We start from the raw sequence: 56,108 nt of genomic DNA on the forward strand, positions 1-56,108 counted from the left end.
AGCGCCAGAAGCGCCGCAAGCGCCACGAGGCTGACCGCCACGAGCGCCGTCACCGGCTGCGCCAGCGCCCCGAGGACAAGCAGCCCGGCTGCGGCCAGCGCGCCATGGCGAAACCCGCGCCCCGGCCACGAGCGGCAGCTGGCCTCGGGCGGAAGCCGCACCTCGCTGCGCGCGCGCAGATCGCTCGGAAACAGCCGCGCCAGCGCCTCTCGGAACATGGGTTCGGTCACCAGCGCCATCATGACGGGGCCGAAGCGCTCTTCGAGATCGTCGCGCAGGGCGTGGAACCTGTCCGGGTTGACCGTGGCGATCACCGTGGCCGCCCCGATCCGCCGCCACGGCACCAGCCCGTGCGCAAGGCAGGCCGCCAGCCCCAGGTCGCGCGCCAGGAACCCGTCGGGCGGGTCGGCACCCAGGTCGATGCGCCGCGCGGACCACTGGCTTTCCAGCGCCGTCAGCAGGGCATGATCGTCGAGTCCCGCATCGGCGCGCAGCAGGTCGCCCAGCCGCACCTGCATGTCGCGCTGCCGCCGCACCGCGCGATCGACCTGTGCGCGGCTGACCGCCCCCTGCGCGGTAAGGATGTCGCCCAGCCGCGGCCGCACCCCCGCCGCCGGCGCGGCGAAAGCCGGATCGGTCCGCGCAGCGGCAAGCGACAGGGTCGGGCGGTCCATGCAGGGCGGGCTCCGGTCGGAAGACCCACGAAGCCTGCACGGGCGATGGTTAAGGGGAGTTTACCAAGACCGTCGAAATTCGCGGACCGTGCGCCAGGAACGACGGTGCCGCGTCTGCCGCACCGTCACCTGATCCTGCCCACCGGCGCGTCAGGCCATCGCGCCCACCGGCGCGTCAGGCTATCGCGCCCACCGGCGCGTCAGGCCATCGCGGCGCGGAACCGTTCGAAGAGGTAGAAACTGTCCTGCGGGCCGGGGCTGGCCTCTGGGTGGTGCTGCACGGAAAATACAGGCTTTCCAGTCACCTGTATGCCACAGTTCGAGCCGTCGAACAGCGACACGTGGCTTTCCTCCACACCACCCGGCAGGGACTGCCCGTCCACGGTGAACCCGTGGTTCATCGACGTGATCTCCACTTTCCCGGTCGCAAGCTCCTTGACCGGATGGTTCGCGCCATGATGACCGTGGTTCATCTTGACCGTCCGCCCCCCCAGCGCGAGCGCCAGCATCTGGTGGCCGAGGCAGATCCCGAATAGCGGAATGTCCCGCGCCAGCACACCCTGGATCATCGGCACCGCGTATTGGCCTGTCGCCGCCGGATCGCCCGGACCATTGGACAGGAAGACGCCCGCGGGGTCATGGGCCAGCACGTCCTCGGCGGTGGCGGTCGCGGGCAGGACCATCACGTCGCACCCGGCACTGGCGAGGCAGCGCAGGATGTTGCGCTTGGCACCGTAATCCACCGCCACGACCAGCGGCCCGTCACCGCTGCGCTGCCCGAAACCGTCGGGCCAGGCCCAGCGGGTCTCGTTCCAGCGATAGGATTGTGCGCAGGTCACGTCCCGCGCGAGATCCCGACCCACGAGCCCCTCGAACCCGCGGGCGGCGGCCACAAGGGCGGCCACGTCGAACTTGCCGTCCGGCGCGTGCTGCAATGCGACATGGGGGGCACCCTGTTGCCGGATCGCGCGGGTCAGCCGCCGCGTGTCGAGCCCGCCGATCCCGATGCGGCCGCGCCGGTTCAGCCATTCGCCAAGCCGTTCCTGCATGCGCCAGTTGGACGGCTCCGTCGGGTCCCATTTCACGACCATGCCCGCGGCGACCGGCTCCGCCGCCTCGTCATCGTCGGAATTGACGCCGACATTGCCGACATGGGGGAAGGTGAAGGTCACGATCTGTCCGGCATAGGACGGATCGGTCATGATCTCCTGATACCCGGTCATGGCGGTGTTGAAGACAAGTTCCGCCGTGGTGGTGCCCGCGGCACCGAAGCCGCGACCGTAGAACAGCGTCCCGTCGGCCAGGGCGAGGCAGGCGGTCGGAGCGGCGGTCGCGGGCATGGCATGGGTTCCTTCCGGGGGGACAAATCGTCGGTGTGGTAAGGTGCGGCGGCGGTCGGGTCAAGCGGGGCCGGGACGTCACGACACGGGAATGCGGGGGCCTTGCCTCGTGCCGTGTCACGTCCTAACACTGCCGGATGTATATCGCCCGGAGCCCGCGACCGATGCCGACCCTACGCGATCGCCTGACAGCCGCGCTGAAACGCGCCAAGCACGATGGCGACGATGACCGCGTGTGTATCCTGCGGCTGGTGGCCACGGCCATAAACGATCTTGAACTGGCCAAGCGCGGCTCGGCCGAAGTGGCCGAGAACCCCGTGACCGATGACGAGGTGCGCGCGATTCTCGAACGCATGATCCGGCAACGCCAGGACAGCGTGCGCGCCTACGAGGAATCGGGCCGCCTGGAACTGGCCGAACAGGAACGCGCCGAAGCCGATGTGATCGAGGCGTTCCTGCCGCGCCCCATGTCCGATGACGAGGCCGCCGCGGCGATCCGCGCGGCCATCGCCGACAGCCGGGCGGAATCGCTGCGCGATCTGGGCAAGGTCATGGGCCTGCTTGAGGCCCGCCATGGCGGGCGCATGGACATGACCAGCATCGGCCCCGAGGTCCGCGCGCGGCTGGGCGCCTGAACCCGGCCCGGACCCGACATCCCGACATCCCGGCGCCCGGATCCAATCCCCACGATGGTCGCCGTCCCTGCTTCGTGCGGCGGTCTTTTGCCCGGGTCGGGAACAGGCGCCAGCATTTCCCCGCCGCCGGCGTAGAAGCCTCTCGACGGACGTGCTCGCCCGGATCGCTGAGGGCGCCTTCGGACCGACCGGACTGCGTTCCGGCAGCAGCAGCCGTCAGGGCTGAACAGGGGGCACGGGCGCGGCACTGGCGGTCACGCGGGCCAGCACATCGCGCAGGGTGCCATGCAGCGCTGCGCGCTCGTCGGCGGACAGGAACGCGCCCAGTTCGACCTCGCGCCCCGCGCCCTTCAGGGTCAGGTAGCTCGAAACCGGCCCGCCGGTTTCGTGCAGGTGCACGCTGATCCAGTAGGGATTCGCGGCCCATGTCAGCGGCGCGCGGTTGCGCGCACTGCGGATGAGTTCCGCGCGGTCCGACCAGAGGCGCAGTTCCTCCAGTATCTCGCCGTCGCGGTAGTTCTTCTGGATCATCGCATAGAGCAGCCACAGCGCGCCGAGCACGAAGGGCGCCAGCCCCCACAGGATCGGCGTGCCCAGAACCGCCAGCAGCGGCAGCAGCAACAGCACGAAGGTCGCCCCAATGAACCAGACGAACCCGCGTTTGGGCATCGACCGGTGCGGCCACAGATGCAGGCAGGCCAGCGGCGGCTCGCCCCGCGCATGGCAAGAGGCCCCGGAAATCACCGGGGCCCCTGCGTCGCTATCCAGCCATTCGACGGGCATAGTCGGCGCTCAGTGCGCGTGGCCCTTGTCCCAGTCGCTCTGCTTCGGAAGCGTCTCGAACGTGTGCTCCGGCGGCGGCGAGGGCAGGGTCCATTCCAGCGTGTCGGCCCATTCGTTCCACGGGTTGTTCTGCGTGGCGTTCTTCGGCGCCAGCAGCGTGCGGAACAGGATGACGATGAAGAACACGAAGGATGCGAAGGCGATGAAGGCACCGATGGAGCTGACATAGTTCCAAAGCGCATAGGCTTCCGGGTAGTCGATATACCGGCGCGGCATGCCCTGGCGGCCAAGGAAGTGCTGCGGGAAGAAGGTCAGGTTCGCACCGATGAACATCGCCCAGAAATGCAGGTGTCCGGCCCATTCCGGGATCATCCGGCCCGCCATCTTCGGCAGGTAGAAATAGATCCCAGCGAAGATGCCGAAGACCGCGCCCAAGCTCATCACGTAATGGAAATGCGCCACCACGTAATAGGTGTCATGATACGCCCGGTCGATCGCCGCCTGGCTCAGCACGATGCCGGTGACGCCGCCCACGGTGAACAGGAACAGGAAGCCGAACGCCCAGAGCATCGGCGTCTTGAACTCGATCGACCCGCTCCACATCGTGGCAATCCAGCTGAACACCTTCACGCCCGTCGGAACGGCGATTACCATGGTCGCCAGCATGAAATAGCTCTGCTGCGACAGGCTCATGCCGACCGTGTACATGTGGTGCGCCCACACGACGAAGCCCAGCACGCCGATGGCGATCATGGCCCAGACCATCGGCAGGTAGCCGAAGATCGGCTTGCGCGAGAACGTGGCGATCACGTGGCTGATGATCCCGAAGGCGGGCAGGATGATGATGTAGACCTCCGGGTGCCCGAAGAACCACAGGATGTGCTGGTACAGGACCGGGTCACCCCCGCCCGACGGGTCGAAGAAGGTCGTGCCGAAATTCCGGTCCGTCAGCAGCATGGTGATCGCGCCCGCCAGAACCGGCAGCGCCAGCAGGATCAGCCACGCGGTCACGAAGATCGACCACGCGAACAGCGGCACCTTGAACAGCGTCATGCCCGGCGCGCGCATGTTCAGGAAGGTGGTGATCATGTTGATCGCGCCCAAGATCGACGACGCGCCTGACACGTGCACCGCGAAGATGGCGAGATCCATGGACATCCCGGCCTCGGATGTCGACAGCGGCGGATAGAGCACCCAGCCGACGCCCGACCCGGATTGCCCGTTGCCGCCCGGCGCCAGCATGGACGCGACACCCAGCCCCACGCCCGTCACGAACAGCCAGAAGGACAGGTTGTTGAGCCGCGGGAACGCCATGTCCGGCGCACCGATCTGCAGCGGCATGAAATAGTTGCCGAAACCGCCGAAGAGCGCCGGAATGACCACGAAGAACATCATCAGCACCCCGTGATAGGTGATCATGACGTTCCACAGATGCCCGTTGGGGGTGCAGGGATCGGCCATGAACCCTTCGGTGCACATGTACTGCACGCCGGGATGCATCAGTTCGAGCCGCATGTAGACGGTGAAGGCCACCGAGATGAAGCCGACGGCCCCGGCAGTGAACAGGTAGAGGATCCCGATGTCCTTGTGGTTGGTGGACATGAACCAGCGGGTGAACCAGCCGCGCTGGTCCCCGTCTTCGTGGCTGTGAATGGCGGTGTCGGCCATACGTGCCTCCCATCTTGTTGCGCGCGGACGGACTGCGCCCGCTCTCTGGCTCGTGAATACGGTGCCGGGCGGCCAAGGGCAATTGATCCCGCGCCATTTGATCTGGGTCATTTTGGCACTCGGCCCGGGCGCCGGGCGCCGCGGTCCGGCCCGCCGGGGGGCGGGCAGGGCGAACGCCCCTTGTTTTCCTGCATTCTTGAATATGTTCAGGCGCGCTGCCGCGGGTCAGGGTACCGCTGCGCCGCGGCACGCCCGACCCTTGCGGCCAGTTGTCGCGCGCGCCGCGGATCGCGGGCGGAGGGTTCCCGAACCCCCAATAACAGACGCCCCGGCGCAGCGGCCGGGGCGTCCATCGTGCGATAGGCCGGTGCAGGGCTTTCCCCGCACCGGAATGTGCGTGGCTCAGGCGGCGGCGCGGCGGCGGCGCAGCAGGCCGAACGCGCTAAGCCCGGTGGCCAGCAGCGGCAGGGCGGCGGGCACGGGGATCGCCGGGGTGGTCACCTGCTCGCGGTCGCCGATTGTGAAATCGTCGAAGGCGAAGAAATCGCCTGCGCCGGTCGTCGTCTTGAACGCCACGCTCGAAATCAGCGGATCGCCATTGCCGACGATGTAGCCGAAATAGAAGACCGACCCGCCGGTGCTGCCGCCGCTGCCCTCGGTCGTGGGCACCTCGACCGTGTCCGTGGTCGCGTCGTCGAAGGTCAGTTCCAGCGACAGCTGGCCGCCGAAGTCGCCGATGTCGATGCCGTTGAAGCCGAAGGCCGCGATGGCCGTGCCGAAGGCTGCGGTGAAGTTGTTCGCGCCGCCTGCCGCGACCTCGAAGAAGTTGCTGCCCGAGGTGGCGTAGCGGCCGACACCGTTAGTCGTCCCGGGTGTGACCGAGCTGATGCTCCCGCCGCCGCCCGAAAGCGTTGCGGACAGCGCGCCGGCCGACCCGACGAAGGACAGGTTCAACGGTGTGCCCGTGCCGCTGGAGATGCTTTCGAAATCTTCAGTCGAGGTGCCGGTCAGGAAGGACAGGAAGTCGGCCTCGGCCGCGTCGGCATTGGGCGTCGCGGCAATCGGGGTGGATTCCGAGTTGTTGACGTCTTCGCCGAAGAAGGTGGTCGATGCGGCCTGTGCAGCGGCCGCCGACGCGATCAGGGCGGCAAGGGCGAGGGAGACAAACTTGGTCATGACATTTCCATTCAAATTTTACACTCGTCACGCGAGCGGGATGGGGCTTGCATGGACTGAGTAGCCACCGGATGCGCCCCGCGGCAATCAAAGTGTAAAGAGAAGGTTAATGAAAAGCCGCATAGCGGCGGGCGGCGACCCTCCACCGCGCCCAGTCGCGGGCGATCAGCCTGGCGCGACCGTAGCGTCGCCGGGGCGCGGGGCGAAACGTGCGTCGAAACACTGCCGCAGTGCCACGTCGAGATCGGTCATCGTCACCGGCAGCCCGAGATCGACAAGGCTGGTGACCCCGTGACCGCGGATGCCGCAGGGCACGATTCCGTCGAAATGCGACAGGTCCGGATCGACATTGATCGCCACCCCGTGAAAACTGACCCACTTGCGCAGCCGCAACCCGATGGCGGCGATCTTGTCTTCGCGCGGACGACCGTCGGGCAGGGTGGGTTTCTCGGGGCGCGTCACCCAGACCCCGACGCGGTCGTCGCGCGTCTCGCCCGTCACGTTGAACGTGGCCAGCGCGTCGATCACCCATCCCTCCACCTCGCTCACGAAGGCGCGCACGTCACGGCCCCGCGCGGCGATGTCGAGCATGACATAGGCGATGCGCTGCCCCGGCCCGTGATAGGTATACTGGCCCCCGCGTCCCGCCGGGTAGACGGGAAAACGGTCGGGATCGATCAGGTCGGCCGGGTCCGCACTGGTGCCCGCGGTATAGAGCGGCGGGTGTTCCAGCAGCCAGACCGCTTCGGGCGCGGTGCCCGCACGGATCGCCGCGACCCGGTCCTCCATCCTCGCCAGCGCGTCGGGATATGCCACCGGCGCATCCGAAACGATCCACTCAACCATTCACCGTGTCCCCGCGTCCCCGGCTGTCCGGCCCGCGCCGGGCGGCCGCGACTCCTGCAGGTCTCCTACAGGATTCCGACAGGATTCCGACAGGTCGAAAAAGTGCGAAAAAGCGCTTCACAAGCCCGGGGGACTCGGCTAGACCCCGCGCACTGTCAGACAAGTGCGGTCGTGGCGGAATTGGTAGACGCGCAGCGTTGAGGTCGCTGTGGGGTAACTCCCGTGGAAGTTCGAGTCTTCTCGACCGCACCAGACAGCCTGGAAGTTCGCGAAAGATCAGTGCCTTGCGTTTCGATCGCGGCACGCAGGGGCAGTGGCCCCACGTTACCCGCGCCATCAAGCGCGGACACTTCGCACGGGGGGTACCGGTTCAGCCCGCGGATGCAGATCTCAAACCCCCGGCACCTTGCCGATGCCAGCCGGTCAACCCTTTGTCCTGCTGCGATATTCCCGGATCAGCCCGGAAATCCCAGAACCTTGCGCACGTAATTCTGCGTCTCGCGGTAGGGCGGCACGCCGCCATGTTGCTGGACCGCGCCCGGCCCCGCGTTATACGCCGCGAGCGCCAGTTGCCACGATCCGAACGCGTCGTACTGCATCCGCAGATACCGCGCCCCACCTTCGAGATTCGCACGCGGATCGTAGGGATCTACGCCCAGGAGCCGCGCCGTCCCCGGCATCAGCTGCGCCAGTCCGATCGCGCCCTTGTGCGAAATCGCCATGGGGTTCCAGTTGCTTTCCGCCTGCACCAGCCGCACGAAAAGAGCCTGCGGAATCCGGTGCTTGCGCGCCATTTCCTGCGCCATGGGCAGGTAGATGCCGCGGTATTCCGCCGTGCCCGCGCGGGGGAGGGCGAGCCCCGTGAAATCCGTCTGCGGGACAAGACGCTGCGAATATTCGTACTGGTCCGCAGCCCGCCGGTCGAGCACGTCGACCTGCCGCGAAAAGATGGCCGAACGCGCCTTGCTGGATACGGTTGCAGTATCGGCGGCGGCACAGGTGCCCGCGACTGCAAGCACGGCGGCAAGAAGGTATCGCGTCATGCCCGGCCCTTGAACGGATTTCGTTTCATCGTGCATAGCCGATCGGGGGGCGCAGTGCCAGTGGGTCCGGCCGCATCCTCTTTCGTGCGGTGTGGGGCTGTGCTTAAACGGTGCCATGACGCGGAATCGTGAAAGGAACGGCAATGGCAGGGTCCGTCAACAAGGTCATCCTGGTGGGCAATCTGGGCCGCGACCCCGAGGTGCGCACCTTTCAGAACGGCGGCAAGGTCGTGAACCTGCGCATCGCCACATCGGAGCGCTGGCGCGACAAGGCCAGCGGCGAGAACCGCGAGAAGACCGAGTGGCACAGCGTGGCGATCTTCTCGGAACCGCTTGCGCGGGTGGCCGAGCAATACCTGCGCAAGGGGTCGAAGGTCTATCTCGAAGGGCAGCTTGAAACCCGCAAGTGGCAGGACCAGTCCGGCCAGGACCGCTATTCGACAGAGGTTGTGCTGCGCCCCTACAAGGGCGAACTGACCATGCTCGACGGGCGGGGGGACAGCGGTGGCGGCGGGTTCGTGTCGGATCAGTCGGGCGGCGGCTATGACGACCGTGGCGGCTATGATGACCGCGGCGGCATGGGCGGAGGCGGCGGAGGGCGCGCGCCCGCACCGTCCAGTTCGATCGACGACGACGAAATTCCGTTCTGAGGCCATAGCGCCGCCGGGACGGCGGGGCCGAAGACACTGTTGATGAAAGGCCGGCACGGGCGCGCGACATGCGGCGCCCGTGTTTTTGTTGCGTGATCCGTCAGCCTTGGGCAACGCGAACATGCCGTGACAGAAAGCCGGGCGCCGATGGCGGATCGGCGCCCGCGACAGGCATCCAAACGATCAGCGCTGCATGGCCGGGGCAGGGCTTTGCGCCTGCGGTCGGCTTGCCCCGCTGGCGGGGCTGACCGCGCAGTCTTGCCCATGACCGGTCGGGGTGACGACCAAATCACATGCGAACGCCGCTGTTTTCAGCGCCACAGCGCCCGGCTGGTGCCAGTCGGACACAATATTGTTGCTTTGCCCGCGAAACGCTGACAAATTGTAAACGTTATGGCGGCGGCTCATCCGTGTGAAGCTGTGCGGCGGGCTGCGGTCATGTCCAACAGAGGAGACGCAAACATGAAGACGCTCATTCGCGCGGCGGCGCTGGCCGCCTGTGGCGGTACCGTGGCGCTGGCCGACACATGGGACATGCCGACACCCTATGGCGACGCGACCTTCCACACCCAGAACATCGTGCAATTCGCACAGGACATCGCGGAGGCGACGGATGGCGGGCTGGACATCATCGTGCATTCGGCCGGGTCGCTCTTTCCCCATGCCGAGATCAAGAACACCGTGCGGTCGGGGCAGGTACCCATCGGAGAGTTCTTCCTGTCGCGGCTGGTGAACGAAGACGCGGCATACGGTCTGGACAGCCAGCCGTTCCTGGCGACCAGCTATGACGACGCGGCGCGGCTGTGGGCGGCCCAGGAACCTGTCATCACCGAGCTGTTGGCGGAGCAGGGGCTCATGCCGCTCTTTTCCGTCGCGTGGCCCGCGCAGGGGCTTTACACAAACGGCGAGATCGCGACCGTGGCCGACCTGTCGGGCCTGCGCTTTCGCGCCTACAACGCCGCGCTGGAGGAGTTCGCGGCCCTGGCAGGCGCCGCGCCCGTTCAGGTGGAAGCACCGGACATCCCGCAGGCTTTCGCCACGGGGCAGGTGGAGGCGATGATCACCTCGCCCTCCACCGGTGCGAATTCGACCGCCTGGGATTTCGTGACCCATTACGCGCCGATCAACGCGTGGGTGCCGAAGAATATCGTGGTGGTCAACGAACGCGCGTTCCGGCGCCTGCCGTCCGACGTGCAGGACGCCGTATTGGCAGCCGCCGAAGCGGCCGAGACGCGCGGCTGGGAGATGTCGAAGGCCGAAACCGATGCGCAGACGGCCGTTCTCGCTGAAAATGGCATGGTCATCTACGAGCCGAGCGCGGAATTGACTGCGGGCCTGCAGGAGATCGGCGCGCAGATGCTGGAAAACTGGCGTGCAGGCGCGTCGGAACCGGCGCTGGCGATCCTTCAAGCCTATCAGCAGTGAACCGGGCATGCCACGGGCGGTCCATTGCCGTCCGTGGCGCAGGCCCCCGAGGGCCACGGACACGCCGCAAGCACATGGTGACGCGATGCGCCGATTTCTCGACAGACTATATCTTTCAGCAGGATGGACCTCGGCCTTCATCATTCTCGGGATGGCCGCCCTGATCAGCGCGCAGGTCCTGCTGAACTTCGCGACGCGGGTGTTCGGTCTGCCGCTACCGTCCACGATCCCGTCCTATGCCGATTTCTCGGGTTTCATGCTCGCGGCGGCGACCTTTCTGGCCATGCCCTATACGTTGCGGTCCGGTGGCCATATCCGCGTGTCGCTCGTGACCGCGCGGCTGCCGGTGCGCGTGCAATTCTGGCTGGAACTGGTCGTGCTTGCCCTGAGCGCGGCCTTTGTCGGGTATGCCTGCTGGTACTGTTCCGCACTCGTGCTCGAGAGCCGCCATTTCAACGACGTGTCGAACGGGATCATCCCGATTCCGCTCTGGATCCCGCAATCGGTGATGTCGCTGGGCATGATCCTACTTTGGGTCTCGCTTATCGACAGTCTGGTGCAGACCTTTGACCGCGGTGCCCCGGTCATCCAGCATGCCGAGGAGGTCTGAATGTCCGATCCGCTTGTCGGCGTCGTCCTTCTCGGCGTGCTTTTCGCGCTGCTCGCGTCCGGTGTCTGGATCGCGCTGGCACTGGCAGGGGTGGCCGCTGTCGCGCTGGTGTTCTTCTCCAACGCACCGCTCGGCCTCGTGCTTGCCACCACGTTCTGGGGGCATAGTCATTCGTGGTCCCTGGCGGCGCTTCCGCTCTTCATCCTGATGGGGGAAATCCTGCTGCGATCCCGGTTGAGCCGGGACATGTTCACCGGGCTTGCGCCCTGGCTGGGCGGTCTGCCGGGGCGGCTGCTGCACGTCAACATCCTCGGTTGCGCGATCTTCGCGGCGGTGTCGGGATCATCCGCCGCGACGGCCGCGACGATCGGCAAGATGTCGATCCCGGAACTGAAATCGCGCGGCTATCCGGAAAGCCTGATCCTCGGCACGCTTGCGGGGTCGGCCACGCTGGGCCTGCTGATCCCGCCGTCGATCATCCTGATCGTCTATGGCGTGGCGACCGAGCAATCCATCGCGCGGCTGTTCGTGGCGGGGCTCCTGCCGGGTGCCATGCTGGTGACACTGTTTGCCGCCTATGTCGCGGCGCGGGCCTGGTTGGACCCCGACCTGATCCCGAGAGCGGACATCCGCATGTCGTTCCGTCAACGGGTGTGGGCGTCGCGCGGGCTGGTGCCCGTGGCGCTGCTGATCGTCGGGGTCATCGGTGCGATCTATACCGGCATCGCGTCGCCCACGGACGCTGCCGCGCTTGGCGTGCTGCTGTCGATCCTGCTTGCGGTGCTGTCCGGCAGCTTCTCGCTGTCCGATTTCCTCGACGCGCTTCTGTCGGCGGCCCGCACATCCTGCATGATCGCCTTCATCCTGTTGGGGGCTGCGTTCCTGGCGGTGGCGATGGGGTTCACGGGCCTGCCGCGCAACCTTGCGTCCTGGATCGCCGAGATGGGGCTGTCGCCTTACGTCCTGCTGGTCGTGCTGACCTTGTTCTTCATCGTGCTGGGGCTGTTCCTTGACGGCATTTCCGTCGTGGTCCTGACGACATCCATCATCATGCCGATGGTGCTGGCGGTGGGCATCGACCCGATCTGGTTCGGCATCTATCTCGTGCTCGTGGTCGAGATGAGCCAGATCACGCCTCCGGTGGGGTTCAACCTGTTCGTGATCCAGGGTTTGACCGGAATAGACATCCTGCGCATCGCGCGGGCGGCGCTGCCGTTCTTTTTCCTGCTGTTGCTGGCGGTGCTGCTGATCACGGTCTTTCCGGGCATCGTGACCTATCTGCCGTCGGTCATGAGCCGGTAACAGACCGTCACAGCGACGACGCGGCCCGGCTGGCCTGGTCGTACTGTCCGGACAAAGCCCGGAGGCTGGCCCCCAGTTCGCGCAACTCGTCGCCCGAGATGTCCATCCGCGACAGACCTTCGAGAAGACATCCGCGCCGGATTTCACGATAGACGTCGCATAGCGCAGCGCCGCTGGGCGAGGTGCTGTAAAAGGCTTCCTTGCCACGCTTCTCGGACGTGATGAGACCGGCCTTGCCGAGCTTGCGCAAGGCATAGTTCACGGTGTGCGTGTCTTCGATGTTGAGCAGAAAGCATATGTCGCTCAAACGCTTGGCGCGTTGCCGGTGGTTGACGTTGTGCAGAACGAGGATTTCGAGCGGGGTCATTTCCGCGTGACCGGCGGCGGACATGCACTTGACCATCCACCGCGAAAACGCATTGAAGGCGATGATCAGTCCGAACTCGAACTCGGAGGTTTCCCATCCTTCGCCTTCGGCTAGGTGCCTTGACGAAACGATACGGCGGCTGCGACTGTTTTCCATGACAATACGTTAGTGAAACACCGGGGAATTGTCGAGATATGCAGCGCGGCGTGGCAATGCGCCGTGGAAGTCGATTAAGGTGGTGTAAGCGGAGTTATGGTAAAACTATGCTTCAGCTGGGTGCAGGAAGATCGTATGAATCGCGTATGACTTCCGTATGACTCCGATACACACTCGGAGGGCATTGGCCCGCCATGTGTCCCTGAGCTAGGTCCACCCCATGGACGCCTTCGCCGACCTGTTCCGCGCGCTCGACCAGACGACCCGCACCGCGGCGAAGGTGGCGGCGCTGGCGGCGTATTTCCGTGCGGCGCCGGAACCCGACCGGCTGTGGACCATCGCGCTTTTGTCCGGGCGCAGGCCCAGGCGGCTCATCGGCACCGGGCAATTGCGGGACTGGGCTGCGGCGCGGGCGGATGTGCCGCTGTGGCTTCTGGAGGACTCCTATGCGGTCGCTGGCGATCTGGCCGAGACCATCGCGCTGATCCTGCCGCCCGGCGACGGGCGCGCCACGCCGCCGCTTGCCAGCGTGCTGGAAGATCTCAGCACGCTCGCCGGTGCCGACGAGGACACACGGCGAAACGCGGTTCTGCGCTACTGGGACAGCTTGCCCGACACGTCGCGGCTGGTGTTCAACAAGCTCATCACCGGCGGGTTCCGCATGGGTGTGTCGCGCAAGCTGATGACCCGCGCGCTGGCGCAGGCCACGGGGATCGACGAGCCGGAACTTGCGCACCGGCTGATGGGCGACTGGGACCCGCGGCGCATGACGTTTCGGCGGCTGGTGCTGGACCCGGACCCGGGCGAAGCAGATGCGCGGCCGTACCCGTTCTGCCTTGCCTACCAGATCGAAGATGCGCCGGACACGCTTGGTGATCCGGCCGACTGGCTGGCGGAAGACAAGTGGGACGGCATCCGGGGTCAACTTATCCGGCGCGGCGGTGGCTGGCACCTTTGGTCGCGGGGCGAGGAACTTTTGACCGACCGCTTCCCGGAACTGGGCGCGAGCCTTGACATGCTGCCGGATGGCTGCGTGCTGGACGGCGAGATCCTTGGCTGGCGGGACGGGCGGCCCCTGCCCTTTGCCGATCTGCAAACGCGTATCGGGCGGAAGAACGTGCCGAAATCGCTGCTGGCGAAGGCGCCCGTGGCGCTTTTGGCCTATGACCTTCTGGAATGGGGCGGGTGCGACATGCGCGCGCGCCCGCTGGCGGAGCGCCGTGCGCGGCTGACGGAACTGCTGGCCCCCCTGCCCGACGACGTGCCGCTGCGCCTGTCGCCCGCGGTGCCTTTCGATGACTGGGGCGCGCTGGCTGGCTATCGCCGGGACGCGCGCGCCCGTGGGTCCGAAGGACTGATGCTGAAGCGGCTGTCTTCGGCCTACCGCGACGGGCGGCGCAAGGGCGACTGGTGGAAATGGAAGCTCGACCCGATGACGGTGGATGCCGTGATGATCTATGCGCAGGCGGGCCACGGGCGGAGGGCGAACCTGTTCACCGACTATACATTCGCGGTCTGGGACGGCGAAACGCTTGTCCCCTTCACCAAGGCCTATTCCGGGCTGACCGATGCGGAATTCCGCGAGATCACGACCTGGGTGCGCAAGCACACGCTGGAACGCTTCGGGCCCGTGCGGCGCGTGCCGCCCGAACTGGTGTTCGAGATCGCCTTCGAAGGGATACAGGACAGCCGTCGCCACAAGTCGGGCATCGCGCTGCGGTTCCCCCGCATGGTGCGTTGGCGGCGCGATAAACCGGCATCGGAGGCAAACCGGCTGTCTGACCTGCGCGCGCTTCTGGATGCGCGGGGCTGAGCCGGGTTGCGGTTCGGACCGCGCGCGCCCTATGTCTGTGGCAACCAACGAAAGAGGCTTCCATGCGCGACCTACCCCTGCCCGTCCTCGATGCCGCCGCCACGGGGGCCGAGCGCCGCTTCGGCGATCTGCCCGAATGGGACCTGACCGACCTGTATACGGCCCCGGACTGCCCCGAGATCGACCGCGACCTGACGTGGCTTGAGGGTGAATGCGAGGCGTTTGCAGGAGATTACGAGGGCAAGCTCGACCAGCTTGACGCGGCGGGCCTGCTGCGCGCGGTGCAGCGGGACGAGAAGATCGGGCAGATCGCCGGGCGCATCATGTCCTATGCGGGCTTGCGCTATTACCAGAACACGGTGGACCCGGAACGGGCCAAGTTCATGGCAGACATGCAGGACCGGATCACGGATATGACTTCGGTTCTGGTATTCTATGGGCTGGAATTGAACCGGCTGCCGGACGATCATCTGGCCACGCGGCTTGCCGACAACGCTGATCTGGCGCGCTACAAGCCGGTCTTCGACCGTCTGCGGGCGATGAAGCCGCACCAGCTGTCGGACGAGCTGGAGAAATTCCTGCACGATCAGTCGGCGGTGGGGGCCGCCGCGTGGAACCGGCTGTTCGACGAGACCATCGCGGGGCTGGAATTCACCGTCGGCGACGAGGTGCTGAACCTTGAAGGGACGCTCAACCTGTTCAGCGAACAGGACCGCACCAAGCGCGAGGCGGCGGCGCGGGAGTTGTCGCGGGTGCTGGGCCAGAACCTGCGGACCTTCGCACGGGTGCACAACACGCTGGCCAAGGACAAGGAGATCGAGGACCGCTGGCGCAAGATGCCGAGCCCGCAGCACGGGCGGCACCTGGCGAACCATGTGGAGCCGGAGGTCGTGCAGGCGCTGCGCGACGCGGTGGTCGCGGCCTACCCGAAGCTGTCGCACCGGTATTACGAACTGAAGCGCAAATGGCTGGGGCTTGACGTGCTGGAGGTCTGGGACCGCAACGCGCCCCTGCCCATGGAAACCGACAAGATCGTCGGCTGGGACGAGGCGCGCAGCACGGTGATGGACGCCTATGCGGCATTCGATCCGAAGATGGCGGAGCTTGCCCAGCCCTTCTTCGAGCGAGGCTGGATCGACGCGGGCGTGAAGCCGGGCAAGGCGCCGGGCGCCTTCGCGCATCCGACGGTCACGAACGTGCACCCCTACGTCATGCTGAACTACATGGGCAAGCCGCGGGACGTGATGACGCTGGCGCATGAGCTGGGGCACGGCGTCCACCAGGTGCTGGCGGCGGACCAGGGGGAATTGCTGTCGTCGACGCCCCTGACGCTGGCCGAAACGGCGAGCGTATTCGGCGAAATGCTGACCTTCCGCACGCTGCTGGACCGTGCCGGGACGGACGCAGAGCGCAAGGTACTGCTTGCGGGCAAGGTCGAGGACATGATCAACACGGTCGTGCGGCAGATCGCGTTCTATGATTTCGAATGCAAGCTGCACGCGGCGCGGGCCGAGGGCGAGTTGACCCCCGACGATATCGGCGCGCTGTGGATGAGCGTGCAGGCCGAAAGCCTCGGCCCGGCGTTCCGGTTCATGGAGGGGTATGAAACCTTCTGGGCCTATGTCCCGCACTTCGTGCATTCGCCCTTTTACGTCTATGCCTATGCGTTCGGCGACGGGCTGGTGAACGCGCTCTATGCCGCCTACGAGGACGCGCCCGACGGTTTTCAGACGAAGTATTTCGACATGCTCCGCGCGGGCGGGTCGAAGCATCACCGCGACCTGCTGGCACCCTTCGGGCTGGACGCGGCGGATCCGGCGTTCTGGGACAAGGGGCTTTCGATGATCTCGGGTCTGATCGACGAGCTGGAAGCGATGGAGGCGTGACGCGCGGCGGGGTTGCGGAAATCGCGGGCCAAAGCGGGTTTTGCCGCTTGACGCCCGGCGGCGGTTTGCGTAACTCCGCCCGCACTGGCGGAGTAGCTCAGTTGGTTAGAGCAGCGGAATCATAATCCGCGTGTCGGGGGTTCAAGTCCCTCCTCCGCTACCAAGCAACCCCATGATGTAGATTGATGATTTTTCGCCCCTCGAGCCGGGGCGCGCATGTGGCGACGTTCAGGGCTACGCGGGGGCTACAGGGACGCGCTGACCTGCCATTGACCTTTCATCCTACGCGCTGAGGCGGGCGATTGCGGTGGTCGGGGTCAGGCAATCCAAAGCCGAACGCGGGCGTTGGGCGGTATGATCGGCGGCCCAGACCGCGCGACGCGCTCAGTGCGTTCGGACCCTTTACATGGCAGCCAGTGCCCGCTGGTGCGAGGAAGCCTGACGGGACTGATCCAGTGGCGCGCGGCATCTCCGTTCCGCCGACCCGCCCAACCGCGCAAGGCGGGGTGGCGGGCGAAGTCGTCAGGATGCATGGCGCGGCCGACCCCGGGCGGGCGCGTGCCCGCCGGGGTCCGCGGATCACTCCGCCGCCACGCGGCGGGATTTCAGCATGGGTTTGAGGTAGCGGCCCGTATGGCTCGCCTCCACCTCGGACACCTCCTCCGGCGTGCCGGTGGCGACGACCGTGCCGCCGCCATCGCCGCCCTCGGGACCGATGTCGATGATCCAGTCGGCGGTCTTTATCACGTCGAGATTGTGTTCGATCACGATCACCGTGTTGCCCGCATCCACCAGCTCGTGCAGCACTTCGAGCAGCTTCTTCACGTCCTCGAAATGCAGGCCCGTGGTCGGTTCATCGAGGATGTACAATGTCCGCCCCGTGGCGCGCTTGGACAGTTCCTTCGACAGCTTGACGCGCTGCGCCTCGCCGCCCGACAGGGTCGTGGCCTGCTGGCCGACCTTGATGTAGCCCAGCCCCACGCGCATCAGCGCGTCCATCTTCTCGCGGATCGACGGGACCGCCTGGAAGAAGCCCTGCGCCTCCTCCACCGTCATGTCGAGCACCTCGGCGATGGACTTGCCCTTGAACGTGACCTCAAGGGTTTCGCGGTTGTAGCGCGCGCCCTTGCAGGTTTCGCATTCGACATAGACGTCGGGCAGGAAGTTCATTTCGATCTTCAGCACGCCGTCGCCCTGGCAGGCCTCGCAGCGCCCGCCCTTGACGTTGAAGCTGAACCGGCCGGGCTTGTAGCCGCGTGCCTTCGCCTCGGGCAGCCCGGCGAACCAGTCGCGGATGGGCGTGAAGGCGCCCGTATAGGTCGCGGGGTTGGAGCGCGGCGTGCGCCCGATGGGGCGCTGGTCGATGTCGATGACCTTGTCGAGATGCTCCAGCCCCTTGATCGTCTCGCAGGGCGCCGGGGTCTGGCGCGCCCCGTTCAGCCGCATGGAGGCGGATTTGAACAGCGTTTCGATGGTCAGGGTGGACTTGCCGCCGCCCGACACGCCGGTGACGCAGACGAACTTGCCCAGCGGGAAATCCACCGTGACGTTCTTGAGATTGTTGCCTGTCGCGCCCTTCACGGTCAGCGCCTTGCCCTTGCCTTTCCCCTTGCGGCGTTCGGTCGGCACGGCGATCTCGCGCGTGCCGGTCAGGTATTGTCCGGTGATCGACAGCGGGTTCGCCGCGACCTCGGCCGGGGTGCCGTGGGCCACGACCTGACCGCCATGCACGCCCGCGCCGGGGCCGATGTCGAAGACGTAATCGGCCTCGCGGATCGCTTCCTCGTCATGCTCCACGACGATCACGGTGTTGCCCTGGTCGCGCAGGTTCTTGAGCGTGGTCAGAAGCCGGTCGTTGTCGCGCTGGTGCAGGCCGATGGACGGCTCGTCCAGCACATACAGCACGCCGGTCAGCCCCGACCCGATCTGCGAGGCCAGCCGGATGCGCTGAGACTCGCCGCCCGACAGCGTTCCCGCGTTCCGCGACAGGGTCAGGTATTCGAGGCCGACATTGTTCAGGAAGCCCAGCCGTTCGCGGATCTCCTTGAGGATCGCGCGGGCGATCTCGTTCTTCTGGGCGGACAGCGATGCCGGGACCGTGTCGCACCAGTCATAGGCCTGCTTGATCGACATTTCGACCACCTGGCCGACATGCAGTCGGCTGTCCGGCCCGCCTGTGGCGGGACCGATCTTCACCGCCAGCGCCTCGGGCCGCAGGCGGTAGCCGTCGCAGGTCCCGCAGGGGCGATTGTTCTGATACCGCTCGAACTCCTCGCGGACCCAGGCGCTGTCGGTTTCGCGGTAGCGGCGTTCCATGTTGGGGATCACGCCTTCGAAGACGCGGTTGATCTGGTAGACGCGCCCGCCTTCGTCATAGCGGAAGGTGATTTCCTCGTCGCCCGACCCGTGCAGGAAGACCTGTTGCACATGGGCGGGCAGCTTGCCCCACGGCGTGCGCTTGTCGAATTCGTAATGCTTGGCGATGGCGTCGATGGTTTGCAGAAAATACGGCGACTTGCCCTTGCGCCACGGCGCCAGCGCGCCGTTGGCCAGGGTCAGCGCGGCATCGGGCACGACGAGCTTTTCGTCGAAGAACAGCTCCACCCCCAGCCCGCCGCAATCGGGGCAGGCGCCGAAGGGCGCGTTGAACGAAAACAGCCGCGGTTCGATTTCGGTGATGGTAAAGCCCGACACCGGGCAGGCGAAGTTTTCCGAAAACGTGATGCGCTCCGGCTCCCCTTCCTTCGGGGCCGTTTCCAGGATCGCGATGCCGTCGGCCAGATCCAGCGCGGTGCGGAAACTGTCGGCAAGCCGCGTCTCCAGCCCCTCGCGCACGACGATCCGGTCCACTACCACGTCGATATCGTGGCGGAACTTCTTGTCGAGCGTGGGCGGATCGTCGAGATCGTGGAAATTGCCGTCCACCTTCACGCGCTGGAAGCCCTGCTTGCGCAGCTCCAGCATCTCCTTGCGGTACTCGCCCTTGCGGTCGCGGATGATGGGCGCAAGCAGGTAGCCGCGGGTGCCTTCCTCCAGCGCCATGACACGGTCCACCATGTCCTGCACCTGCTGCGCCTCGATCGGCTGGCCGGTGGCGGGGGAATAGGGCGTGCCCGCGCGCGCGAACAGCAGCCGCATGTAGTCATAGATTTCCGTCACCGTGCCGACGGTGGAGCGCGGGTTCTTGCTCGTGGTCTTCTGTTCGATGCTGATCGCCGGGGACAGGCCGCTGATATGGTCCACATCCGGCTTCTGCATCATGTCGAGAAACTGGCGCGCATAGGCCGACAGCGATTCGACATATCGGCGCTGCCCTTCGGCATAGATCGTGTCGAAGGCGAGGCTGGATTTGCCCGACCCCGACAGGCCGGTGATGACAACCAGTTGATCGCGCGGGATATCCACGTCGATGCTTTTCAGGTTGTGCTCGCGCGCGCCGCGCACTTCGATGAACTTCAACTCGGCCATGGGCGACTCCCGTTGGGTCAGGCGCAAAGGTAGCGGCGGGCGCGGCGCTCTCCAACCGAAAATTGCGAACGAAAAGTGAACGTTTGCGCCGCCGCCGCGAATTCGAGCGGAAAGCTGCTGTCAGGTCCGATCCCGCCAGCGGTTGACGATGGGATAGCGGCGATCGAGCCAGAAGGACCGTTTCGACAGGCGCGCACCCGGCGCCGCCTGATAGCGTTTGTATTCACTGATGTAGACCAGATGCTCGATCTTCTCGACCGTCGCGCGGTCGATGCCGGTCGCCGCGACCTCGGCCACCGACGCGTCCTCGTCCACCAGCATCGTCAGGATCCGGTCGAGCACCGGATAGGGCGGCAGGCTGTCCTCGTCCTTCTGGTCCTCGCGCAACTCGGCGGTGGGCGGCTTGGTGATGATCTGCGGCGGGATCACCGCCCCCGCCGGCGCCTGCATCCAGTCGCGGTGGTTCGCGTTGCGCCAGCGGCAGATGTCGAACACCCGCGTCTTGTACAGGTCCTTGATCGGGTTGTAGCCGCCCGCCATGTCGCCGTAGATCGTCGAATAGCCCACCGCGACCTCGGACTTGTTGCCGGTGGTCAGCAGCATTTCCCCGAACTTGTTGGACAGCGCCATCAGCAGCACCCCGCGCAGGCGGGACTGCATGTTTTCCTCGGTCAGGTCTGGCGCCAGCCCGTCGAAAAGCGGTGCGAGCGTGTCGGTCACCGCCTCAACCGGCCCGGTGATCGGCAGCGTGTCGAGCTTCGTTCCCAGCGCCCGCGCCACCCCCGCCGCGTCATCGAGCGAGGCTTGCGAGGTATAGCGCGAGGGCAGCATCACGCAGCGCACGTTGTCCGGCCCCAGCGCATCGGCGGCGATGGCCGCGACGATGGCGCTGTCGATGCCGCCCGACAGGCCCAGCACGACCTTGGAAAACCCGCTCTTGCGCAGGTAATCGGACAGGCCGAGGCACATCGCGTGGTAGTCCTGCTCGAGCGAGCCCGGCCGCGGCGACACCGCGCCGTCCGCGATCCGCCAGCCGTCCTCGCCGCGCGTCAGGTCCACGTGGCGGGTCTCGGCCACGAAATCCGGCATCTGGAAAGCCAGCTTGCCGCCGGGGTTCAGCCCGAAGCTGCCGCCATCGAAGACCTGGTCATCCTGCCCGCCCACCATGTTGAGATAGATCAGCGGCAGCCCCGTCTCGACCACGCGGGCGACCATGTGGCCCAGCCGCTCGTCGTGCTTGTCGCGGTGATAGGGGGAGCCATTGGGCACTAGCAGCACCTCGGCCCCCGATTCCGCCTGCGCCTCGGCCACGTCGGGCGACCACGCGTCCTCGCAGACCGGCATGCCGATGCGCAGCGGGCCGATCCGCACGGGGCCGTGAATCTCTCCGGGCGTGTAGAAGCGCACCTCGTCGAACACGTCCGTGTTGGGCAGCTTGTGCTTGAGCACACGCGCCACGACCTTGCCGCCCGCGCAGACATGGTAGCCGTTATACAGCCGGTTCCCGTTGAGGAACGGCCCGCCGATGGCCAGCGCAGGCCCGTCGGCGCAGTCGGCGGCCAGACGGTCGATGGCGGCCATGGCGTCGGCCACGAAGGCGCGCTTCCGCACGAGGTCCTGTATCTGGTAGCCGGTGATGAACATCTCGGTCAGGGCCACCAGCCCCGCGCCCGCGTCGCGCCCCGCCGCCCATGCGGCGCGGGCCTGTTCGGCGTTCGCCCGAATGTCGCCCACCACCGGGTTGAGCTGCGCCAGCGTGATGCGGAACGTGTCGGCCATGGCGGATCTCCTTCACCGGCGTCATAGGGCGCCGACGCGCCGGAGGAAAGACGCGATCCTCCGTGCGGCCCCAGCCCCGGCGCGCGTGCTGTCCTGTTGCCCGGATGTGCGCGATCCTCTAGCACGGGATCAAGACGGGGCAGACGAAGGACAAGGCAGCCATGGCAGGACACGGGCGCAAGCGGCGGGTGACGGCGGTGGCGGCGGTCGTGCTGATGGCGGCCCTGGCCGTGGGCGCGCAGGATGGCGGCGGGGGCAACGGCGGGGGCGGCACGGTCACCCAGCAATACGCCAATGGCGGGCTGTTCGAGGGCACGATGCGCGACGGCAAGCCCCATGGCGAGGGTCGGTACACCCTGCCTGGCGGCTATGTCTACGAAGGCGAATGGGTCGAAGGGGAACGCACGGGCCAGGGGCGCGCGACCTTCGTGGACGGGGCGACCTACGAGGGCGGCTTCCTGCGCGGCGAGCCGCATGGTCGGGGGCAGATCTCGCTGCTGGACGGGTCGGTTATCATCGGCGACTGGGTCGAGGGCGCACTGACCGGCACGGCGACGGCGACCTATGCGGACGGCTCGGTCTACCAAGGGCAGTTCGCGGACAACCAGCGCCACGGCACCGGCACATGGACCCGGCCCGATGGCTACGTCTATGAGGGCGGCTGGCAGGCCGGGCTGCGCCACGGCGAGGCCGAGATCACCTATCCGGACGGGTCGCGCTATGTCGGGGAGATGCGGGGCGACCGGCGCAACGGCACCGGGCAACTGACGGTCCCCGACGGGTTCGCCTATGACGGGGCGTGGCTTGACGACCAGATGTCGGGCTTCGGGCGCGTGTCCTATGTCAACGGCGATGTCTATGAAGGCGTGCTGGTCCAGGGTCAACGGCAGGGCAACGGCAAGATGACCTATGCCAACAGCGACGTCTTCGAAGGTGCGTTCGAGAACGATCAACGCAATGGCGTAGGGACATTCCGCGGCACGGACGGGTACCTTTTTGTCGGCGATTGGGTGGACGGCCAGCACCACGGCGAAGGCCGGCTCGTCTATCCCGACGGGTCGATCTACGAAGGTACCTTCGCCGAAAACCTGCCCCATGGTGAAGGACGCATCACCTACCCGTCCGGTGACAGCTACACCGGTGAATGGGTCGCGGGCGTCATTGACGGACAAGGCATCAGCCGCCGCGCGAACGGTCTCGTCTACGAAGGCGGCTTCGCGGGCGGGCGCCAGCACGGGCAGGGCGTACTGACGGCGCCCGACGGCTATCGCTATGAAGGCGGGTGGGATACCGGCCTGCGCAGCGGCACGGGGCGCGCGGTCTATGGCGACGGCACAACGTATGAGGGTGGCTTTCGCAACGACCTGTTCCACGGCACGGGCACGATGACGACACCGGACGGGATGACCTATGTCGGCGACTGGCTGGACGGCGAGATTACCGGGACGGGCCGCGCGACCTATGCCACCGGCGATGTCTATGAAGGCGGCTTCGTGGCCGGGCGGCGCGAAGGCATCGGCACCCTGACCTATTCCGGCGGCGAGGTGCTGTCCGGCGAATGGCGCAATGGCGTGCTTGTGGAACCCGCCGCGACGGGCGGGACGGCCGGCCCCGGGGATGGCGACACGACGGACGCACCGGCGGCGGCCGATCTTCCCGACACCCCCGCCGCCCCCGATGCGCAACCGGAGGCGCCCGATGCTCCCGCCGCACAGCCGGAGGGCACCGATGCCCCCGGCGCGGACGATGCGCCCGAGGCCGCCACCGAGACCGGGTCGGAGACACAAGCCGACCCCGAGTGAGGGCCGCGCGGGATGCCGCGCCGCACCCGAGACTGCCCATGAAAGGGACCCACATGCACGACCCTGCCCCGCCCCCGCTGCGCGCCGTGGTCTTCGATGCCTACGGCACGCTGTTCGATGTGACCGCCGCCGCGCGTCGCGCGAGCACGGAACCGGGGGGCGAAGGACTGGCGGAAATCTGGCCCCGGCTGGCCGAGGACTGGCGGCGCAAGCAGCTTGAATATACGTGGCTGCGCGCGGCATCCGGCGACCATGCCGATTTCCAGCGCGTGACCGAGGACGCGCTGGACTGGGCGCTGGAGGCGGCGGAGCTTGCGGACGACCCGGACCTGCGCACGCGGCTTCTTGACCTCTACCGCGATCTCGACTGTTTCCCCGAGGTGGCAGGCGTTCTGCGCGACCTGCGCGGGCGCGGGCTGCGGCTGGCGATCCTGTCCAATGGCACCGAGGAGATGCTTGCCCGCGCGACGCAAACCGCCAGCATCGCCGGGATGTTCGACGCCGTGCTGTCGGTGGATGCGGCCGGGGTCTTCAAGCCGTCGCCGCGGGTCTACGACCTTGTGGAGCAGCGGCTTGGCGTCGCCCGCGACGCGGTGCTGTTCGTGTCGGCCAACGGGTGGGACGTGGGCTGCGCGGCGGGCTATGGCTTCGCCACCTACTGGGTCAACCGTGCCGGCACACCCGTGGACCGGCTGACCGCCCGGCCCGACCACCAGTATCCCGACCTGACCGCCCTGCCCCCGCTGATCGACGCGCGCCCCCGCCCGGCCGACCCGCCGCGGCGGTTCACCGCCAGTGACGGGCTGTCGCTTGCCTACCGCGACGAGGGGACGGGGCCGCCACTCTTGTGCCTGTGCGGCCTGACGCGCAACATGGCCGATTTCGATTACGTGGCGCGCGATTTCGCGGGGCGCGCACGGATCATCCGGCTTGATACCCGCGGTCGCGGCGCGTCGGATTACGACCGGGATTTCAACAACTACAGCATCGCGCGCGAGGCGCATGACGCGATCGACCTGCTCGATCATCTCGGGCTCGACCGGGCCGCCATCCTCGGCACTTCGCGCGGGGGGCTGATCGCCATGGCGCTTGCGGCCAGCCACCGCGACCGGCTGGCGGGCGTGTGTCTCAACGATATCGGCCCGGAGATCGACCCCGGCGGACTTGGCAAGATCATGGGGTATCTCGGGCAGCCGCCCGGCCTTGCGACGCTGGAGGATGGCGCGCGGGCGATGGCGGCAACCCAGGCCGCGCAGTTCCCCGACGTGCCGCTCGACCGCTGGCGGGTACATGCCGCGCGCATCTGGCTGGAGACCCCGACGGGGCTCGCACTGCGCTATGACCGGCGCCTGCGCGATGCGGTGATCGCGCAAAGTGCGACCGGCGGGGTGCCGGACCTGTGGCCACTGTTCGACCTGCTGGCCGGGCTGCCGCTCGCCCTGATCCGAGGTGCGAACAGCGATCTGCTGAGCGCCGAAACCGCTGCCGCGATGCGCGCTCGCCGCCCGGACATGATCGCGGCGGATGTGCCCGGCCGCGGCCATGTCCCCTTCCTCGACGAACCCGAGGCGCAGGCGGTCATCGCGGCGTTCCTCGACCGGCTGGCATGACCGGCGACGACACCGCGCCGGACGAGACCCGGATCATGGCGGCGGCGGCGCGGCTGGCGGGGCATGTCCGGGAAACCCCGCTCCTGCGCGATCCCGCGCTCGATGCCATTGCGGGCCGACCGGTCTGGGTAAAGGCCGAATGTCTGCAGCACACCGGATCGTTCAAGTATCGCGGTGCCAAGGCGGCGGTCACGGCGCTCTGCGCAGCGGGGTCCGTTGCCGGGGTGGTCGCCTGCTCCTCGGGCAATCATGGGCAGGGCGTGGCCCGTGCCGCGCGGGAGGCCGGGATCGCCGCGGTCATCGTGCTGCCCGACGACGCGCCCGATCCCAAGGTCGCCGCGATCCGCGCCAACGGGGCCGAGATCGTTACCCATGACCGCCATGGCGCGGACCGCCACGCGATTGCCGCGGCAATCTGCGCGGCGCGCGGCTTCGCCTTCATTCCGCCCTTCGACCATCCCGATGTGATCGCCGGGCAGGCGGGCGTCGGGCTGGAGATCGCCGCACAGGTCCGGGCGACCGGCGTCACGCAGGCCGATGTGCTTGTGTGTTGCGGTGGCGGGGGGCTCGCCGCGGGGATCGCGCTTGCGCTGGAACCCCGCGCGCCGGGCTTGCGCGTGTGCACCGTCGAACCGGAAGGGTACGACGACACGGCGCGCGCCCTTGCCGGGGCGCCGGGTCCGAACCCGCCGGGCGCGCGGTCCGTCTGCGATGCGATCCTGACACCGGCACCGGGTCGGCTGACCCTGCCCGTGCTTGCACGGCTGGCCGGGCCCGGACGGACGGTGACGGATGACGCGGCCCTGCGCGCCATGACGCTTGCTTTTGCCCACCTGCGGATCGTCCTGGAACCGGGCGGCGCCGTCGCGCTGGCCGCGGCGCTGGACTGGACGGACGCGGCGGACACCCCGGTGATCGCGGTTGCGACGGGGGGCAACGTGGACCCGGCACTGTTCGCCCGCGCCATCCGGGCCGGCACCTGATGCTGCGCTGCGGAAAGGTCACATCTTCCTGTATGCGCGGCCGCGGCGACGCTGGCGGATTGTAAAGCTCTGCCACGATACCTATACTGCCCGTTGACGCTGGGGACGTCTGGCGCGTGGTGCTGCACCGCCGCGACACATGTTAGGTCGACGCTTCCCCCGGCAGGACACGCGATACCGTGCCCAGACCGTATTGCGCCTAGGAAAGGGACGGATGTGCAGCCTCTCGATCTACAGCAGGGAAACGACGCCGTGGCTGATGACAATGCAGCGATTGCCGCGGACATGCAGCAGCAGTCGGAAAGGGCCGCGGCCTTTCTCAAGGCCCTCGCGCACGAGGGGCGCCTGCTGATCCTTTGCCACCTCAACACCGGCGAGAAATCCGTGACCGAACTGGAACGGCTGCTCGGACAGCGGCAGGCGGCGGTCAGCCAGCAGCTTGCACGCCTGCGGATGGAGGGGCTGGTGAAGTCGCGGCGCGAGGGCAAGGCGATCCATTATTCCATCGGCGACCCGCGCGCCGCGCGCATGATCTCGCTGATGTACGAAATCTTCTGCGCCGATGACGGGGCAGAGGATTGATGGGGGCGCGCGCTCCGGCGCAGGACGCGGAACATTTCGTGAAAATTTAGACATCTCTTAACGGATCGCGGGCCAAGGTGGCGCCATGCAGCGCAGGGAAGCAGCCGCCATGACACGTGCCGATCCATTCCGAGCGTCCGAGATTTCCCGTCGAAACGCACGCCTCTTCGGACGCATGCTCGACCCCGCCGAGGTTGTCTGCGCCTTGCGGCAGGACCGCGTCGTGCTGGCGTGGCAGCCGGTGATGCGCCCCGGCGCGCCGCAGCGCCCCGCCTTTCACGAGGCCTTGATGCGGCTTCGCCTGCCCTGCGGCGACATCGTCGCGCCGGGGCGTTTTCTGCCGCCGCTGGGCGAGGGCCCGATCGCGCGGGCGCTCGACCGCCATGTTCTCGGGCTCGCGCTGCGCGCGTTGCGGGACGATCCCGCCCTGCGCGTGTCGGTGAACGCGGCGCCTGCCAGCCTGGCCTGCCCGCGCTGGTTGTCGGCCCTTGCAAGCGGGCTGGCCGCCGCCGGACCGCTGGTAGCGGAGCGCCTGATCGTCGAGGTCACGGAACACGCCCCCCTGCCGGCCGCATCGCGCATGCCCGCGCCGCTGGCTTCGGCACGCGCGGCGGGCATGTGTCTTGCGCTGGACGATTTCGGGGCGGGGCACACGGCGTTCCGGCATTTGAGGGACTGGCGCTTCGACATCATCAAGGTCGCGGGCTGCTTTGCGCGCGGCGTGGACCGGTGCCCCGACAACCAGGTGCTGTTTCGCACCCTGTCCGGGCTCGCCCGCCATTTCGAGGCCATGATCGTCGCCGAGGGCGTTGAAGCCGCGGCCGAAGCCGCATGGTTGGAAGACGCTGGCATCGACGCGTTGCAGGGCTATCACGTCGCGCGCCCGGTGCTTGGTTCGCCGGGCCAAGGGTCGGCCGGGACGGAAGGAGCCGTCGCGCGACAGGCGGGCTAGCCATCCGGTTCCGGCGTCTGCGGATGGGACCGACGCGGGGCCGACGTTCCCCTCAACTGTGTTCACGTAGCCATGTGCCTATGGGCGAGACGCCGTCGCTGCGCGTGGGAGCTGCATCAGTCGGTCAGCGCCCGGTCAAGGCTTCCACGACCTCGGCCACCGACGGTGTCGGCCAGTCGAAGAGATCGCGTGTCGTGCTGTAGCCATCGCCGCCCATCCGCCCGATGGCATCCAGTTTCGCCGGGTCGGAATGGTAGTTCTCGAGGTCAATGATGTCCTCTCGCACATGGGCCATCTCGATCCGGCCCAAGATGATCTCGCGCGCGGCACTGACGGCGATGGAGACGTGGCGGCGGCATTCGAAGGCCACGGGCGCCTCGGCGATGCGCGGACAGGAGACCGTCACGCCGGGGATCGCGGTCAGCCCCGCCGCCTGCAACTCGTCCACCTCGGGCGGGAAGGGTGCGGCGGTGGCCGCCATCTGCGCGGTCATGGCCACGTCGCAGATGTTGACCGTAAATTCCTCCGTCTCGCGGATGTTCCAGGCCGTGTCCTTGAAACCGCGGTCGGGCTTGTTCTCCACCCCCAGCGCGAGGATGGGCGGGTCTGCCGAAAGGCAGTTGAAGAACGAATACGGGGCGGCATTCACCACACCACCGGCCGAGCGCGTCGTGACCCAGGCGATGGGCCGCGGCACGACGGTGCCGATAATGACCTTGTACGCCTCGCGCGGGCTCAGGTCGGCGAAGCGGATCGCATGATGGCTCATTGCGCAAGCTCCCGGCCGTAGCGCGCAAGGATCGCTTCCACCGTGTCGGGCGTCGCGTCGAATTTCGCACGATCGGCCACGGCGCCGAGATGGTGTTCCATCAGCGCCACCGCCCGCGCGGTATCGCCCGCACGGATTGCCGCGATGATCTGCGAATGCTCGTCCACGGCGCAGTCGGACGAATGGGAATTGGCGAACATCGCCATGATGAGCGAACAGCGTCGCACGACCTGCGTGACGTATTTCGCCAGCACGTCGTTCCCGCTGAGTTCCGCCATGAGCACGTGGAATTCCCCCGCAAGACGGATCGATACCGGGCCATCCTTGCCCTTCACGCCGTGTTCGCGCCGGACATGCGCCTCCAGCGCGTCGAAACCCGTGCGAGGCATGCGTTGCACCAGCAGCCGCGTGACCTCTGCCTCGAGACAGCGGCGCACCTCGAAGATCTGGCGGGCTTCCTCGAGCGTCGGTTCGGCCACGAAGGCCCCGCGATTGCGCTTCGACACGACCAGCCCTTCGGATTCGAGCCGCACCAGCGCGTGACGCACGATCGTGCGGCTGACGCCGAACTGTTCGCCGACCGTATCCTCCGGCAGGCGCATCCCCGGCTTGAGCGACTGCTCGATGATCGCCCGGCAGAGCAGATCATAGACCGCGTCGGTGGCCGTGCTTTTTCCGTGTTCAGACATGGATGGCTGTGCCCGTTTCTTCGGCGCCCGATGAAGAACGCATGCAATTTCTTACCCTAATTGGATACAAATGGCTGGACATGTCAACCCGGCATGTGCTTCATCGCCTTCAGGATCGTATCCAATCTGCGCCAGTAAGTCGGTGCAATCACCAGCCGAGGAGACCCGGATGAAACTGCGACATTTCCTATTCGTTACCGCCGCGACGAGCGCGCTCGCCCTGCCCGCGCAGGCTCAGAACATCCTCGACTGGGGGGCGAATCGTGACATCGGGTCGCTCGACCCGTATTCCTTCGGGGACAGTTTCACGATCAACGTGCTGAACCACGTGTATGAGGGGCTGGTCCGCTATGACCGCGACCTCGCCATCGAGCCCGCGCTGGCGACATCCTGGGAAATCCTCGACGACCAGGTGACATGGCGGTTCACTCTGCGCGAGGGCGTGACCTTCCACAACGGCAACCCCTTCACCGCCGAAGATGTTCAGGCGTCGCTCGAACGGGTCAGCCACGAGACCTCGCCGCTGAAGGGCAACCTGCCGGCCTATGTGTCGTCAAAGGTGGTGGACGACTACACCATCGACGTGACGCTGAACGGCACCTATCCTTTACTGCTCAACGATCTGACGAACATCCACATCTTCGACCGCGACTGGCTGGTGGACAACAACGCCGAACTGCCCACCGACATCGGTGCGGGTGTGGAAGGCTACGCCACCTACAACGCCAACGGCACGGGCCCCTTCATCGTCGAAAGCCGCCAGCCCGAGGCGCAGACGGTGTTCACGGTCAACCCCGACTGGTGGGACGAGGCCCAGCACAACCTCGACGGTTTCGTGCTGCGCCCCGTCACGTCCCCGGCGACGCGGGTCGCTGCGCTGTTGTCCGGCGAGATCGATTTCACCAACGACGCACCGGTGCAGGATCTGCCGCGGCTGGAAGCCTCGCCCGACGTGAACGTGCTCGAAGGGGTGGACCTGCGCACGGTCATGATCGGCTTTCCGTTCCGCGAGACGCTCGCATCCGGGGAACCGAACCCCTTTGCCGATATCCGGGTGCGCGAGGCGATGTACAAGGCCATCGACCTGCAACTGATCCACGACCGGATCATGCGCGGGAAAAGCAGGATCGCCGGGGCCGTCGTCGCCCCACCGATCCCCGGCTACACTGAAGACCTGGATACAATCCCCGCATACGATCTGGAAGGCGCGCAAGCGCTTCTGGCCGAGGCGGGCGTGCCCGAGGGCCTGTCCTTCGAATTCAACTGTCTGTCCGACGGGCTGGTGAACGAGGAACAGTTCTGCCAGGCGCTGGCCTCCATGTGGAGCCGCCTCGGCCTTGAGCCGCAACTCGACGTGGCGCCGCGCGCGGTGCAGTCGCCCAAGCGGACTGGCGGCAAGACCGATGTCTACACGCTGGGCTGGGCGACGCTGCCGATGCTCGACAGCTATTCGCCGCTCATCCAGATCTTCCATTCGAAGGAAGGCAACTCGGGCGTGTTCAACTGGGGCGACTGGTCCTACCCGGAGCTTGACGCGCTGGTGCAGGCGGCGGGCAGCGAGCTTGATCTCGATACGCGACTGAAGCTGCAAAACGACGCCATGCGGATAATCAAGGACAATCACATCATGATCCCGCTGCACCAGCAACCGATGGCCTGGGCCGTGACACCTGCTGTCAGCGACATGCCGCTTTTCCCGGACAACAAGCCGCGGCTGTGGTTCGCGCGCATGGGCGGCGACGGCTGATCCACCCTGCCCCACGGGTCCGGGCGCGTTCCCGGACCCAACCCGAGCGGAGACACCATGCTGGCATTCCTTCTCAAACGCACCGCCAACGCCGCCTTCGTGATGCTGGCGGTGGCGTTCCTCGCCTTCCTGATCTTCCGGTCCTTCGGCGACCCGGTGGAGATGATGGTGAACGAACAGGCCACCCAGGAAGATCGCGCCGAGCTGCGCGAACGGCTGGGCCTGAACGACGGCTTCTTCACACAGTATGTCCGGTTCGTCACAAACGCGGTGCAGGGGGATTTCGGCATTTCCTACCGCAACCAGCAGGACGTGATGGTCCTGATCGCCGAACGCCTGCCCGCGACCTTCGAACTGGTGCTGGTGGCGACCGTCATATCGCTGGTCGTGGGCATCCCGCTGGGGGTCATCACGGCGGTGCACCGCGACAGCCGTCTGGCGGATGCGCTGCAACTGACCTCGATCGTCGGCGTGTCGCTGCCCAGTTTCGTGGTCGGCATCCTGCTGATCCTCGCGTTTTCCGTGACGTTGGGCTGGCTGCCCGCCTTCGGTCGTGGCGAGACGGTGGATATCGGCTGGTGGTCCACGGGGCTGCTGACACCGTCGGGCCGGGCGGCGCTTGTGCTGCCCGCGGTATCGCTGTCGACGTTCCAGATCACGCTGGTCATGCGGCTGGTGCGCGCCGAGATGCTGGAAAGCCTGCGCGCCGATTACGTGAAATTCGCCCGCGCACGCGGAGTCCCGCGCCGCCGGGTCCACTGGGTACACGCCTTGCGCAACTGCCTGATGCCGGTCATCACGCTGACGGGGATGCAGATCGGCAACCTGATCGCCTTCGCGCTGGTCACGGAAACCGTATTCCAGTGGCCGGGGATGGGCCTGCTGTTCATCCAGGCGGTGACCTTCGTCGATATCCCCGTGATGGCCGCGTACCTGATGCTCGTGTCGTTCATCTTCGTCGTGCTGAACACAATCGTCGACGTGACCTATGCCTGGGTCGATCCGCGGCTGCGCGACGATACCGCCAAGGCGGGGGCGTCCAATGGCTGATCGCACCGACACCGCGCCCGTTGCTCCCACGCCGACCTCCCGGCTTGCGCGGCTGCGCGACAGTGACCTGTGGTATTCCTTCCGCGCGCACCCGTCCGCGATGTTCGCCGCCGGACTTCTGGTGGTGCTGGCGCTGACCGCCCTGGCCGCGCCGTGGATCACGCCGCAGAACCCCTATGACCTCGCGGCGCTGGAATTGTGGAACTCGGAAATCCCGCCGATCTGGAGCCCGCAAGGGCAATGGCCCTTCGTGCTCGGGACCGACGTGCAGGGGCGGGATATCTTCTCCGCGATCCTGTATGGCTCACGCATCTCGCTCATCATCGGGTTCGCGTCGGTAATCCTGGCTCTCACCGTGGGGCTCAGCCTCGGGCTGATCGCCGGGTATTTCGGCGGCTGGATCGACAACGTGATCATGCGCGTGGGCGACGTGCTGCTGTCGATGCCTTTCATCCTGATCGCCATCCTCATCTCGGCCATCGCCACGGCATCCCTGCCGACGGGCCTGAAAAGCGCGCTGGCCGCACCGATCCTGATCGTCGCCATCGCCGTGCCGTCATGGGTGCAATACGCCCGCACCGTGCGCGCATCGGCCATGGTGGAGCGCAAGAAGGAATACGTGCAGGCGGCGCGCCTGATCCGGGTGAAGTCGTGGCGCATCATGCTGCACCACATCCTGCCCAACACGCTGACGCCGATCATGGTCGCGGCCACGCTGAATTTCGGGCTGGCGATCCTGTCCGAGGCGACGCTGTCCTTCCTCGGCGTCGGCATGCCCGCGGACCAGCCCAGCCTTGGCACGCTGATCCGGATCGGCAACCAGTACCTATTCTCGGGCCTGTGGTGGATCGTGGTCTTCCCCGCCATCCAGCTCTGCCTGATCGTGCTATCGGTCAACATGATCGGTGACTGGCTGCGCGACGCTCTCAACCCCAAGCTGAATTGAGCCCCATGACCAACCTGACCCTGACGAACGTCCGCCCCATGGGCGCCGCTGCCACAAACCTGCACATCGCCGACGGGCGCTTTGCCGATGCCGCCCCCGAGGGCGCGGAGGTCATCGACTGCGGCGGGCGCATCCTGATCCCCGGACTAATCGAGGCGCACACCCATCTGGACAAGTCGCTGCTGGGTCTGCCGTGGTATCGCAACGAGGTCGGCCCGCGCCTGATCGACAAGATCGACAACGAGCGCGCGGTGAAGGTGTCGCTGGGTCTCGACCCGCGGGTGCAGTCTGAACGGCAGGCGATCCAGTCCGTGGCGTTCGGCACCACCCATATCCGCAGCCATGTGGACGTGGACACGCACCACGGGCTGGCGGGTGTCGAAGGCGTCATGGCCACCCGCGAAAAGCTGGCAGGCATCGTGGATATCGAAATCGTGGCATTTCCCCAGTCGGGCATGATCACCCGCCCCGGCACGGTGGAATTGATGGACGAGGCCCTGTCGATGGGGGTGGAGGTCGTCGGCGGGCTCGACCCCTGCGGCATCGACCGCGACCCGCGCGCGCATCTCGACGCGATCTTCGCGCTGGCGGACAAGCACGGCAAACCCATCGACATCCACCTGCACGAACGGGATGCGCTCGGGTGGCTTTCGATGGAAGAGATCCTGGTCCGCACCCGCGCCCACGGGATGCAGGGACAGGTCACGGTCAGCCATGCCTTCTGCCTTGGTGCCGCAGACCGCGCGGCCGTCGCGGCGTTGCAGGACCAACTGGCCGAGGCGCGCATCCACATCGTCACCACGGCGCCGTCCGCCACCACGGTCCCGGCGGTGAAGGAACTGCGCGCCTTGGGAATCCTGACCGGGTCCGGCTCGGACGGTATCCGCGACACATGGGGGCCTTACGGGAACGGCGACATGCTGGAACGCGCCATGTTCATCGGCCTGCGCAACAACCTGCGCCGGGACGACGAGGTCGAACTGGCGCTCGACATCTGCACCCATGGCGGGGCTGCGGTCATGGGCATCGACAGCTACGGCCTGACCCCCGGCTGTGCCGCCGACGCCGTGCTGGTCGAGGGCGAAACGGTGGCCGAAGCCGTGGCGCTGCGCGCCCCGCGCAAGCTGGTCCTGAAAGGCGGTCGCGTCACCGCGCGCGACGGCGCCTGCGTGCTGGACGCGCCATGACCCGCACCCTCCTGACAGCCCGCTGGGTGATCGGTTTCAACCGTGGCGGCCACATTGTGCACGAACACGGCTGCGTGCTGATTGACGGCGATCTCGTGGCCCATGTCGGCGCCATGCCCGATCCCCTGCCCGACTGCGACCGCATCGATTACGGTCAGGCAATCCTGTCGCCGGGCTTCATCGACCTTGACGCGCTGTCGGATCTCGACACCACGATCCTCGGGCTCGACAACTTTCCCGGTTGGGAAAAAGGGCGCGTCTGGCCGGACACCTATGTCGAACGCGGCCCTTACGAGATGTATTCCGAGGAAGAGCTTGCGTTCCAGAAACGCTTCGCCTTCGCCGCACTCATCCGCAACGGGATCACAACGGCGCTGCCCATCGCGTCGCTGTTCTACCGGGAATGGGACGAAACCGTGGCGGAGTTCGACGCGGCGGCGGACGCCGCCGAAGAGCTTGGCCTGCGCGCCTACCTTGGTCCCGCCTACCGCACCGGCGGGCAGGTCGTGGACACCGGCGGTGCGATCCGCGCGATTTATGACGAACCCCGCGGGCTGCGGGGGCTGCAGGACGCGGCGGCCTTCGCCGTCCGCATCGACGGGCGTGCAAAGGGCCGCCTTCGCGCCATGTTCGCCCCCGACCGGATCGAGACCTGTACGCCAACCCTTTTGTCCCGCACCGCCGCCATCGCCGCCGAGATGGGCGCGCCCGTCCGCCAGCACTGCCTGCAATCGGACACGGAACTGCGGCTGGTCCGCGAACAGCACGGCGTCAGCCCGATCCGCTTCATGGCCGACAATGGCGCGCTCGGGCCGAATTGGCTGCTGCCCCACGGCACCCACGCCACCGACAGGGACATGTCGCTGATCCGCGATGCAGGCGCGGCGCTGGTCCATTGCCCGCTGGTGGCCGCGCGGCATGGCGGCATGCTGCGGTCCCTGCCCCGCTGGCTGGACATGGGCATCACCGTGGGCATGGGCACCGACACATGGCCACCCGACATGGTCGCAAACATGCAGCTTGGCCTGATGACCGCCCGCATCGCCGACGGGCACGACGCGATCCGGTCGGAGGCGCTGTTCGACGCCGCCACGCTGGGCGGGGCGGCAGCACTGGGGCGGGACGATATCGGCCGGCTCGCCAAGGGGACGAAAGCCGACATCACGGTGATCGACCTGTCCACGACGCTCCAGACCACCGACCCGGTGCAGACGCTGTTGGCGTCGTGTTCGGGCCGCGACGTGCGCGACGTGTGGATCGACGGACGGCGTGTCATGGCGGACCGCGTCATCCCCGGCTTGGACGAGACCGCCGACATGATGTGCGCTCAGGCGCAGTTCGATGGGGTGGTGGCGAAGTATCCCGACCGGACACTCGGCCACCCGCCCGTCAGCCAGATCTTCCGCCCGTCCTATGAAAGGGTCACCCATGACCGACACCGTTCTTGACGTGCGCGACCTGCGGGTCGAATTCCCCACGCGGCGTGGGCTGCTGACCGCGCTCGACGGTGTGTCGCTGTCCATCCGGCGGGGCGAGATCCTTGGTGTCGTCGGCGAAAGCGGCGCGGGCAAGTCCATGACCGGGATGGCGATCCTCGGTCTGCTGGAACCGCCGGGCCGCATCGCGGGGGGCGCGATTCATCTGTCCGGCGACCGGATCGACACGCTGGCCGAACCCGCGATGGAAAAGGTCCGGGGCCGCCGCATCGGCGCGATCTTCCAGGACCCGCTCACGTCGCTCAACCCGCTCTTTCGCGTGGGCGACCAGTTGATCGAAACCATCCGCCTGCACACCGAACTGACGCGCGAACAGGCTGCCGAACGCGCCTTGGGCCTTTTGCGCGAGGTCGGCATCCCCGCGCCCGAGGACCGGATGAACAGCTACCCGCACCAGTTTTCCGGCGGCATGCGCCAGCGGGTGGTAATCGCGCTGGCGCTTTGTGCCGAACCCGAACTGATCGTCGCGGACGAACCGACCACCGCGCTCGACGTGTCGATCCAGGCGCAGATCACCGCGCTCTTGCGGCAGCTCTGCACCGACCGCGGCACCGCCGTGATGCTGGTCACCCACGACATGGGCGTGATCGCGGAAACCGCCGACCGCGTGGCGGTGATGTATGCCGGGCGGCTGGTGGAAACCGGCCCGGTGGACGACGTGGTCCGCCGCCCGCAGCACCCCTATACCGTGGGCCTGATGGGATCGATCCCCGGCCTGCGCCGCGATGTGGAGGAACTCAGCATGATCCCCGGCAGCATGCCCCGGCTCGACGCGATCCCGCCCGGCTGCGCCTTCAACCCCCGCTGCGACCATGCAGGCCCCCGCTGCCGCCGCGAGGCCCCGCGCGTGGCCGGCGAAGGGGCCGCCTGCTGGCTCGCCATGGAAGGAACCACCGCATGACCCGCGCAGACGCCATCCTCGAAGTGGACGCGCTTGAACGGCGCTTCGACGTGTCCGCCCCCTGGCTCAACCGCATGCTGGAAAACAAGCCCCGCCGCACTCTGCGCGCGGTGGACGGGGTCGATTTCGCCATCCCGCGCGGGCGCACGCTGGCGCTGGTTGGCGAATCCGGCTGCGGGAAAAGCACCATCGCCAAGCTGGTGACCGGCCTGTACCCGCCATCGGACGGCGCGATCCGCTTCCACGGCGACCGCGACCGGGTGCAGATGATATTCCAGGACCCTTACGCCTCGCTCAACCCGCGTTGGCGGGTGGGTCGGATCATCGCTGAACCGCTGCGCACCCTTCGCCCCGACACGACTGACGCCGAGGCCGAGGCGCGGGTGGCCGAATTGCTGGGTATCGTCGGGCTGTCGCCCACGGACGCCGCGAAATACCCGCACGCGTTCTCGGGCGGCCAGCGGCAGCGCATTTCCATCGCGCGCGCGCTGGCGGGGGAACCCGAGTTCCTCGTCTGCGACGAACCCACATCCGCGCTCGATGTCAGCGTGCAGGCACAGGTGCTGAACCTGATGAAGCGGCTTCAGCGCGAATTCGGCCTGACTTACCTGTTCATCAGCCACGACCTGTCCGTGGTGCGCCACATGGCCGACGAGATCGCGGTGATGTATCTGGGGCGGATCGTGGAATTGCAGCCCACGGCGGACCTGTTCGCCAACCCGCTGCACCCGTATACGCGGATGCTGCTCGACACGATCCCGGACCTGGAAAGACCCAATCGGAACCGCAGCCCGATGCGGGGCGAGGTGCCGTCGCCCATCGCCCCGCCGCCGGGATGCAGCTTTCACCCACGCTGCCCGCTTGCAAATGACCGTTGCCGCACCGAACGGCCCAGCCGCCAGGAAAGGGTTTTGTCCGGGCGCGTCGCCTGCTTCGCCGCCGAGGAGGGCCGCACATGAGCTATGATGACGCGTTCATGCGCCGCGCGATCGAGATTTCCGCGCAGGCTCTTGACCAGCCGGGGCTGGAGCCCTTCGGCGCGGTGGTCGTGAAGGACGGCAAGATCGTCGGCGAAGGGATCAACCGGTCGCTGGCCAATTTCGACCCCACGTCCCACGGCGAGACCGAGGCGATCCGCAACGCCGCGCGCAACCTGCGCACGGTCGATCTGCGCGGCTGCGACCTGTACACGAGTTGCGAGCCTTGCGCGCTGTGTGTCGCAGCCATGGCCATCGCGGGCATTTCGCGGCTCTACTACGCCGCCGATATGGCGCAGGCAGGCGCGGCGTTGGGGGCACTGCCGGAAAGCGCGCGGTTTCCCATCGACGTGGACCACCTGACCCACGAATGCGCGCACCCCGTGGGCGCGCGCCGGATGCCAGCCGAACAGGCCCGCGGGGACGAGGCCGCGGCGATCCTGCACGCGTGGGCCGCGGCGCGCACCGGTGACGCGCCGCCATAGACACGCGCACGCGTTACGCGAACGCGCCTGTCCCTAGCGTCGCCCCCGGTGCAGGGGAGCTAGTTTGCGCCCCCATGCGGGCCGACCCGTAGGCCCGCCGCCGTGTCAAGCGCCGCGCAGCGTCAATGCTCTGCCATCCGCGCCAGCGCCTGCGCCACCTGGTCTGCAAAGCGTGACGTGGCGACTGACAGCACGCGCCCGCGCATCTGGCCCAGAAGCAGATCGCCGGGTGGCATGTCGCGCTCCGAGATCGGGCGGAACGACAGTCCTGCATCCATCGTCTGCGACAGGCCGATCGGTATCTGAAATCCGACCGCGCGTTCATGCATGACGTAGTAGCGGATCAGCTCGAACGACTCCGTTTCGACCACCGGCGCGACCGTGCGGCCAATCCGCTTCGCCGCCATGTCGAGCAGCCCGCGCACACCGTATTTCTGAGCCGGGGCGATATGGGGAAAGTCGAGACAGTCCCGCAGTCGAAGCTCCGACCGCTGGGCAAGGGGATGGTCCTGCGCGAAAAGCGCGCAGACCGGCTGCGGCAAGGCATGGAGCACTTCGAAATCCACCAAGACGCGCGGTTCGAACACGAGCGCCAGATCGCTGCGAAAGCTGACCAGCTCTGCCTCGGCCTGTTCGCGGTCGCGCACGTTGACCGCGAAGGTCACGCCCGGATGGGCGTTGCGGTAGGCGGCGATCTGTTGCGGCAGGAAAAACGGCAGAAGCGCCTGTGAACAGGCGATGGTCACATGACCGCGCCGCACCCCGGTCAGGTCCGCGACCTGGCTTTGGACCCGTGCCAGGTCTGAGCGTTGCGCGCGATAGTGTTGCAGCACCAGTTCGCCCGCCGGGTTCAGACGCACGCCGCGCGGCAGACGTTCGAAAATCTGCGAGCCGAACTCCCGCTCGAACCGGCCAAGGCGGCGATTGAGCGCCGAAGCGGTGATGTTGGAATCTTCCGCCGCCTTGCGGATCGACCCGGCGCGGGCAATCGCCTCGATCAGGCGGAACGTATCAAGATGCTGCATCATGGCTCTCCACAACCGGTGCATCTGATACACCGGATCGGTGAAATCATAGCATTTTGAGAACTGCATGGAATCTGCCACGCTGCAAGGAAGAATGCTTCGCCCCATCTCAAAAGGCCGCCGCCCATGCACACTGACCGCAGACATTTCCTGAAGCTGACCGCCGCCGCTGGCGGTGCTGCCATGACACCGTTCGCCTGGGCGACCAGGGCCGACGCACAGGGGTTGGAAACGATGGTCGTCGCCTCGGGCCAGACCATCAACAGCCTCGATCTGCACCGCACCGGCACGAACCGCGCCAGCTACCAGGTGGCGATCAACTGCTACGACCGGCTCGTGGGCTTCGGGTCGCGCCAGTTGCCCACCGGCGAGATGTCCTATGACTACGACACTATCGTTCCCGAACTGGCCGAAAGCTGGACCATTTCGGACGATGGCCTGATCCTGACCTTCACGCTGAAACCCGACGCCACCTTTACCGATGGCAGTCCGGTCACGGCGGCGGATGTGAAATGGTCCTTCGACCGCGCAGTCACCGTGGGCGGCTTCCCGTCGACGCAGATGCGCGCGGGCGGGTTCTTCCGCCCCGACCAGTTCGAGGCGGTTGACGACCGGACCTTCGTGCTGCGGCTCGATTATCCGTCCAAGCTGTCGCTGCCGAACCTTGCCGTTCCGGTGCCCTTCATCATCAACTCCGCCGTCGCCAAGGCGAACGCGACCGAGGCCGACCCATGGGCGATGGAATTCCTGCACACCACCACCGCCGGATCGGGCGCCTATACCGTCGCGCGCTGGGACCAGGGCCAGCAGATCGTCTATGACCGGAACGACGCATGGACCGGCGGGCCGCTGCCCGAAATCCGGCGCGTCATCATGCGCGAGGTGCCGAACAATTCGACCCGCCGGGCACTGGTCGAACGGGGTGACGTGCAGGTGTCGTTCGACATACCCGACCGCGATGCCTCGGAACTGGTCGACACGGTCGACGTGTTCTCCACGCCCATCGAGAACTGCATCCACTGCGCCTGCCTGAACACGAAGTTCGAGCCGTTCCAGGACCCGGAGGTCCGCAAGGCCATCGCTCACGCAATCCCTTACGAGGCGATCTTCCAGTCCGCCGCCTATGGTCGCGGTGCGCCGATGTGGGGTGGCGCGGCCGAAATCGCCGATACCGCGTGGCCGCGCCCCTTCCCCTATGCAACCGACATGGACAAGGCGCGCGCCCATCTCGAAGCCTCCAGCTTCGCGTCCGGCTTCCCGGTGCAGATGTCCATCAGCCTCGACCTGGCAAGCTGGATGGAACCGACCGCGCTGCTGATCCAGGAAAGCCTCGGCCAGCTTGGCATCACCACGACGGTGGAACGCATCCCCGGCGCCAACTGGCGCACGGTGGCACTGGTCGAGAAGTCGCTCGATTTCCACCTCGAGAATTTCGGCGGCTGGCTGAACACGCCGGATTACTACTTCTTCTGGGCCTATCAGAAGGACCGGCTGTTCAATTCCTCCAACTACGCCAACGAGGAGGTGCACGAACTGACCGACCGCGCCCTGCACATGTCGATGGACGATCCGGAATGGGCCCCGATGATCAAGCGGATGTTCGAGATCGTCATCGACGACCTGCCGCGCATTCCGCTCTATCAGCCGGCGCTGAACGTGGCGGTCAACGGGGCCTCGGGCTACGAGTTCTGGTTTCACCGCCAGCTCGACCCGCGCCGCATGACAGGCGCCTGAGCCATGGCCGGGCGGGTGCGCGCGATCGGGCTGCGGCTGGCGCAGACCGTGCCGGTCATCATCGGGGTGATCGTGATCAGTTTCATCCTGACACGCGCCCTGCCCGGCGACCCGGCGGTCTATTTCGCCGGGGCCATGGCCGACGAACAATCCATCCAGCAGGTGCGCGAGACGCTCGGCCTCGACAAGCCGCTGGTGGCGCAATTCTTCCTCTATGTCGGAGACCTGCTGCAGGGCGACTTGGGACGGTCGATCAGCACGGGGCAACCTGTGCTGACCGATCTCGCCATGCGCCTGCCCGCCTCGCTGGAACTGACGCTGTCGGCGCTGGTGCTGTCCTGCATCATCGCCATTCCGCTCGGCGTTCTGGCAGCGGTGCGGCAGGGGTCGTGGATCGACCATCTGTGCCGGGTGCTGGTGACGGCGGGCGTGTCGCTGCCCACGTTCTTCACCGGGATCCTGCTGGTCTACGTGTTCTACTATCTGCTGGGCTGGGCACCTTCGCCGCTCGGGCGTCTCGACTTCATCTATTTCGAACCGCCGCGCGTCACCGGCTTCTACCTGATCGACAGCCTGATCGCGGGCGATCTTGAGACCTTCGCCGCCACACTGCGACAGCTGGCCCTTCCCACCATAACGCTGGCCCTGTTCACGCTCGCGCCCATCGCGCGGATGACGCGGGCGGCGATGCTGCAGGCGCTGTCGTCCGACTACATCCGCACCGCCCGCGCGGCGGGCCTGTCGCGCGGCAAGATCCTGTTCGGCTATGGCCTGCGCAACGCGCTGCTGCCGGTGGTCACCACGCTGGGAATGGTGTTTTCCTTCGTGCTGGGCGCCAACGTGCTGGTGGAAAAGGTCTTCGCCTGGCCCGGCATCGGGTCCTACGCGGTCGAGGCGCTGGTCGCGTCGGACTATGCCGCCGTGCAGGGCTTCGTGCTGGCGATGGCGTTTCTCTTCGTGACGCTCAATCTCATCATCGATCTCAGTTACGCGCTGATCGATCCGCGCATCGGGTTCGACACCAAATGACCGACGCCACGCAGGTTCCGGGCCGCAAACCCGATGGCGCATGGGCACATCTGCTGCACGTGCTGCGCGAGAACCCCGTGACCATGCTGTCCTTCGGCATGTTCGCCTTCTTCCTGCTGCAGGCGGTCTTCGGCGCGATGCTGGTGCCGCACGACCCGCTGGCGACCAACGCCACAAACGCGCTGCAACCGCCCAACTGGACCCACTGGTTCGGCACCGACAGCCTGGGTCGGGACGTGTTCAGCCGCGTGGTGGTGGCGACCCGGCTGGACCTGACGATCTCGGTGCTGGCGGTGGCGATCTCCTTCGTGATCGGGTCGGTGCTCGGGGCCATCGCCGGCTATTGGGGCGGCTGGATCGACGCGGTGCTGAACCGCATCCTCGACACGATCATGGCCTTTCCGCTGTTCGTCCTGGCCATGGGGATCGTCGCCGCCCTGGGCAACACGATCGAGAACATCATCTACGCGACCGCGTTGATCAACATCCCCTTCTATGCCCGGCTCGTGCGGGCCGAGGTCAACATCCGGCGCGAGGCAGGGTTCGCGCTGGCCGCGCGTCTGTCGGGCAACTCGCACCTGTGCACGCTCGCCTTCCACATCTTCCCGAACGCCCTGCCGCCGATGATGGTGCAGGTGTCGCTGAACATGGGCTGGGCGATCCTGAACGCGGCGGGTCTGTCCTTCATCGGGCTGGGTGTGCGTCCGCCGACGCCGGAATGGGGCATCATGGTCGCCGAAGGGGCCAACTACATCATCTCGGGCCACTGGTGGGTCGCGCTGTTTCCGGGGCTGTGGCTGATGCTGGCGGTCTTCACCTTCAACCTGATGGGCGACGGTCTGCGTGACATCGTCGACCCGCGCCGGAGAACGTGAAATGCTGAGCATCAAGGATTTCGCGGTCTCTTTCCGCACACGACGTGGCGAGGTGGAGGCGGTGCGCGGCATATCCCTCGACCTCGCGACGGGTGAGACGCTGGGCATCGTCGGCGAAAGCGGATCGGGCAAATCGGTCACGTCCTACGCGCTGATGCGCATCCTCGACGCGGGCGGGCGGATCAAGGCGGGCAGCGCGACGTTCGACGGGCGCGATCTGGCGCAGGCTGCGGAACGCGACATGCAGGCGATCCGCGGTCGCGAGATCAGCATGATCTTCCAGAACCCCCGCGCGGCGCTGAACCCGATCCGCAAGGTCGGCCACCAGTTGGAGGACGTGCTGCGCCGCCATGGCCGCGCGACCCGCGCCAACGCCCGCGCCAAGGCCATCGAGGCGCTCGAAGCCGTGCGTATCCGGGACGCCGAAGCGCGCTATGATGCCTACCCGTTCGAGTTGTCGGGCGGCATGTGCCAGCGGGTCGTCTTCGCCATCGCCCTCGCCTGCGGTCCGCGCCTGCTAATCGCCGACGAACCGACCACGGGCCTCGACATCACCACGCAAAAGGCGGTGATGGACCTTGTGCGCGACCTGACGCGGGATCGCGGGATGTCATCGATCCTGATCACCCACGACCTTGGCCTAGCGGCGGAATATTGCGACCGGCTTGCGGTCATGAAGGACGGAAAGATCGTGGAAACCGGCCCCGCCGCAGCACTGTTCGCCGACCCGAGGCACCCCTATACCCGCAAGCTGGTCGATGCGACGCCGCGTCCCGGTGCAGGCTTGCGCGACCTGCTGCCGGTCGAGACGCGCACGCCGCTGGCCGATCACGCGCCTGGCGACCGGGCGCTGGTGCAGGTGCGCGACCTTGTGAAGACCTATCCGGGCAAGTCCGGGCCGGTGCACGCGGTCAAGGGTATTTCCTTCACCATCCGCGAAGGCCAGAGCGTCGGGCTGGTGGGCGAGTCGGGCTGCGGCAAGTCGACAACATCCTCCATGCTGGTGCGCTTGCTTGACCGAACGTCGGGCGACATCCTGTTCGACGGGTTCGACATCGCGGCCATTCCCGCCGACCGTTTCGTGCGCGACGCGCGACGCAGCCAGATCCAGATGGTGTTCCAGGACGCCACCGACAGCCTCAACCCGCGCCATTCCGCCCGCCAGACCATCGCCGACCCCATCCTGCGGATGAGCGATCTGCGCGGCACGGCCCTGACCGCCCGGATCGAGGAACTGGCGACCCTGTGCGGCTTGCCCCTGCCGCTGCTGGACCGCTTCCCGCACCAGTTGTCGGGCGGGCAGAAGGCGCGGGTGGGCATCGCGCGGGCCATCGCCCTCGATCCTAAGTTCCTGATCCTCGATGAACCAACCGCGGCGCTGGACGTGTCCATTCAGGCGGTGGTGCTGAACCTGCTGGCCGACCTGCGCGCCCGGCTCGGCATGACCTATCTGTTCGTCAGCCACGATCTGAACGTGGTGAGGCTGCTCTGCGACCATGTCATCGTGATGCAGGGGGGAGAGATCGTCGAACAGGGGCCCGCCGCGCGGGTCATGGATGCGCCGCGGCATCTCTATACCCGCACCCTTCTGGCCGCAGCGCCGAGGCCGCCGGCCGCGATTGCGCCCGCGACGACATCCGCTGCCGAATAAGAGACGATCCATGACCACACCCCTACGCGACCTGCCTTTCACCCTCAGCGCCCTGCGCGATTCCTATGCCGCGGGCGTGACACCTGCCGAGGTACTGGACGAGGTTCTTGACCGTCTGTCCGCCGTGGACGATCCAGCGATCTTCATTCACCTCGCAGGCGAGGATGAGCTTGCCGCCGCTGCGGCCGCCCTTGGCCGCTTCGACCCCGACCGCCCACTCTGGGGCATTCCGTTCGCGGTCAAGGACAATATCGACGTGGCAGGCATGCCCACGACAGCCGCCTGCCCGGACTATGCCTATGACGCGACCGAAGACGCGTTCGTCGTCGCCCGGCTGCGCGCGGCAGGTGCCATTCCCGTCGGCAAGACCAATCTCGACCAGTTCGCCACCGGTCTGGTGGGCGTGCGCTCGCCCTACGGCGTGCCGCGGAACGCGCTGGATGCCGCCATCGTGCCGGGCGGGTCGTCCTCCGGTTCGGGCGTCGTCGTGGCGCATGGGATCGTGCCCTTCGCGCTCGGGACAGACACCGCGGGGTCAGGACGCGTGCCCGCCGCGCTGAACAACGTCGTCGGACTGAAACCCAGCCTCGGGGCGCTGTCCGCCTCCGGGGTGGTGCCCGCCTGCCGGACGCTCGACACGATCTCGATCTTCGCGCTGACGGTGGCCGACGCCCATGCCGTCTTCCGCGCGGCGGCAGCCTTCGATGCCGATGACGCCTATTCCCGCCCCCTGCCCGCAACCGCCATGCCCGCCCCGATGCCTGCGCCGCGCATCGCGGCCCCGGACACCGCCAGCCTGCGCTTCTTCGGTGACGCCATGCAGGAAGCGGATTTCGAAGCGACCCTTGCCACGCTGGCCGCCGATGGCGCCTCCATCGACAGGGTCGATTTCACCCCATTCTACGACGTGGCGCAGATGCTCTATGACGGCGCCTGGATCGCGGAGCGCTACGCCGCCATCGAGGACGTCATGACCACACGCCCCGACAGCGTGCACCCCGTCACCCGCGCGATCATCGCGCAGGCCGAGGGGCAGAGCGCGGTAGACACCTTCAACGGGTTCTACCGACTCGCGCGTCTCCGCCGGGCCTGCGCCCCGGTTCTCGACCGCGCCGACATGCTGTGCGTGCCGACGATCCCGACCTTCGCGACCCTGGCCGAGATGGAGGCCGACCCGATCACGCCGAATTCGAACCTGGGCACCTACACCAACTTCGTGAACCTGCTGAACCTCTGCGCGCTGGCGGTACCGACCGGCCCCCGCGGCGACGGACGGCCCGGCAGCGTCACGCTGATCGCGCCAGCGGGGCAGGATGGCGTGATCGCAGCACAAGGGCAGCAGTTGATGCAGACCCGCGGGCCCATGCTCGGGGGAACCGGCCACGCGACGCCCGATCAGTCAACCCCGGACCCCATCCGCCTCACCGGGAGCGAGATGATCCTCGCCGTGTGCGGTGCGCACATGTCCGGGTTGCCGCTCAACCGGGAACTGACATCGCGCGGGGCACGGTTCATCGCGGCCACGCGAACCGCGCCCAGCTACGCCTTCTACGCCTTGCCCGGCGGGCCGCCCTATCGTCCCGGCCTTTGCCGCCGCGACGACGGGCAAGGCACCGCCATCGCGCTGGAGCTTTGGGCGATCCCGAAAAGCGCCATGGGCGATTTCATGGATGGCATCCCCGCACCGCTGAGCATCGGAAACGTCGAGATCGAAGATGGCTCGTGTGTGAAAGGGTTCTTGTGCGAATCCGCCGGGCTTGGCGCAGCAGAAGATATCAGCGCGTTCGGCGGCTGGAGAGGCTATCTCGCGCGGGAGGCGCAGGTCGTCGCCTAGACATGGGGACCTGCCGCTGAACCCCGGCATGCCAGCGCCCCGGTCCCCTTCGTCATGTGCACCGCGCCGCCTGAGGGATCGGGCGGCTGCGTCCGCCCGGCACCGAACCAAGCCTGCAGTGGTCCCCGCGGCACGGGGCACGACCGCTTCTTGTCCGGAGCAGCGGATCCGACGTCGCATGGACCAACCCCAATCGGGAAAGGGCTTTCCGCAATGCCGAAAAGCCGCTAGCTGTTCCAGGGGTGAGACTGGGCGGCATGAGACATCGATACATCCTGAGGCCGAAGCCCTGTCAGTCGCACGCGCGTCCCGGCCTGCGCCGCCGGACCTGTCCGCCAACCGTCCTGCTCGCGGGTCTGCTGTGTGCCGTGCTGTCCGGCTGCGCCGGGACACTGGCGCCGGTCACCGCCCCGGACCCGCAGGGCGATGTGGCGGGGATGCCGGCCATGCGCGAGTTCGGTTCCCCACGGCCCATACCGCCCGCACGGGCCAATGCGGACATGGCCATCGATTTCATCGATCTGACGATGGAACTGGAAAGCGGTGCGCCCCTGCCCGTCTTCACCCGTTTCGACGAACCGGTGACCGTGGCGCTGGCCGGGGCGGCGACACCCGTGTTCGACACCGAGCTTGACCGGCTCGTGACGCGGTTGCGGCGCGAGGCCGGGATCGACATCCGCCGGACCGACGCCGCGGGCGCCATCACCGTCGAAGCCGTGCGCCGCGCCGATCTCGACCGGGTGGTGCCGCAGGCAGCCTGTTTCGTGCTGCCGCTCGCCACCAGCTGGACAGTGTTCCAGGCCGACACGCGTGCCGCAGGGCTCAACTGGGCAGACCTGACCAGCCGGCAGGCGGCCACCATCTTCATCCCCGCCGACATCAGCGCACAGGAGATCCGCGACTGCCTGCACGAAGAGATCGCGCAGGCGCTCGGCCCGGTGAACGACCTGTTCCGGCTAGAGGATTCGATCTTCAACGACGACAACATGCACAGCGTGCTGACCGGCTTCGACATGCTGATGTTGCGCGTGGCCTATGACCCGGCGCTGGCCAATGGCATGGCTCGGGAAACAGTGGCGGCGCGGTTGCCCGCGATCCTCGCGCGGCTGAACCCGGCCGGCGAATCCGTGCCCGCCCGCGGCATCGCGCCGACCCCGCCCGAATGGCAAAGGGCTACGGTCTTCGCGCTAAGCCCGAACCAGCCGGTGCTGCGGCGGCGGCAGGCGTCGTTGCGGGCGCTGTCGGTGGCGCAGGACGAAGGCTGGCAGGACGTGCGGCTGGGCCTGTCACTGCTGACCGCGGGGCGGCTTTCCACGGGCCGCGACGCGGGCTTCGCGCTGGAGGCGTTCTTCAAGGCCGGGCAGGTCTATGGCGCGCGGCCCGCGACCGCCGTGCATGCCGCGCAGGTCGGCATACAGGTCGCGGCGTTCGCGCTCGTTGCCGAGGATTTCGACACGGTTCTGCGGCTGACAGACCGGCACATTCCCGCCGCCCGCCGGGCCGAGAACGGCGCTCTACTGGGCGATCTCCTGATGGTGCGCGCGGCGGCGCTCGATGCGCTGGGACGGTCCGAAGTGGCCGCGGAGATCCGGGGTGACGGTTTCGGCTGGGCACGGTATGGGCTACGCTCCGACGCCGAGGTGCTGCGCCGCGCCGCCGAGATCGCGGCGCTGCTGCCGCCAGAACAGGAGGGATCATGATCGTCATCGCAGCCGCCCTGGCCGGGGGCGCCTATGGCGGATGGCTCGCGCGCCGCCGCAAGGGCAAGCCCGCCGATATCGCGCAATACGCCGCGGGCTTCGCGCTCGCCTTCGCGACCGTGGCTGTCTTCGCCAACGTCTTCATCGTGCGGATGGGCTGACCCCCGTGTTCCTGCCGTTCTTCGACCAGCTCCGCGCCCACGAGGTCCCGGTATCCCTGCGCGAATACCTCGGGTTTCTTGAAGCGATGGACGCGAACCTTGTGACCTATGATGTGGACGGGTTCTATTACCTCGCGCGCGCGACGATGGTGAAGGACGAACGGCATCTCGACCGGTTCGACCGCGCCTTCGCTGCCGCCTTCGCCGGGTTGGAGCATGTCAACGTCGCCGACATGCTGAGCGCGGTGGATCTGCCGCGCGACTGGCTGGAAAAGCTCGCCGAAAAGACCCTGAGCGACGCCGAGAAGGCCGAGATCGCGGCCTTGGGCGGGTTCGACAAGCTGATGGAAACGCTGAAGGAACGCCTGAAGGAACAACAGGGCCGCCACCAGGGCGGCTCCAAATGGATCGGTACGGCGGGCACGTCCCCGTTCGGGGCCTATGGCTACAACCCCGAAGGCGTGCGCATCGGTCAGGACGGGTCGCGCCACCGCCGCGCCGTGAAGGTCTGGGACAAGCGGGAATTCCGCAATCTCGACGACAGCGTCGAGCTGGGCACCCGCAACATCAAGGTCGCGCTGAAACGCCTGCGCCGCTGGGCCCGCGAGGGCGCGGCGGAGGAACTGGACCTCGACGGCACGATCCGCGCCACGGCGGAACATGGCTACCTGGACGTGAAGACCCGTCCCGAGCGGCGCAATGCCGTGAAGGTGCTGCTGTTTCTCGATATCGGCGGGTCGATGGACGACCATATCCGCGTGGTGGAGGAACTGTTCTCGGCCGCGAAGGCCGAGTTCAAGCATCTCGAACACTATTACTTTCACAACTGCCTGTACGAAGGTGTGTGGCGCGACAACGCCCGGCGCTGGACCGAACAGACCGCCACATGGGACGTGCTGCACACCTACGGGTCGGACTACAAATGCATCTTCGTCGGCGATGCAAGCATGTCGCCCTACGAGGTGCTTTATCCCGGTGGTGCCAACGAACACTGGAACGCCGAAGCGGGCGAGGTCTGGCTGCGCCGCGCCTGTGCGCAATGGCCTGATCACCTGTGGATCAACCCCGTGCCCGAAAGGCACTGGGGCTATACGCAAAGCATCGGCCTGATCGGGCAGATCTTCGAGAACCGCATGGTGCCCATGACGCTGGACGGGATCGACCGGGGCGTGCGGCTTCTGACCTGATCAAGCCTGCTCTTGGCGCGCTTGCGTCCAGCGGCTACATCTTGCGCATGTTCGCAAAGCTGCTGTCCGGCCTTATGGCCCCCGACCCCGCCCCCCTGCCCGACGCCGATGCGCGGCTGGCTCTGGCCGCCCTTTTGGTGCGCATTGCCCGGTCCGACGGGGACTATGCCGCGATCGAGATCGACCGGATCGACCGCATCCTCGCGCGCCGCTACGGGTTGTCGCCCTTCGAGGCCACGGCGCTGCGCCGCGATGCCGAAACGCTGGAAAGCGAGGCTCCGGACACGGTGCGCTTCACCCGCGCGATCAAGGATGCGGTGCCCTATGACGACCGGCTCGCCGTGATCGGCGCGCTGTGGGAGGTCGTGATGGCCGACGGCACCCGCGACGAGGAAGAAAACAGCCTGATGCGGATGGTGGCGAACCTGCTGGGCATCACCGACCGCGACAGCAACATGGCCCGGCAACAGGCGGGCGGCGGCTGAAGCTCCAGCCCGCGATCAACCGCCCATGAGTCCATCCCGAAGGGCGGAGTGGCGCGCCAGCGCCCCCGCCAGATCGAAACGGGTGAAGGACCCGTCACGGATCACCGGGCGCCCTTCGACGATCAGGTCGCGCACGTGCGTCGGCCCGGACAGGACCAGCGCCGCGACCGGGTCCCACGCACCCGCGGCCTCGATCCCCGACACGTCCCAGACCGCGAGATCGGCACGCATCCCCGGTGCGATCTGGCCAAGGTCGGCGCGGCCCAATACGGCGGCCCCGCCCCGCGTCGCCACTTCGAGCACCGCCCGCGCCGACATGGCGTCGGCCCCCTGCGCCACCCGCTGCAGCAGCAGCGCCTGCCGGGCTTCGAGCACAAGGTTGCCCGCGTCGTTGCTTGCCGATCCGTCCACCCCCAGACCCACGGGCACGCCCGCGCCCAGCATGGCCCGGACCGGAGCAATGCCCGATCCCAGACGGCAGTTGGAACAGGGGCAATGGGACACGCCCGTGCGCGTGCGGGCGAACAGGTCGATCTCGGACGCATCCAGCTTCACGCAATGGGCATGCCACACATCCTCGCCGGTCCAGCCCAGATCCTGGGCATACTGGCCCGGGCGGCAGCCGAACTGCGCCAGACTGTAGGCCACGTCCTCGTCATTCTCGGCGAGATGCGTATGCAGCCGCACGTCCTTGTCGCGGGCCAGCAGGGCCGCATCGCGCATCAGCCCGCGGCTGACCGAGAACGGCGAACACGGCGCCACGCCCACCTGGATCATGGCGCCCGGTGCCGGATCGTGGAACGCGTCGATCACCCGGATGCAGTCCTCCAGGATGGCGGCCTCGGCCTCCACCAGGCTGTCCGGCGGCAACCCGCCCGCGCTTTCCCCGATGCTCATCGCGCCGCGCGTGGCCAGCAGGCGCACGCCGATTTCCTGCGCCGCCGCGATGCTGTCATCCAGCCGCGCGCCATTCGGGAACAGATACAGATGGTCGGAGCTGAGCGTGCAGCCCGACAGCGCCAGTTCCGCCAGCCCGACCAGCGCCGAGACATGCACATGGTCCGGCGTGAATCGCGCCCAGATGGGATAGAGCGTCGTGAGCCAGCCAAACAGCAGGGCATCCTGCCCGTCCGGCACGCCGCGGGTGAGGGTCTGGAACAGGTGGTGATGGGTGTTGACCAGCCCCGGCGTCACGACGCAGCCGCGTGCGTCGATCACCTCGGCCCCGTCTGCCGGAAGGTCGAACCCGACCGCTTCGATCACCCCGTCGCGCCATAGCACATCGGCCCCGGCCAGTTCGCGCCGCGCGTCGTCCATGGTGACGACGACCTGCGCGTCGCGAAGCAGTGTCGCGGCCATCTCAGCCGCCGTTCAGGACGGACAGCGCCGCTGCATGCAGCGTGGCATTGGCCGCGGCGACGGCGCGCCCGCCATGGTGGACCTTGCGGCCCTCCCAGTCCGTGACGATGCCGCCCGCCGCCTCGATCACCGCGATCGGGGCCGCGATGTCATAGGCGTTCAACCCCGCCTCGATCACGAGATCGATCTGCCCCGCCGCCAGCAACGCATAGGCGTAGCAATCCATCCCGTAGCGGACCAGCCGGCACTGCGCGGCCACGCGGGCGAAGGCCGCCGCCTCGTCTGCGGTGCCGATCTCGGGAAATGTGGTGAACAGGATCGCGTCGCCAAGCGCCGGATTGGCCTTTGTCCGCAGCGACGTGAGCGTTTCGGCGCGCGACATACGGGCGCTGCCGAATCCACCGGCGAATCGCTCGCCGGTCCAGGGCTGGTCGATCAGGCCGAAAACCGGTCCTTCGGCGTCGGTGACGGCGATCAGCGTGCCCCATGTGGGCGTGCCCGAGATGTAACCGCGCGTCCCGTCGATGGGATCGAGCACCCAGGTCAGTCCGCTTGTACCCGTGCTGCTGCCGTATTCCTCGCCGAGGATGCCGTCATCGGGGCGCATCCGCCCAAGCAGATCGCGCATGGCGCGTTCGGCGGCGCGGTCCGCTTCGGTGACCGGGTCGAACCCCGCACCGGCCTTGTTGTCCGTGGCAAGGTCCATTCGGCGGAAATGGCGCAGGGTCTGTACCGCGGCCGCATCCGCCAGCGCATGGGCGGCGGTGACGATGCCGGCCGCGTGCGGCGGCAAACCCTTGGGAATCGTGTGCATGGCATGGTCCGTGAATTGACACGCGCCTGCATAGCCCCCCGGCCGACGCCTGTCACGCATCGGCCGGCAATCGTTGAAAATCAGGACGTTCTTTCGTCCGACTTGCTGGCGTTCGGATCGTACTTCTCGAAGAAATGGCTGACCGGCACGTCGAGAACCTGCGCGATCTCCCACAGCCGGGACGCGCTGACACGGTTCGCCCCCGTCTCGTATTTCTGGATTTGCTGGAACTTGACGCCGACCTGCGCCGCCAGCATCTGCTGCGTGAGCGCCCGTGCACGACGGGTATTGCGAATTGTGTGTCCGACATGGACATCGACGGGATGGGGCATGGACGACTCCTGTAATCCGACATCTTGTAAAAGCCGGCACACTGGCAGGTGCTGCCGGAACGAAGACAAAATTCTCCACGCCCGCGAAGCGCAGGTTAACCGGCCACCGAGGCACATGGAGAGCATCAAGGGCTTCTGCCCGCTATTGCTGCGGTGTATTTAGCGCAAAGTCGGATCAACTTGTAAGAGCATCCCCCGCTCTAGTTGATTCGTTGGTTAACCCGCGGCCCGGTGTAAAGGACAATTCGTGCGCAGTTTCTCGATCAGAGCCGTCGGTGACGAGCCTACTTTTCACGACCTTGACAAGCCGGAACCGGGTGCCGGGCAGGTCGTGGTTGCCGTCGGCGCCTGCGGGCTGAATTTCGCCGACCTGCTGATGATAGACGGCAAGTACCAGGAAAGGCCGCCACTGCCGATCACGCTTGGCATGGAGATCGCCGGGCGGGTGCATGCCATCGGTCCGGGCGTCACGGGACTTCTGCCCGGCGACCGTGTGGCGGCGGTACCTGGCACCGGCGGGCTGGCCCCCTACTGCGTCGTGGATTCGGCGCGCTGCGTGCCCCTGCCCGACCGGATGCCGGACGTGGACGCCGCCGCGTTCCAGATCGCCTATGGTACGTCGCATCTTGCCCTGACCCACCGTGCCGCGTTGCAAAGGGGCGAGCGGCTTCTGGTGCTGGGGGCCGCGGGCGGGGTCGGGCTGACGGCCGTCGAACTGGGCGCGAAGCTGGGGGCGCATGTCATCGCCTGCGCACGTGGCGACACCAAGCTGGAGATCGCCCGCGCCGCCGGGGCCCACGACATCGTCGACAGCGACGTGCCAGACCTGACCCAGCGTCTGAAGGCCAGGGGCGGCGTGGACGTGATCTACGATGCCGTGGGCGATCCGCTGTTCAGCGCGGCCCTGCGTGCCACACGCCCCGGTGCGCGGGTGCTGGTGATCGGCTTCGCCGCGGGATCGGTGCCGCAGATCCCGGCGAATTATCTTCTGGTCAAGAACATATCGGTCCACGGGCTATACTGGGGCGGGTATCTCGGTTTCGCGCCGGAGGTTCTCACACGCTCGTTGTCTGACCTGCTCTCGATGTATGAGGCCGGGGACATCGCGCCCCACGTCAGCCACGTCCTGCCGCTGGAACGCGCAGCAGAAGGGCTGGAATTGCTGCGCAGCCGGGCATCCACGGGAAAGGTCGTGATCACCGTCGCCCCGGATTCGTAAAAACCCGACCTTTCCGGTCACATCGCGGACCGGTCTTGCTTGAAAAAGGCACGCGAGCCACCGATATTACTCCCAAGTCCGCGGCCCGTCCGGGGCGCGACGCGCGAGTTTCACAGGAGGGAACACATGGCTGACTACCAGACGATCCGTGCAACTGCGGCCGGCGCCCGCAGTGTCGAGATCGACGAGGGGCTTCGCGCCCACATGACCAAGGTCTACAGCACGATGTCGGTGGGCATGCTCATCACCGCCGCCGTGTCCTGGGCCATCGCCGGGCTGGCGGTGTCGGACGTGCCGACCGCCTATCAGATCGGGGCGGACACCTATCTGACTGGCCTTGGCGCAGCGATCTACGCCTCGCCGCTCAAGTGGCTGATCATGTTCGCGCCGCTGCTGTTCGTCTTCGGGTTCAGCGCAGGCATCAACCGCATGTCCGCGGCCACCGCGCAGACCGTGTTCTACATGTTTGCCGCCGTGATGGGCCTGTCGATCAGTTCCATCTTCCTCGTGTTCACAGGCGTGTCCATCGTGACCACGTTCCTCGTGACCGCCATCGCCTTCGCGTCGCTCAGCCTTTACGGCTACACGACGAAGAAGGATCTCAGCGCGATGGGCACCTTCCTCATGATGGGGCTGGTGGGGCTGATCGTGGCGATGATCATCAACATCTTCGTGGCCTCGTCGGCGCTGCAATTCGCCATCTCGGTCATCGGCGTGCTGATCTTCGCCGGCCTGACGGCCTATGACACGCAGTCGATCAAGAACGAGTACATCCAGATGGCGTCGAGCGGCGATCAGGAGTGGCTGGGCAAGTCGGCGATCATGGGCGCGCTGCGTCTCTATCTCGACTTCATCAACATGTTCATGTTCCTGCTTCAGTTCCTCGGCAACCGCGAGTAAATCCGCCTTCAGGACATGGGACAGGGCCAGCCTTTGGGCTGGCCCTTTTCGTTTGGGGCGGCTTTGTCGGATCGGGCGCACTGCCGCCGCGCATGAAAAAGGGCCGCGCAATTGCGCAGCCCCCAAGACGCGTCACCAGCCGCTGCCGGTTACTTGATCTTGCCTTCCTTGTACTCGACATGCTTGCGCGCGACCGGATCGTATTTCCGGACGGTCATCTTTTCCGTCATCGTGCGCGCATTCTTCTTGGTCACATAGAAGTGCCCAGTATCCGCGGTCGAGTTCAGGCGGATCTTGATGGTTGTCGGCTTCGCCATGGTGTGTCTCCTCAACCGGGCGGCGACACCACCCGTGAAAATCTGGAACCCGCCTTTTAAACGTGGGCAGTCCAGTGTCAAGCGCAGATCATGCCGGAAGCGGCGGCACCCCCATTGCGGCGTGCACACGATCACGCGCGGCGGCGTCAAGACCGAGTCCCGTGGACAACTGGCGCAGGAAATCGGCTTCCGCGGCATGATCCACGCGCACTGCGGTCAACGCGGTGGAATAGACCTGCGCCTTCATCGCGTCATTGGTCGCCGCGGCCAGCGCCATGGGGTCGACGGGGGCCGCAAGCTGTTCCTTGACGAAGGCGACCTCCTCCGGTTCGGCGTCCTTGAGCGCATCCATGATCGTCTTCTGCTCCTCGGCGTCGATCTCGCCGTCGGCCTTGGCGGCCTGGATCATCGCGCGGATCATCAGCTTTGCGTTCTCTTCCGCCGCCATGCCGACGGGCGTCCCCTTGAACAGGCCCGACAGCATGTCGTCCGCCTGCTTGCCGCCCGCCGCGGCGGCCCCGCCCATGGCCGACATCAGTCCGGCAAAACCTGCCGCCGCCGCCTCCGGCTGTGCCCCCGGCACGGTCCCGCCCATCTTGGCCATCATGTCGCGCACGGCATTGCCGGCACCCGGCACCCCCATGCGTTCGGCCATCTGCGCGACCTGGTCCGCCATGCCGGCCGTACCGCCCGCCTGTGCGAACATGTCCTGAAGCCCCGCCATGCCGCCGGCCTGCCGATATTTCGACACGCCCTTGGCCGCAGCCACGCCGACCGCGACGGTCGCCAGCGTTCTCAGAAAGCTCATGGTTCGTTCTCCCTCTCCCCGGTTCCACAGGCAGAGTACCACCGCGCGGGCGTACCGGTGCGGGCGCTTTGTCGCGGGGGAAGGCAGGGGTCGAAATGCGCGCGGATGGCCTGTAAGCCGGATTCTGTTCCGGGGTCGCCCCCTTCGACGGCCATTCATCTGGGCCCGGCGTTACCGCCGCGCTCGTGCTGCCAACCCGGGTTCCTGGGCCGAAGCGTGCCCGCGGCATGAGCCGCGCGGAACCCCTATTTGGCATTGCTCCCGGTGGGGCTTGCCATGCCGGTGCTGTTGCCAGCCCCGCGGTGGGCTCTTACCCCACCGTTTCACCCTTGCCCCGGCGGACCGGGGCGGTCTGTTCTCTGTGGCGCTGTCCCTCGGGTTTCCCCGGCCGGGCGTTACCCGGCACCGTTGCTTCATGGAGTCCGGACTTTCCTCGACGCCCCTTGCGGGCCGCCGCGACCGTCCGGCCATCCGCGCGTGGCTGCTGCTAGACCTCGCGGCGCGCGCGGTCAACGGGGAAGTCGCGCGCGAGTGCAGCCATGATTCTGGCATCGGTCGCATCGAGCGGTCCCTGCGCCGTTGGACGGAACCGCGTGCGGAACGCCGCAAGCAGCACATCGGGCGCGGCATCCGGGTAGCCCACGGCCCGCGCATGGGCGACAAAGTCCCCGGGTGTGGCCGGCTGCGGCGCGGGCGTCGGCACGGCCAGCCCCTGCCGCGCCAGTCTTGCCCAGTCAAAGCGCGCCCCCGGATCCTGCTTGCGATCAGGCGCCATGCAGGCATGCCCGATCACCCGTTCGAGCGGAATGTCCCAACGCGCCATGATCCCGGCCAGCAGCGATTCCAGCCGGTCCATGAGCGGTGCCGCAAAGGGCGTGCGC

Annotated in this window: 49 protein-coding genes, 2 tRNA genes, 1 other RNA gene and 2 pseudogenes (1 of these 54 running past the window's edge); 34 read left to right on the top strand and 20 right to left on the bottom strand. The window is 67.1% G+C overall.

All coding sequences use genetic code 11. The features are described from left to right. Together DDE13_RS02420 and carA are read right to left on the bottom strand one after the other, a co-directional pair. The coding region (locus DDE13_RS02420) for a GspE/PulE/PilB domain-containing protein (protein WP_449288502.1) at window positions 1-674 on the bottom strand (674 nt) is incomplete at its 3' end. Between the two features lie 200 nt (window positions 675-874). After that, a complete protein-coding gene (gene carA, locus DDE13_RS02425) occupies window positions 875-2,014 on the bottom strand; it encodes a glutamine-hydrolyzing carbamoyl-phosphate synthase small subunit (RefSeq protein ID WP_111401164.1) in 1,140 nt (379 codons plus the stop codon). 164 nt (window positions 2,015-2,178) lie between these two features. On the opposite strand from carA, the gene DDE13_RS02430 reads away from it, so the two are divergent. Further along, window positions 2,179-2,649 carry a GatB/YqeY domain-containing protein gene (locus tag DDE13_RS02430; protein WP_111401165.1) on the top strand — a complete coding sequence of 157 codons (471 nt, stop codon included), beginning with the start codon at window positions 2,179-2,181 and terminating at the stop codon, window positions 2,647-2,649. 216 nt (window positions 2,650-2,865) lie between these two features. Here DDE13_RS02430 and DDE13_RS02435 read toward each other — a convergent pair whose 3' ends face one another. The 4 genes from DDE13_RS02435 to lipB form a co-directional block, all read right to left on the bottom strand. After that, the gene (locus tag DDE13_RS02435) at window positions 2,866-3,432 is read right to left on the bottom strand and encodes a DUF2244 domain-containing protein (protein ID WP_111401166.1); all 567 of its coding nucleotides are present in this window, start codon (window positions 3,430-3,432) and stop codon (window positions 2,866-2,868) included. Window positions 3,433-3,441: 9 nt separating this feature from the next. Next, window positions 3,442-5,100: a cytochrome c oxidase subunit I gene (gene ctaD, locus DDE13_RS02440; RefSeq protein ID WP_111401167.1), complete on the bottom strand. Its 1,659-nt coding sequence runs from the start codon at window positions 5,098-5,100 to the stop codon at window positions 3,442-3,444. Between the two features lie 402 nt (window positions 5,101-5,502). Next, a complete protein-coding gene (locus DDE13_RS02445; RefSeq protein WP_111401168.1) occupies window positions 5,503-6,276 on the bottom strand; it encodes a VPLPA-CTERM sorting domain-containing protein in 774 nt (257 codons plus the stop codon). A gap of 165 nt (window positions 6,277-6,441) precedes the next feature. Next, window positions 6,442-7,122: a lipoyl(octanoyl) transferase LipB gene (gene lipB, locus DDE13_RS02450; RefSeq protein WP_111401169.1), complete on the bottom strand. Its 681-nt coding sequence runs from the start codon at window positions 7,120-7,122 to the stop codon at window positions 6,442-6,444. 165 nt (window positions 7,123-7,287) lie between these two features. Here lipB and DDE13_RS02455 point away from each other — a divergent pair. Then, window positions 7,288-7,374: transfer RNA gene (locus DDE13_RS02455), tRNA-Leu, on the top strand. Between the two features lie 203 nt (window positions 7,375-7,577). Here the strand turns inward: DDE13_RS02455 and DDE13_RS02460 are convergent. Continuing rightward, window positions 7,578-8,165, bottom strand: a complete 588-nt coding sequence (locus DDE13_RS02460) for a lytic transglycosylase domain-containing protein (RefSeq protein WP_111401170.1) — start codon at window positions 8,163-8,165, stop codon at window positions 7,578-7,580. A 143-nt stretch (window positions 8,166-8,308) separates the two neighbouring features. Between DDE13_RS02460 and ssb the strand changes: the two genes are divergently transcribed. From ssb to DDE13_RS02480, 4 genes are all read left to right on the top strand, one after another. Then, window positions 8,309-8,815, top strand: coding sequence for a single-stranded DNA-binding protein (gene ssb / locus DDE13_RS02465; RefSeq protein ID WP_111401171.1), 507 nt, complete (start codon window positions 8,309-8,311; stop codon window positions 8,813-8,815). A 462-nt stretch (window positions 8,816-9,277) separates the two neighbouring features. Beyond that, window positions 9,278-10,240 (top strand): TRAP transporter substrate-binding protein, encoded by a 963-nt coding sequence (locus DDE13_RS02470; RefSeq protein ID WP_111401172.1) that lies wholly within the window; start codon window positions 9,278-9,280, stop codon window positions 10,238-10,240. 85 nt (window positions 10,241-10,325) lie between these two features. Next, a complete protein-coding gene (locus DDE13_RS02475; protein WP_111401173.1) occupies window positions 10,326-10,850 on the top strand; it encodes a TRAP transporter small permease in 525 nt (174 codons plus the stop codon). Continuing rightward, window positions 10,851-12,152: a TRAP transporter large permease gene (locus DDE13_RS02480; protein WP_111401174.1), complete on the top strand. Its 1,302-nt coding sequence runs from the start codon at window positions 10,851-10,853 to the stop codon at window positions 12,150-12,152. 7 nt (window positions 12,153-12,159) lie between these two features. On the opposite strand, the gene DDE13_RS02485 is transcribed toward DDE13_RS02480, so the two are convergent. Further along, a complete protein-coding gene (locus DDE13_RS02485; protein ID WP_111401175.1) occupies window positions 12,160-12,675 on the bottom strand; it encodes a winged helix DNA-binding protein in 516 nt (171 codons plus the stop codon). 220 nt (window positions 12,676-12,895) lie between these two features. Here DDE13_RS02485 and DDE13_RS02490 point away from each other — a divergent pair, with 220 nt between their 5' ends. The 3 genes from DDE13_RS02490 (at window position 12,896) to DDE13_RS02500 (ending at window position 16,537) form a co-directional block, all read left to right on the top strand. Further along, a complete protein-coding gene (locus DDE13_RS02490; RefSeq protein WP_111401176.1) occupies window positions 12,896-14,488 on the top strand; it encodes an ATP-dependent DNA ligase in 1,593 nt (530 codons plus the stop codon). A gap of 62 nt (window positions 14,489-14,550) precedes the next feature. Further along, window positions 14,551-16,374, top strand: a complete 1,824-nt coding sequence (locus DDE13_RS02495) for a M3 family oligoendopeptidase (RefSeq protein WP_111401177.1) — start codon at window positions 14,551-14,553, stop codon at window positions 16,372-16,374. A gap of 86 nt (window positions 16,375-16,460) precedes the next feature. Continuing rightward, window positions 16,461-16,537 (top strand) — tRNA-Met (locus DDE13_RS02500). Between the two features lie 416 nt (window positions 16,538-16,953). Here DDE13_RS02500 and uvrA read toward each other — a convergent pair. Both uvrA and DDE13_RS02510 read right to left on the bottom strand, forming a co-directional pair. Continuing rightward, window positions 16,954-19,842 (bottom strand): excinuclease ABC subunit UvrA, encoded by a 2,889-nt coding sequence (gene uvrA, locus DDE13_RS02505; protein ID WP_111401178.1) that lies wholly within the window; start codon window positions 19,840-19,842, stop codon window positions 16,954-16,956. Between the two features lie 120 nt (window positions 19,843-19,962). Continuing rightward, the gene (locus DDE13_RS02510) at window positions 19,963-21,621 is read right to left on the bottom strand and encodes an NAD+ synthase (protein WP_111401179.1); all 1,659 of its coding nucleotides are present in this window, start codon (window positions 21,619-21,621) and stop codon (window positions 19,963-19,965) included. Window positions 21,622-21,782: 161 nt separating this feature from the next. Here DDE13_RS02510 and DDE13_RS02515 point away from each other — a divergent pair, with 161 nt between their 5' ends. From DDE13_RS02515 to DDE13_RS02540, 6 genes and pseudogenes are all read left to right on the top strand, one after another. Beyond that, window positions 21,783-23,423: an MORN repeat-containing protein gene (locus tag DDE13_RS02515; protein ID WP_111401180.1), complete on the top strand. Its 1,641-nt coding sequence runs from the start codon at window positions 21,783-21,785 to the stop codon at window positions 23,421-23,423. A 53-nt stretch (window positions 23,424-23,476) separates the two neighbouring features. Beyond that, window positions 23,477-24,094, top strand: a pseudogene (locus DDE13_RS02520) (haloacid dehalogenase type II); the annotation flags it as partial. A 75-nt stretch (window positions 24,095-24,169) separates the two neighbouring features. Beyond that, on the top strand, window positions 24,170-25,033 hold the full coding sequence (locus DDE13_RS02525) for an alpha/beta fold hydrolase (RefSeq protein ID WP_111401272.1): 864 nt from the start codon (window positions 24,170-24,172) through the stop codon (window positions 25,031-25,033). Beyond that, window positions 25,030-26,016, top strand: coding sequence for a threonine ammonia-lyase (locus DDE13_RS02530; RefSeq protein WP_111401181.1), 987 nt, complete (start codon window positions 25,030-25,032; stop codon window positions 26,014-26,016). The genes DDE13_RS02525 and DDE13_RS02530 overlap by 4 nt, the downstream gene beginning before the upstream one ends. 285 nt (window positions 26,017-26,301) lie before the next feature. After that, window positions 26,302-26,598, top strand: coding sequence for an ArsR/SmtB family transcription factor (locus DDE13_RS02535; protein ID WP_111401274.1), 297 nt, complete (start codon window positions 26,302-26,304; stop codon window positions 26,596-26,598). Between the two features lie 109 nt (window positions 26,599-26,707). After that, entirely contained in the window at window positions 26,708-27,550 is an 843-nt protein-coding gene (locus tag DDE13_RS02540) for an EAL domain-containing protein (RefSeq protein WP_162630831.1), read from the top strand. A 124-nt stretch (window positions 27,551-27,674) separates the two neighbouring features. Here the strand turns inward: DDE13_RS02540 and DDE13_RS02545 are convergent, their stop codons facing one another. Both DDE13_RS02545 and DDE13_RS02550 read right to left on the bottom strand, forming a co-directional pair. After that, the gene (locus DDE13_RS02545) at window positions 27,675-28,319 is read right to left on the bottom strand and encodes a flavin reductase family protein (protein WP_111401183.1); all 645 of its coding nucleotides are present in this window, start codon (window positions 28,317-28,319) and stop codon (window positions 27,675-27,677) included. Beyond that, window positions 28,316-29,008, bottom strand: coding sequence for a GntR family transcriptional regulator (locus DDE13_RS02550; RefSeq protein WP_111401184.1), 693 nt, complete (start codon window positions 29,006-29,008; stop codon window positions 28,316-28,318). Before DDE13_RS02550 ends, DDE13_RS02545 begins: the two co-directional genes overlap by 4 nt. 169 nt (window positions 29,009-29,177) lie before the next feature. On the opposite strand from DDE13_RS02550, the gene DDE13_RS02555 reads away from it, so the two are divergent. Genes DDE13_RS02555 through DDE13_RS02590 form a run of 8 tightly spaced genes read left to right on the top strand, consistent with a single transcriptional unit; the run spans window position 29,178 to window position 37,797 of the window. After that, entirely contained in the window at window positions 29,178-30,755 is a 1,578-nt protein-coding gene (locus DDE13_RS02555) for an ABC transporter substrate-binding protein (RefSeq protein WP_111401185.1), read from the top strand. A gap of 57 nt (window positions 30,756-30,812) precedes the next feature. Next, window positions 30,813-31,805: an ABC transporter permease gene (locus DDE13_RS02560; protein ID WP_111401186.1), complete on the top strand. Its 993-nt coding sequence runs from the start codon at window positions 30,813-30,815 to the stop codon at window positions 31,803-31,805. Further along, the gene (locus tag DDE13_RS02565; protein ID WP_111401187.1) at window positions 31,798-32,751 is read left to right on the top strand and encodes an ABC transporter permease; all 954 of its coding nucleotides are present in this window, start codon (window positions 31,798-31,800) and stop codon (window positions 32,749-32,751) included. Before DDE13_RS02560 ends, DDE13_RS02565 begins: the two co-directional genes overlap by 8 nt. 5 nt (window positions 32,752-32,756) lie before the next feature. Then, window positions 32,757-33,938: an amidohydrolase family protein gene (locus DDE13_RS02570; RefSeq protein WP_111401188.1), complete on the top strand. Its 1,182-nt coding sequence runs from the start codon at window positions 32,757-32,759 to the stop codon at window positions 33,936-33,938. Next, on the top strand, window positions 33,935-35,386 hold the full coding sequence (locus DDE13_RS02575; RefSeq protein ID WP_111401189.1) for a chlorohydrolase family protein: 1,452 nt from the start codon (window positions 33,935-33,937) through the stop codon (window positions 35,384-35,386). Before DDE13_RS02570 ends, DDE13_RS02575 begins: the two co-directional genes overlap by 4 nt. After that, on the top strand, window positions 35,367-36,335 hold the full coding sequence (locus DDE13_RS02580) for an ABC transporter ATP-binding protein (protein ID WP_111401190.1): 969 nt from the start codon (window positions 35,367-35,369) through the stop codon (window positions 36,333-36,335). The genes DDE13_RS02575 and DDE13_RS02580 overlap by 20 nt, the downstream gene beginning before the upstream one ends. After that, complete coding sequence (locus DDE13_RS02585; RefSeq protein ID WP_111401191.1) at window positions 36,332-37,294, top strand: ABC transporter ATP-binding protein; 963 nt, start codon at window positions 36,332-36,334, stop codon at window positions 37,292-37,294. Before DDE13_RS02580 ends, DDE13_RS02585 begins: the two co-directional genes overlap by 4 nt. Next, window positions 37,291-37,797, top strand: coding sequence for a nucleoside deaminase (locus DDE13_RS02590; RefSeq protein ID WP_111401192.1), 507 nt, complete (start codon window positions 37,291-37,293; stop codon window positions 37,795-37,797). The genes DDE13_RS02585 and DDE13_RS02590 overlap by 4 nt, the downstream gene beginning before the upstream one ends. A 122-nt stretch (window positions 37,798-37,919) precedes the next feature. Here DDE13_RS02590 and DDE13_RS02595 read toward each other — a convergent pair whose 3' ends face one another. Continuing rightward, the gene (locus DDE13_RS02595; RefSeq protein WP_111401276.1) at window positions 37,920-38,822 is read right to left on the bottom strand and encodes a LysR family transcriptional regulator; all 903 of its coding nucleotides are present in this window, start codon (window positions 38,820-38,822) and stop codon (window positions 37,920-37,922) included. 126 nt (window positions 38,823-38,948) lie between these two features. Here DDE13_RS02595 and DDE13_RS02600 point away from each other — a divergent pair, with 126 nt between their 5' ends. The 9 genes from DDE13_RS02600 (at window position 38,949) to DDE13_RS02635 (ending at window position 49,478) form a co-directional block, all read left to right on the top strand. Then, a complete protein-coding gene (locus DDE13_RS02600; protein WP_111401193.1) occupies window positions 38,949-40,556 on the top strand; it encodes an ABC transporter substrate-binding protein in 1,608 nt (535 codons plus the stop codon). 3 nt (window positions 40,557-40,559) lie between these two features. Beyond that, window positions 40,560-41,585 (top strand): ABC transporter permease, encoded by a 1,026-nt coding sequence (locus tag DDE13_RS02605; RefSeq protein WP_111401194.1) that lies wholly within the window; start codon window positions 40,560-40,562, stop codon window positions 41,583-41,585. Beyond that, window positions 41,582-42,460 (top strand): ABC transporter permease, encoded by an 879-nt coding sequence (locus tag DDE13_RS02610; RefSeq protein ID WP_111401195.1) that lies wholly within the window; start codon window positions 41,582-41,584, stop codon window positions 42,458-42,460. Before DDE13_RS02605 ends, DDE13_RS02610 begins: the two co-directional genes overlap by 4 nt. A 1-nt stretch (window position 42,461) precedes the next feature. Next, window positions 42,462-44,111 (top strand): dipeptide ABC transporter ATP-binding protein, encoded by a 1,650-nt coding sequence (locus DDE13_RS02615; protein WP_111401196.1) that lies wholly within the window; start codon window positions 42,462-42,464, stop codon window positions 44,109-44,111. Between the two features lie 10 nt (window positions 44,112-44,121). After that, window positions 44,122-45,945, top strand: a complete 1,824-nt coding sequence (gene atzF, locus DDE13_RS02620; protein ID WP_111401197.1) for an allophanate hydrolase — start codon at window positions 44,122-44,124, stop codon at window positions 45,943-45,945. 257 nt (window positions 45,946-46,202) lie between these two features. Next, complete coding sequence (locus tag DDE13_RS02625) at window positions 46,203-47,645, top strand: DUF2927 domain-containing protein (protein WP_235868558.1); 1,443 nt, start codon at window positions 46,203-46,205, stop codon at window positions 47,643-47,645. Then, entirely contained in the window at window positions 47,642-47,806 is a 165-nt protein-coding gene (locus tag DDE13_RS23165; protein WP_222626009.1) for a hypothetical protein, read from the top strand. Before DDE13_RS02625 ends, DDE13_RS23165 begins: the two co-directional genes overlap by 4 nt. Window positions 47,807-47,811: 5 nt before the next feature. Beyond that, window positions 47,812-48,993: a vWA domain-containing protein gene (locus tag DDE13_RS02630; RefSeq protein ID WP_111401198.1), complete on the top strand. Its 1,182-nt coding sequence runs from the start codon at window positions 47,812-47,814 to the stop codon at window positions 48,991-48,993. Between the two features lie 47 nt (window positions 48,994-49,040). Beyond that, window positions 49,041-49,478 carry a tellurite resistance TerB family protein gene (locus tag DDE13_RS02635; protein WP_111401199.1) on the top strand — a complete coding sequence of 146 codons (438 nt, stop codon included), beginning with the start codon at window positions 49,041-49,043 and terminating at the stop codon, window positions 49,476-49,478. Window positions 49,479-49,493: 15 nt separating this feature from the next. On the opposite strand, the gene DDE13_RS02640 is transcribed toward DDE13_RS02635, so the two are convergent. The 3 genes and pseudogenes from DDE13_RS02640 to DDE13_RS02650 form a co-directional block, all read right to left on the bottom strand. After that, the gene (locus tag DDE13_RS02640; protein ID WP_111401200.1) at window positions 49,494-50,837 is read right to left on the bottom strand and encodes an 8-oxoguanine deaminase; all 1,344 of its coding nucleotides are present in this window, start codon (window positions 50,835-50,837) and stop codon (window positions 49,494-49,496) included. A 1-nt stretch (window position 50,838) separates the two neighbouring features. Then, window positions 50,839-51,651, bottom strand: a complete 813-nt coding sequence (hisN, locus tag DDE13_RS02645; RefSeq protein WP_111401201.1) for a histidinol-phosphatase — start codon at window positions 51,649-51,651, stop codon at window positions 50,839-50,841. Window positions 51,652-51,743: 92 nt separating this feature from the next. Then, window positions 51,744-51,983: pseudogene (locus DDE13_RS02650) on the bottom strand (helix-turn-helix domain-containing protein); the annotation flags it as partial. A gap of 247 nt (window positions 51,984-52,230) precedes the next feature. On the opposite strand from DDE13_RS02650, the gene DDE13_RS02655 reads away from it, so the two are divergent. Together DDE13_RS02655 and DDE13_RS02660 are read left to right on the top strand one after the other, a co-directional pair. Next, complete coding sequence (locus DDE13_RS02655) at window positions 52,231-53,202, top strand: NADPH:quinone oxidoreductase family protein (RefSeq protein WP_111401203.1); 972 nt, start codon at window positions 52,231-52,233, stop codon at window positions 53,200-53,202. A 126-nt stretch (window positions 53,203-53,328) separates the two neighbouring features. Then, window positions 53,329-54,102 (top strand): Bax inhibitor-1/YccA family protein, encoded by a 774-nt coding sequence (locus DDE13_RS02660; RefSeq protein WP_111401204.1) that lies wholly within the window; start codon window positions 53,329-53,331, stop codon window positions 54,100-54,102. Between the two features lie 149 nt (window positions 54,103-54,251). On the opposite strand, the gene rpmG is transcribed toward DDE13_RS02660, so the two are convergent. The 4 genes from rpmG to DDE13_RS02680 form a co-directional block, all read right to left on the bottom strand. Beyond that, the gene (gene rpmG, locus DDE13_RS02665; protein WP_008330537.1) at window positions 54,252-54,419 is read right to left on the bottom strand and encodes a 50S ribosomal protein L33; all 168 of its coding nucleotides are present in this window, start codon (window positions 54,417-54,419) and stop codon (window positions 54,252-54,254) included. Between the two features lie 88 nt (window positions 54,420-54,507). Further along, on the bottom strand, window positions 54,508-55,227 hold the full coding sequence (locus DDE13_RS02670; RefSeq protein WP_111401205.1) for a DUF533 domain-containing protein: 720 nt from the start codon (window positions 55,225-55,227) through the stop codon (window positions 54,508-54,510). A 97-nt stretch (window positions 55,228-55,324) separates the two neighbouring features. Further along, window positions 55,325-55,702, bottom strand: an RNA gene (rnpB, locus tag DDE13_RS02675) — RNase P RNA component class A. Window positions 55,703-55,714: 12 nt separating this feature from the next. Next, window positions 55,715-56,108, bottom strand: partial view of an N-acetylmuramoyl-L-alanine amidase gene (locus DDE13_RS02680; RefSeq protein ID WP_235868563.1) — the 3' portion only. It continues 224 nt past the right edge of the window; the window shows 394 of its 618 coding nt (coding positions 225-618); its start codon lies off the right edge, out of view; its stop codon occupies window positions 55,715-55,717.

This window comes from Meridianimarinicoccus zhengii (genome assembly GCF_003254465.1).
GTDB classification, from domain to species: domain Bacteria; phylum Pseudomonadota; class Alphaproteobacteria; order Rhodobacterales; family Rhodobacteraceae; genus Meridianimarinicoccus; species Meridianimarinicoccus zhengii.

What these genes read in the sequence shown, in the direction of transcription:
- carA (WP_111401164.1), bottom strand. Translation starts at nt 2,014, where the DNA reads ATGCCCGCGACCGCCGCTCCGACCGCCTGCCTCGCCCTGGCCGACGGG.
- DDE13_RS02430 (WP_111401165.1), top strand. Translation starts at nt 2,179, where the DNA reads ATGCCGACCCTACGCGATCGCCTGACAGCCGCGCTGAAACGCGCCAAG.
- DDE13_RS02435 (WP_111401166.1), bottom strand. Translation starts at nt 3,432, where the DNA reads ATGCCCGTCGAATGGCTGGATAGCGACGCAGGGGCCCCGGTGATTTCC.
- ctaD (WP_111401167.1), bottom strand. Translation starts at nt 5,100, where the DNA reads ATGGCCGACACCGCCATTCACAGCCACGAAGACGGGGACCAGCGCGGC.
- DDE13_RS02445 (WP_111401168.1), bottom strand. Translation starts at nt 6,276, where the DNA reads ATGACCAAGTTTGTCTCCCTCGCCCTTGCCGCCCTGATCGCGTCGGCG.
- lipB (WP_111401169.1), bottom strand. Translation starts at nt 7,122, where the DNA reads ATGGTTGAGTGGATCGTTTCGGATGCGCCGGTGGCATATCCCGACGCG.
- DDE13_RS02460 (WP_111401170.1), bottom strand. Translation starts at nt 8,165, where the DNA reads ATGACGCGATACCTTCTTGCCGCCGTGCTTGCAGTCGCGGGCACCTGT.
- ssb (WP_111401171.1), top strand. Translation starts at nt 8,309, where the DNA reads ATGGCAGGGTCCGTCAACAAGGTCATCCTGGTGGGCAATCTGGGCCGC.
- DDE13_RS02470 (WP_111401172.1), top strand. Translation starts at nt 9,278, where the DNA reads ATGAAGACGCTCATTCGCGCGGCGGCGCTGGCCGCCTGTGGCGGTACC.
- DDE13_RS02475 (WP_111401173.1), top strand. Translation starts at nt 10,326, where the DNA reads ATGCGCCGATTTCTCGACAGACTATATCTTTCAGCAGGATGGACCTCG.
- DDE13_RS02480 (WP_111401174.1), top strand. Translation starts at nt 10,851, where the DNA reads ATGTCCGATCCGCTTGTCGGCGTCGTCCTTCTCGGCGTGCTTTTCGCG.
- DDE13_RS02485 (WP_111401175.1), bottom strand. Translation starts at nt 12,675, where the DNA reads ATGGAAAACAGTCGCAGCCGCCGTATCGTTTCGTCAAGGCACCTAGCC.
- DDE13_RS02490 (WP_111401176.1), top strand. Translation starts at nt 12,896, where the DNA reads ATGGACGCCTTCGCCGACCTGTTCCGCGCGCTCGACCAGACGACCCGC.
- DDE13_RS02495 (WP_111401177.1), top strand. Translation starts at nt 14,551, where the DNA reads ATGCGCGACCTACCCCTGCCCGTCCTCGATGCCGCCGCCACGGGGGCC.
- uvrA (WP_111401178.1), bottom strand. Translation starts at nt 19,842, where the DNA reads ATGGCCGAGTTGAAGTTCATCGAAGTGCGCGGCGCGCGCGAGCACAAC.
- DDE13_RS02510 (WP_111401179.1), bottom strand. Translation starts at nt 21,621, where the DNA reads ATGGCCGACACGTTCCGCATCACGCTGGCGCAGCTCAACCCGGTGGTG.
- DDE13_RS02515 (WP_111401180.1), top strand. Translation starts at nt 21,783, where the DNA reads ATGGCAGGACACGGGCGCAAGCGGCGGGTGACGGCGGTGGCGGCGGTC.
- DDE13_RS02530 (WP_111401181.1), top strand. Translation starts at nt 25,030, where the DNA reads ATGACCGGCGACGACACCGCGCCGGACGAGACCCGGATCATGGCGGCG.
- DDE13_RS02535 (WP_111401274.1), top strand. Translation starts at nt 26,302, where the DNA reads ATGCAGCAGCAGTCGGAAAGGGCCGCGGCCTTTCTCAAGGCCCTCGCG.
- DDE13_RS02540 (WP_162630831.1), top strand. Translation starts at nt 26,708, where the DNA reads ATGACACGTGCCGATCCATTCCGAGCGTCCGAGATTTCCCGTCGAAAC.
- DDE13_RS02545 (WP_111401183.1), bottom strand. Translation starts at nt 28,319, where the DNA reads ATGAGCCATCATGCGATCCGCTTCGCCGACCTGAGCCCGCGCGAGGCG.
- DDE13_RS02550 (WP_111401184.1), bottom strand. Translation starts at nt 29,008, where the DNA reads ATGTCTGAACACGGAAAAAGCACGGCCACCGACGCGGTCTATGATCTG.
- DDE13_RS02555 (WP_111401185.1), top strand. Translation starts at nt 29,178, where the DNA reads ATGAAACTGCGACATTTCCTATTCGTTACCGCCGCGACGAGCGCGCTC.
- DDE13_RS02560 (WP_111401186.1), top strand. Translation starts at nt 30,813, where the DNA reads ATGCTGGCATTCCTTCTCAAACGCACCGCCAACGCCGCCTTCGTGATG.
- DDE13_RS02565 (WP_111401187.1), top strand. Translation starts at nt 31,798, where the DNA reads ATGGCTGATCGCACCGACACCGCGCCCGTTGCTCCCACGCCGACCTCC.
- DDE13_RS02570 (WP_111401188.1), top strand. Translation starts at nt 32,757, where the DNA reads ATGACCAACCTGACCCTGACGAACGTCCGCCCCATGGGCGCCGCTGCC.
- DDE13_RS02575 (WP_111401189.1), top strand. Translation starts at nt 33,935, where the DNA reads ATGACCCGCACCCTCCTGACAGCCCGCTGGGTGATCGGTTTCAACCGT.
- DDE13_RS02580 (WP_111401190.1), top strand. Translation starts at nt 35,367, where the DNA reads ATGACCGACACCGTTCTTGACGTGCGCGACCTGCGGGTCGAATTCCCC.
- DDE13_RS02585 (WP_111401191.1), top strand. Translation starts at nt 36,332, where the DNA reads ATGACCCGCGCAGACGCCATCCTCGAAGTGGACGCGCTTGAACGGCGC.
- DDE13_RS02590 (WP_111401192.1), top strand. Translation starts at nt 37,291, where the DNA reads ATGAGCTATGATGACGCGTTCATGCGCCGCGCGATCGAGATTTCCGCG.
- DDE13_RS02595 (WP_111401276.1), bottom strand. Translation starts at nt 38,822, where the DNA reads ATGCAGCATCTTGATACGTTCCGCCTGATCGAGGCGATTGCCCGCGCC.
- DDE13_RS02600 (WP_111401193.1), top strand. Translation starts at nt 38,949, where the DNA reads ATGCACACTGACCGCAGACATTTCCTGAAGCTGACCGCCGCCGCTGGC.
- DDE13_RS02605 (WP_111401194.1), top strand. Translation starts at nt 40,560, where the DNA reads ATGGCCGGGCGGGTGCGCGCGATCGGGCTGCGGCTGGCGCAGACCGTG.
- DDE13_RS02610 (WP_111401195.1), top strand. Translation starts at nt 41,582, where the DNA reads ATGACCGACGCCACGCAGGTTCCGGGCCGCAAACCCGATGGCGCATGG.
- DDE13_RS02615 (WP_111401196.1), top strand. Translation starts at nt 42,462, where the DNA reads ATGCTGAGCATCAAGGATTTCGCGGTCTCTTTCCGCACACGACGTGGC.
- atzF (WP_111401197.1), top strand. Translation starts at nt 44,122, where the DNA reads ATGACCACACCCCTACGCGACCTGCCTTTCACCCTCAGCGCCCTGCGC.
- DDE13_RS02625 (WP_235868558.1), top strand. Translation starts at nt 46,203, where the DNA reads ATGAGACATCGATACATCCTGAGGCCGAAGCCCTGTCAGTCGCACGCG.
- DDE13_RS23165 (WP_222626009.1), top strand. Translation starts at nt 47,642, where the DNA reads ATGATCGTCATCGCAGCCGCCCTGGCCGGGGGCGCCTATGGCGGATGG.
- DDE13_RS02635 (WP_111401199.1), top strand. Translation starts at nt 49,041, where the DNA reads ATGTTCGCAAAGCTGCTGTCCGGCCTTATGGCCCCCGACCCCGCCCCC.
- DDE13_RS02640 (WP_111401200.1), bottom strand. Translation starts at nt 50,837, where the DNA reads ATGGCCGCGACACTGCTTCGCGACGCGCAGGTCGTCGTCACCATGGAC.
- hisN (WP_111401201.1), bottom strand. Translation starts at nt 51,651, where the DNA reads ATGCACACGATTCCCAAGGGTTTGCCGCCGCACGCGGCCGGCATCGTC.
- DDE13_RS02660 (WP_111401204.1), top strand. Translation starts at nt 53,329, where the DNA reads ATGGCTGACTACCAGACGATCCGTGCAACTGCGGCCGGCGCCCGCAGT.
- rpmG (WP_008330537.1), bottom strand. Translation starts at nt 54,419, where the DNA reads ATGGCGAAGCCGACAACCATCAAGATCCGCCTGAACTCGACCGCGGAT.
- DDE13_RS02670 (WP_111401205.1), bottom strand. Translation starts at nt 55,227, where the DNA reads ATGAGCTTTCTGAGAACGCTGGCGACCGTCGCGGTCGGCGTGGCTGCG.